Annotated in this window: 52 protein-coding genes (2 of these 52 running past the window's edge); 25 read left to right on the forward strand and 27 right to left on the reverse strand. The window is 61.7% G+C overall.

Annotation, left to right across the window (positions count from 1 at the left end):
- Together ACODTY_RS10305 and rph are read right to left on the reverse strand one after the other, a co-directional pair.
- A protein-coding gene (locus tag ACODTY_RS10305) for a VOC family protein (protein ID WP_488994178.1) crosses the window boundary here: on the reverse strand, positions 1-147 show its start. Its footprint begins 264 nt before the window's first position; 147 of the gene's 411 nt are visible here — the first part of the coding sequence; its start codon is at positions 145-147; its stop codon lies beyond the left edge, outside the window.
- A gap of 10 nt (positions 148-157) precedes the next feature.
- Positions 158-874, reverse strand: a complete 717-nt coding sequence (gene rph / locus ACODTY_RS10310) for a ribonuclease PH (RefSeq protein WP_488994179.1) — start codon at positions 872-874, stop codon at positions 158-160.
- A 145-nt stretch (positions 875-1,019) separates the two neighbouring features.
- Between rph and hrcA the strand changes: the two genes are divergently transcribed.
- From hrcA to ACODTY_RS10325, 3 genes are all read left to right on the forward strand, one after another.
- Positions 1,020-2,105 carry a heat-inducible transcriptional repressor HrcA gene (gene hrcA / locus ACODTY_RS10315; RefSeq protein WP_488994180.1) on the forward strand — a complete coding sequence of 362 codons (1,086 nt, stop codon included), beginning with the start codon at positions 1,020-1,022 and terminating at the stop codon, positions 2,103-2,105.
- A 32-nt stretch (positions 2,106-2,137) separates the two neighbouring features.
- Positions 2,138-2,335, forward strand: a complete 198-nt coding sequence (locus ACODTY_RS10320; RefSeq protein ID WP_488994181.1) for a hypothetical protein — start codon at positions 2,138-2,140, stop codon at positions 2,333-2,335.
- A 90-nt stretch (positions 2,336-2,425) separates the two neighbouring features.
- A complete protein-coding gene (locus tag ACODTY_RS10325) occupies positions 2,426-3,766 on the forward strand; it encodes a PQQ-dependent sugar dehydrogenase (RefSeq protein ID WP_488994182.1) in 1,341 nt (446 codons plus the stop codon).
- A 9-nt stretch (positions 3,767-3,775) separates the two neighbouring features.
- On the opposite strand, the gene ACODTY_RS10330 is transcribed toward ACODTY_RS10325, so the two are convergent.
- Positions 3,776-4,489, reverse strand: a complete 714-nt coding sequence (locus ACODTY_RS10330; protein ID WP_488994255.1) for an N-acyl amino acid synthase FeeM domain-containing protein — start codon at positions 4,487-4,489, stop codon at positions 3,776-3,778.
- Between ACODTY_RS10330 and ACODTY_RS10335 the strand changes: the two genes are divergently transcribed.
- Positions 4,467-4,844 (forward strand): hypothetical protein, encoded by a 378-nt coding sequence (locus tag ACODTY_RS10335; RefSeq protein ID WP_488994262.1) that lies wholly within the window; start codon positions 4,467-4,469, stop codon positions 4,842-4,844. The two genes, ACODTY_RS10330 and ACODTY_RS10335, sit on opposite strands and share 23 nt — an antisense overlap.
- Here the strand turns inward: ACODTY_RS10335 and ACODTY_RS10340 are convergent.
- The 4 genes from ACODTY_RS10340 to ACODTY_RS10355 all read right to left on the reverse strand — a co-directional run bounded on the left by ACODTY_RS10340 (position 4,837) and on the right by ACODTY_RS10355 (position 12,048).
- Positions 4,837-7,146, reverse strand: coding sequence for a putative bifunctional diguanylate cyclase/phosphodiesterase (locus tag ACODTY_RS10340; protein WP_488994256.1), 2,310 nt, complete (start codon positions 7,144-7,146; stop codon positions 4,837-4,839). The two genes, ACODTY_RS10335 and ACODTY_RS10340, sit on opposite strands and share 8 nt — an antisense overlap.
- Positions 7,147-7,288: 142 nt before the next feature.
- On the reverse strand, positions 7,289-10,768 hold the full coding sequence (locus ACODTY_RS10345; RefSeq protein WP_488994183.1) for an indolepyruvate ferredoxin oxidoreductase family protein: 3,480 nt from the start codon (positions 10,766-10,768) through the stop codon (positions 7,289-7,291).
- A 130-nt stretch (positions 10,769-10,898) separates the two neighbouring features.
- Positions 10,899-11,429, reverse strand: coding sequence for a hypothetical protein (locus ACODTY_RS10350; RefSeq protein ID WP_488994184.1), 531 nt, complete (start codon positions 11,427-11,429; stop codon positions 10,899-10,901).
- A complete protein-coding gene (locus ACODTY_RS10355; RefSeq protein WP_488994185.1) occupies positions 11,422-12,048 on the reverse strand; it encodes a CGNR zinc finger domain-containing protein in 627 nt (208 codons plus the stop codon). The genes ACODTY_RS10350 and ACODTY_RS10355 overlap by 8 nt, the downstream gene beginning before the upstream one ends.
- A gap of 90 nt (positions 12,049-12,138) precedes the next feature.
- Between ACODTY_RS10355 and ACODTY_RS10360 the strand changes: the two genes are divergently transcribed.
- From ACODTY_RS10360 to ACODTY_RS10370, 3 genes are all read left to right on the forward strand, one after another.
- Entirely contained in the window at positions 12,139-13,044 is a 906-nt protein-coding gene (locus ACODTY_RS10360; RefSeq protein ID WP_488994186.1) for a branched-chain amino acid ABC transporter permease, read from the forward strand.
- A gap of 296 nt (positions 13,045-13,340) precedes the next feature.
- The gene (locus ACODTY_RS10365) at positions 13,341-13,925 is read left to right on the forward strand and encodes a TRAP transporter small permease subunit (protein ID WP_488994257.1); all 585 of its coding nucleotides are present in this window, start codon (positions 13,341-13,343) and stop codon (positions 13,923-13,925) included.
- Entirely contained in the window at positions 13,922-15,637 is a 1,716-nt protein-coding gene (locus ACODTY_RS10370) for a TRAP transporter large permease (protein WP_488994187.1), read from the forward strand. The genes ACODTY_RS10365 and ACODTY_RS10370 overlap by 4 nt, the downstream gene beginning before the upstream one ends.
- 100 nt (positions 15,638-15,737) lie before the next feature.
- Here ACODTY_RS10370 and ACODTY_RS10375 read toward each other — a convergent pair whose 3' ends face one another.
- On the reverse strand, positions 15,738-16,847 hold the full coding sequence (locus tag ACODTY_RS10375) for a TRAP transporter substrate-binding protein (RefSeq protein ID WP_488994188.1): 1,110 nt from the start codon (positions 16,845-16,847) through the stop codon (positions 15,738-15,740).
- Between the two features lie 306 nt (positions 16,848-17,153).
- Here ACODTY_RS10375 and ACODTY_RS10380 point away from each other — a divergent pair, with 306 nt between their 5' ends.
- Positions 17,154-17,927, forward strand: a complete 774-nt coding sequence (locus ACODTY_RS10380; protein WP_488994189.1) for a gamma-glutamyl-gamma-aminobutyrate hydrolase family protein — start codon at positions 17,154-17,156, stop codon at positions 17,925-17,927.
- A gap of 24 nt (positions 17,928-17,951) precedes the next feature.
- Here ACODTY_RS10380 and ACODTY_RS10385 read toward each other — a convergent pair whose 3' ends face one another.
- The 6 genes from ACODTY_RS10385 to ACODTY_RS10410 all read right to left on the reverse strand — a co-directional run bounded on the left by ACODTY_RS10385 (position 17,952) and on the right by ACODTY_RS10410 (position 23,597).
- Positions 17,952-18,494 carry a DUF2726 domain-containing protein gene (locus tag ACODTY_RS10385; protein ID WP_488994190.1) on the reverse strand — a complete coding sequence of 181 codons (543 nt, stop codon included), beginning with the start codon at positions 18,492-18,494 and terminating at the stop codon, positions 17,952-17,954.
- Between the two features lie 71 nt (positions 18,495-18,565).
- Positions 18,566-19,576 carry a 2-hydroxyacid dehydrogenase gene (locus tag ACODTY_RS10390; protein ID WP_488994191.1) on the reverse strand — a complete coding sequence of 337 codons (1,011 nt, stop codon included), beginning with the start codon at positions 19,574-19,576 and terminating at the stop codon, positions 18,566-18,568.
- Positions 19,573-20,595, reverse strand: a complete 1,023-nt coding sequence (locus tag ACODTY_RS10395) for a LacI family DNA-binding transcriptional regulator (protein ID WP_488994258.1) — start codon at positions 20,593-20,595, stop codon at positions 19,573-19,575. Before ACODTY_RS10395 ends, ACODTY_RS10390 begins: the two co-directional genes overlap by 4 nt.
- Before the next feature lie 109 nt (positions 20,596-20,704).
- Positions 20,705-21,589, reverse strand: a complete 885-nt coding sequence (locus ACODTY_RS10400) for a DMT family transporter (RefSeq protein WP_488994259.1) — start codon at positions 21,587-21,589, stop codon at positions 20,705-20,707.
- 171 nt (positions 21,590-21,760) lie between these two features.
- Entirely contained in the window at positions 21,761-22,228 is a 468-nt protein-coding gene (locus ACODTY_RS10405) for a MarR family winged helix-turn-helix transcriptional regulator (RefSeq protein WP_488994192.1), read from the reverse strand.
- A gap of 190 nt (positions 22,229-22,418) precedes the next feature.
- Positions 22,419-23,597, reverse strand: a complete 1,179-nt coding sequence (locus tag ACODTY_RS10410) for a BaiN/RdsA family NAD(P)/FAD-dependent oxidoreductase (protein WP_488994193.1) — start codon at positions 23,595-23,597, stop codon at positions 22,419-22,421.
- 168 nt (positions 23,598-23,765) lie between these two features.
- On the opposite strand from ACODTY_RS10410, the gene ACODTY_RS10415 reads away from it, so the two are divergent.
- From ACODTY_RS10415 to ACODTY_RS10440, 6 genes are all read left to right on the forward strand, one after another.
- Complete coding sequence (locus tag ACODTY_RS10415; RefSeq protein ID WP_488994194.1) at positions 23,766-24,857, forward strand: CobW family GTP-binding protein; 1,092 nt, start codon at positions 23,766-23,768, stop codon at positions 24,855-24,857.
- Between the two features lie 3 nt (positions 24,858-24,860).
- Positions 24,861-25,835 (forward strand): WD40 repeat domain-containing protein, encoded by a 975-nt coding sequence (locus tag ACODTY_RS10420; protein ID WP_488994195.1) that lies wholly within the window; start codon positions 24,861-24,863, stop codon positions 25,833-25,835.
- 83 nt (positions 25,836-25,918) lie between these two features.
- Positions 25,919-27,295 (forward strand): aspartate aminotransferase family protein, encoded by a 1,377-nt coding sequence (locus ACODTY_RS10425; protein ID WP_488994196.1) that lies wholly within the window; start codon positions 25,919-25,921, stop codon positions 27,293-27,295.
- A 33-nt stretch (positions 27,296-27,328) separates the two neighbouring features.
- Positions 27,329-28,717, forward strand: a complete 1,389-nt coding sequence (locus ACODTY_RS10430; RefSeq protein WP_488994197.1) for a glutamine synthetase family protein — start codon at positions 27,329-27,331, stop codon at positions 28,715-28,717.
- 75 nt (positions 28,718-28,792) lie between these two features.
- Positions 28,793-30,028, forward strand: a complete 1,236-nt coding sequence (locus ACODTY_RS10435) for a putative DNA modification/repair radical SAM protein (RefSeq protein ID WP_488994198.1) — start codon at positions 28,793-28,795, stop codon at positions 30,026-30,028.
- 2 nt (positions 30,029-30,030) lie between these two features.
- Positions 30,031-31,497, forward strand: coding sequence for a UdgX family uracil-DNA binding protein (locus ACODTY_RS10440; protein WP_488994199.1), 1,467 nt, complete (start codon positions 30,031-30,033; stop codon positions 31,495-31,497).
- A gap of 14 nt (positions 31,498-31,511) precedes the next feature.
- Here the strand turns inward: ACODTY_RS10440 and ACODTY_RS10445 are convergent, their stop codons facing one another.
- The 5 genes from ACODTY_RS10445 to ACODTY_RS10465 all read right to left on the reverse strand — a co-directional run bounded on the left by ACODTY_RS10445 (position 31,512) and on the right by ACODTY_RS10465 (position 36,511).
- Positions 31,512-32,033 (reverse strand): hypothetical protein, encoded by a 522-nt coding sequence (locus tag ACODTY_RS10445; protein ID WP_488994200.1) that lies wholly within the window; start codon positions 32,031-32,033, stop codon positions 31,512-31,514.
- Positions 32,034-32,099: 66 nt separating this feature from the next.
- Positions 32,100-33,356: a glycerate kinase type-2 family protein gene (locus ACODTY_RS10450; protein WP_488994201.1), complete on the reverse strand. Its 1,257-nt coding sequence runs from the start codon at positions 33,354-33,356 to the stop codon at positions 32,100-32,102.
- Between the two features lie 15 nt (positions 33,357-33,371).
- A complete protein-coding gene (locus ACODTY_RS10455) occupies positions 33,372-33,878 on the reverse strand; it encodes a heme-degrading domain-containing protein (RefSeq protein WP_488994202.1) in 507 nt (168 codons plus the stop codon).
- A gap of 87 nt (positions 33,879-33,965) precedes the next feature.
- Positions 33,966-35,279 (reverse strand): guanine deaminase, encoded by a 1,314-nt coding sequence (gene guaD / locus ACODTY_RS10460; RefSeq protein ID WP_488994203.1) that lies wholly within the window; start codon positions 35,277-35,279, stop codon positions 33,966-33,968.
- Between the two features lie 14 nt (positions 35,280-35,293).
- A complete protein-coding gene (locus tag ACODTY_RS10465) occupies positions 35,294-36,511 on the reverse strand; it encodes a urate hydroxylase PuuD (RefSeq protein ID WP_488994204.1) in 1,218 nt (405 codons plus the stop codon).
- A gap of 144 nt (positions 36,512-36,655) precedes the next feature.
- Between ACODTY_RS10465 and ACODTY_RS10470 the strand changes: the two genes are divergently transcribed.
- Positions 36,656-37,576: a LysR family transcriptional regulator gene (locus ACODTY_RS10470; RefSeq protein WP_488994205.1), complete on the forward strand. Its 921-nt coding sequence runs from the start codon at positions 36,656-36,658 to the stop codon at positions 37,574-37,576.
- A 122-nt stretch (positions 37,577-37,698) separates the two neighbouring features.
- The gene (dps, locus tag ACODTY_RS10475; RefSeq protein WP_488994206.1) at positions 37,699-38,187 is read left to right on the forward strand and encodes a DNA starvation/stationary phase protection protein Dps; all 489 of its coding nucleotides are present in this window, start codon (positions 37,699-37,701) and stop codon (positions 38,185-38,187) included.
- Between the two features lies 1 nt (position 38,188).
- Here dps and xdhC read toward each other — a convergent pair whose 3' ends face one another.
- The 4 genes from xdhC to uraH are packed head-to-tail and all read right to left on the reverse strand — an operon-like array spanning position 38,189 to position 43,357.
- Entirely contained in the window at positions 38,189-39,073 is an 885-nt protein-coding gene (gene xdhC / locus ACODTY_RS10480; RefSeq protein ID WP_488994207.1) for a xanthine dehydrogenase accessory protein XdhC, read from the reverse strand.
- A 57-nt stretch (positions 39,074-39,130) separates the two neighbouring features.
- Entirely contained in the window at positions 39,131-41,491 is a 2,361-nt protein-coding gene (gene xdhB, locus ACODTY_RS10485; protein WP_488994208.1) for a xanthine dehydrogenase molybdopterin binding subunit, read from the reverse strand.
- A gap of 11 nt (positions 41,492-41,502) precedes the next feature.
- Positions 41,503-42,984 (reverse strand): xanthine dehydrogenase small subunit, encoded by a 1,482-nt coding sequence (gene xdhA, locus ACODTY_RS10490; RefSeq protein ID WP_488994209.1) that lies wholly within the window; start codon positions 42,982-42,984, stop codon positions 41,503-41,505.
- A 1-nt stretch (position 42,985) separates the two neighbouring features.
- Positions 42,986-43,357 carry a hydroxyisourate hydrolase gene (uraH, locus tag ACODTY_RS10495; protein ID WP_488994210.1) on the reverse strand — a complete coding sequence of 124 codons (372 nt, stop codon included), beginning with the start codon at positions 43,355-43,357 and terminating at the stop codon, positions 42,986-42,988.
- A 183-nt stretch (positions 43,358-43,540) separates the two neighbouring features.
- Here uraH and puuE point away from each other — a divergent pair, with 183 nt between their 5' ends.
- The 9 genes from puuE to ACODTY_RS10540 all read left to right on the forward strand — a co-directional run bounded on the left by puuE (position 43,541) and on the right by ACODTY_RS10540 (position 53,158).
- Positions 43,541-44,974, forward strand: a complete 1,434-nt coding sequence (gene puuE, locus ACODTY_RS10500) for an allantoinase PuuE (RefSeq protein WP_488994211.1) — start codon at positions 43,541-43,543, stop codon at positions 44,972-44,974.
- A gap of 25 nt (positions 44,975-44,999) precedes the next feature.
- On the forward strand, positions 45,000-45,848 hold the full coding sequence (locus tag ACODTY_RS10505) for a bifunctional allantoicase/(S)-ureidoglycine aminohydrolase (protein WP_488994260.1): 849 nt from the start codon (positions 45,000-45,002) through the stop codon (positions 45,846-45,848).
- Positions 45,845-46,351 (forward strand): ureidoglycolate lyase, encoded by a 507-nt coding sequence (locus ACODTY_RS10510; RefSeq protein ID WP_488994212.1) that lies wholly within the window; start codon positions 45,845-45,847, stop codon positions 46,349-46,351. Before ACODTY_RS10505 ends, ACODTY_RS10510 begins: the two co-directional genes overlap by 4 nt.
- On the forward strand, positions 46,348-46,941 hold the full coding sequence (locus ACODTY_RS10515; RefSeq protein ID WP_488994213.1) for a nucleoside deaminase: 594 nt from the start codon (positions 46,348-46,350) through the stop codon (positions 46,939-46,941). Before ACODTY_RS10510 ends, ACODTY_RS10515 begins: the two co-directional genes overlap by 4 nt.
- A gap of 317 nt (positions 46,942-47,258) precedes the next feature.
- Positions 47,259-48,848 (forward strand): ABC transporter substrate-binding protein, encoded by a 1,590-nt coding sequence (locus ACODTY_RS10520; RefSeq protein ID WP_488994214.1) that lies wholly within the window; start codon positions 47,259-47,261, stop codon positions 48,846-48,848.
- A 15-nt stretch (positions 48,849-48,863) separates the two neighbouring features.
- Entirely contained in the window at positions 48,864-49,823 is a 960-nt protein-coding gene (locus ACODTY_RS10525; protein WP_488994215.1) for an ABC transporter permease, read from the forward strand.
- 9 nt (positions 49,824-49,832) lie between these two features.
- Positions 49,833-50,657 (forward strand): ABC transporter permease, encoded by an 825-nt coding sequence (locus tag ACODTY_RS10530; RefSeq protein ID WP_488994216.1) that lies wholly within the window; start codon positions 49,833-49,835, stop codon positions 50,655-50,657.
- On the forward strand, positions 50,657-52,324 hold the full coding sequence (locus ACODTY_RS10535; RefSeq protein ID WP_488994217.1) for an ABC transporter ATP-binding protein: 1,668 nt from the start codon (positions 50,657-50,659) through the stop codon (positions 52,322-52,324). Before ACODTY_RS10530 ends, ACODTY_RS10535 begins: the two co-directional genes overlap by 1 nt.
- Positions 52,325-52,327: 3 nt before the next feature.
- Positions 52,328-53,158 (forward strand): alkaline phosphatase family protein, encoded by an 831-nt coding sequence (locus tag ACODTY_RS10540; protein ID WP_488994218.1) that lies wholly within the window; start codon positions 52,328-52,330, stop codon positions 53,156-53,158.
- A gap of 6 nt (positions 53,159-53,164) precedes the next feature.
- On the opposite strand, the gene ACODTY_RS10545 is transcribed toward ACODTY_RS10540, so the two are convergent.
- From ACODTY_RS10545 to ACODTY_RS10560, 4 genes are all read right to left on the reverse strand, one after another.
- Entirely contained in the window at positions 53,165-54,103 is a 939-nt protein-coding gene (locus ACODTY_RS10545; protein ID WP_488994219.1) for an alpha/beta hydrolase, read from the reverse strand.
- A gap of 33 nt (positions 54,104-54,136) precedes the next feature.
- Positions 54,137-54,919, reverse strand: a complete 783-nt coding sequence (locus ACODTY_RS10550; protein ID WP_488994220.1) for a carnitinyl-CoA dehydratase — start codon at positions 54,917-54,919, stop codon at positions 54,137-54,139.
- A complete protein-coding gene (locus tag ACODTY_RS10555) occupies positions 54,916-56,988 on the reverse strand; it encodes an acetate--CoA ligase family protein (RefSeq protein ID WP_488994221.1) in 2,073 nt (690 codons plus the stop codon). The genes ACODTY_RS10550 and ACODTY_RS10555 overlap by 4 nt, the downstream gene beginning before the upstream one ends.
- A 151-nt stretch (positions 56,989-57,139) precedes the next feature.
- Positions 57,140-57,671: the end of an acyl-CoA dehydrogenase family protein gene (locus ACODTY_RS10560; RefSeq protein WP_488994222.1), read on the reverse strand. It continues 632 nt past the right edge of the window; the window shows 532 of its 1,164 coding nt (coding positions 633-1,164); its start codon lies off the right edge, out of view; its stop codon occupies positions 57,140-57,142.

The raw sequence follows: 57,671 nt of genomic DNA on the forward strand, positions 1-57,671 counted from the left end.
AATCACACCCGAGCCGCAGCGAAAGAAGACGTGCCTGCCCCCGACCTTGGCAATGCGTTCCAGACCAAGGATACCGCCATAAAAGCTTTCCGCCGCGTCGAGATCGGTGACGTAGAGTGCGGATTCGAGGATGGCGGATGGGGTCATCGCAAGCCGCCTAGGCCACCGCCATCTGCTGCAGGCTGACGAGACGCGCAATGCCCTTCTTGGCAAGCACCATAAGCTCGGTGAACTGCGCTTCCGAGAACGGCTCGCCTTCCGCCGTGCCCTGTATCTCGACGATGCCGCCCTTGCCGGTCATAACGAAATTGGCGTCGGTGCCGGCCGAGGAATCTTCCAGATAATCCAGGTCGATGACCGGCTGGCCGTCATGGATGCCGCAGGAGATGGCGGCGACATGGTCCTTCAGCACCCGCTGCACACTTGCCATCTGGCGCGCTTCCATCCAGCGCAGGCAATCATAGAGAGCCACCCAGCCGCCAGTGATCGAGGCGGTGCGGGTGCCGCCATCGGCCTGCAGCACGTCGCAATCGACGGTGATCTGTTGTTCGCCGAGCGCCTGCATGTCGACGACGGCGCGCAGCGAACGGCCGATGAGGCGCTGGATTTCAAGCGTGCGGCCACCCTGCTTGCCGGCAGAGGCTTCGCGGCGCATGCGGTCGCCGGTCGAACGCGGCAGCATGCCGTATTCAGCCGTCACCCAGCCCTTGCCGGTGTTGCGCATCCAGCCGGGCACCCTCTCTTCAAGGCTTGCGGTGCAAAGCACGTGCGTGTCGCCGAACTTGACCAGGCAAGAGCCCTCGGCGTGCTTGGAGACGCCCCGTTCGAAGGAGATGGCCCGCATTTCGTCGGGCTGGCGTTTGGAGGGGCGCATTCGGGCCTCTTTCTGGCAATTGTCCGGATTCCTGGCGGGCTTGTAGCCGTATGCAAAGCGGGGCGCAAAGGAAAACGCCCCGGCTTGCGCTTGGCCGACCCAAGTCTATATCCTTGACTTGGAAGCCACGGCCAGAAAACCGCAGATGACGAAACCGATTGCCGATCCGACCCTGCATTCGCCCGCAGTCCAATCGCTGGACATGCGCTCGCGCGACATATTCCGGCGCATCGTCGAATCCTATCTGAGGGACGGCGAACCGGTTGGTTCGCGCAGCCTGTCGCGCATCCTGCCGTCGTCACTGTCGCCGGCGACGATCCGCAACGTGATGAGCGACCTCGAGCATCTCGGCCTTGTCTACGCGCCGCATATCTCGGCCGGCCGCCTGCCGACGCAGGCTGGCCTGCGCTTCTTCGTCGATGCCTTCATGGAACTTGGCGACCTTTCCGACGACGAGCGCCGCAGCATCGAGGCGCAGATCAAGGCTTCCGGCACCGAATCCTCGCTGGAACACATGCTGACGGAAGCAAGCCAGATGCTGTCCGGGGTTTCGCGCGGCGCGGGGCTGGTGCTGGCAGCCAAGAACGAAGCCGCGCTGAAACATATCGAATTCATCCAGCTTGAGCCGACCAAGGCGCTGACCGTCCTTGTCTCGCAAAACGGCGATGTCGAAAACCGCGTCATCGACCTGCCTGCCGGCGTCACCGTCTCGCAATTGCATGAGGCCTCCAACTTCCTCAACGCCCATATCCGCGGCCGAACCCTGGCCGAGGTGCGCACCGAGATCGCGCGGATCAAGGAGGAAACGCGGGCGGCGCTCGACACGCTGTCGCAGGATCTTGTTGAAAAGGGTCTTGCGCTCTGGGCTGGTTCCGAAACCGGGCTGCCGGCGCGTCTGATCGTGCGCGGCAGGGCCAACCTTCTGGAGAACGTGACGGCGCAAGCCGATCTCGACCTGCTTCGGCACCTGTTCGACGATCTGGAAACCCAGGACGGGCTGATCCAGTTGCTCGACATGGCCGAGCAGGGACCGGGCGTGCGCATCTTCATCGGCTCGGAAAACAAGCTGTTTTCGCTGTCGGGATCGTCGCTGGTGGTGGCGCCCTATCGCGACAAGGATGCGCGCGTGGTGGGCGCACTGGGCGTGATCGGTCCAACGCGCCTCAACTATGCCCGCATCGTGCCGATGGTTGACTATACAGCCCAGCTTATCACGCGCTTGCTGCGCTGAGTGCAGTCCTGCGGGCCACCAAGGAGGCATCAATGGCACTGGAAGAAATCAAGGCCAGGATCAGCCTGCTGCTCGAGCAAATGGTCAACCAGCCCGAGGATAATTACGAGACGCAGGAGCAGTTGCACGAAAAACTGAGGGAACTGCGCGCCATGGGCCTGCCCTTGCCCGACGATCTCGTTGAACTGGAAAAGCGTCTCGATGAGGAATTCAGCGGCGACGACGCATAGCCACGTTCAACTCCGTTCACATCGACGTGTGATGCGGAACGACCGTCCTCCTCCTACGTTGCGCCCTTGGTCAACCCACGGAGCAACGGATTGAAGCAGATTGCGCTACTGACCCTTCCCCTCTTGCTGGCAGCGACAACCGCTTTTGCGCAGAACACAACCCTATTGAAGGGCGAAGCCGCATTCGGCGACTGGCGGGGCGACAAGCCCGGCGTGCGGCGGCTCATCGTTCCCGACGACCTGCAAGCTCCATACGCCACTGACTCGGCATCCAACGGCGCGGACCGGGCAGCGATGCCGCCCGAAGCCGGCCCGCAATTGCCTGCGGGTTTTTCCGCTGAAATGATTGCCTCGGGCATCCGCAATCCCCGCACCGTGCGGATCGCGCCGAACGGAGACATTTTCGTCGCCGATTCACGCGCCAACCAGATCAGGGTCTATCGCCTCGGCGAAGGCAGCGCCAAACCCCTAGAGCAAGCGGTCTTCGCAAGTGGACTGCGACAACCCTACGGCATCGCATTCTATCCTGCCGACAAGCCGGAATGGGTCTACGTCGCCAATTCGAACAATGTGGTGCGCTTTGCCTACAAGGCCGGCGATCTCGAAGCTTCCGGCGACGCGGAGGTGATGGTCAAGCGGCTGCCGGGCGGCGGGCACTGGACCCGCGACCTTGCCTTCTCTCCTGACGGCCAGACGCTCTATGTGTCGGTCGGCTCGGCGTCCAATGTCGCTGAAGGCATCGGCCAACAACCTGCTGGCGGCATCGAGGCCTGGGCCGAACAGCAACCGCTTGGGGCGCTTTGGGGCAATGAGGAAAAGCGTGCCGCCGTGCTCGCCTTCGATCCGGACGGCGACAATGAACGCATCGCCGCGACAGGCTTGCGCAACTGTTCCGGGATGACCGTGCAGCCCGAGACCGGTGCGCTCTGGTGTGCGGTCAACGAGCGCGACGGCCTTGGCGACAACGTCCCGTTCGACTATGCGACGAGCGTCAAGGAAGGCGCTTTCTATGGCTGGCCCTGGTACTACATCGGCGGTCATGAAGACCCGCGCCATGCCAATGCCCGCCCCGACCTCGCCAGCCATGTGACGGTTCCGGACGTGCTGTTCCAGGCGCACTCGGCGCCGCTCGGCATTTCCTTCTACGAAGGCAGCCAGTTTCCGGCTGACTTCAGGGGCGACGCGTTCGTGACCCTGCACGGTTCGTGGAACCGCGGCGTCCGCACCGGCTACAAAGTGGTGCGGCTGATGTTCGAAAACGGAAAGCCGACCGGTGAATACGAGGATTTCATGACCGGCTTTGTCGTGTCGGACGAAGAGGTGTGGGGCCGGCCTGTTGGGGTGGCTGCGGCCCGGGACGGTTCCCTGATCGTCAGCGAGGACGGCAGCGGCACGCTTTGGCGCGTCACCTACAAGGGCAACGCGCCGTAAGACTTGCGCTCAGGCCGCGTCGTAGAAATATTTCGCGGTCGGCAGGATCGTCAAAGGTGCGAGTTCGCCCTTGCGCGGCTTCGCAAACAGCATGCGCCGCTCGGCTGCCGTTGAATGGAAGAACGGAAAGCGGCGCAGGATCCAGTTGCGATTTGCCGCGACATTGGCGTCATAAAGCATGACCGGCACCGTAAAGGGCGGATAGGGGCGAGGTTCACCCACCTGCACCGCTCCGAAAATCCGGCGATAGAAGGCCGTATGTTCCTCGCGGATCACGCCGATGCATGCTGTGGCGTCAAAATGCACGCTCGCCAGCAAGCCAAGCCGCAGCGTGACATAAGGCAAGGCCTTGTACGAGGCGACAAGTTCCGGGTCCGCCGCAAGAAGCGTGGGATTGATGAAGCTCTCGCCGCGATCCAGACGAGGCTGGAGCACGTCGCCAAAAGTCGTCATGGCCGGCCCGTAAGGCTCTTGCGGGCTCAGATGATGGATGCGAACCGTGCAAACCAGATTGTCGTCGATGAAAACGCCGAACTTGTAACTGTTCGAGGTGTCGTCGAAGTCATCCGACATCTTCTGTTCGCGGCTCTCGGGAAGAAAGCCGTTGAGATGATAGGCCTTGTAGCGAAGGCGGTAGATCGCTTCGAGATCTTCTCCGGATTCACACCTTCTGTATTCAATATGCTCGAGCAGATCGGATATGTTTCTGGAAAAAGAAGATATTCTTTTGGGATCCGGATACGCGTCACCAACGCGCACTAGTCCCTCGGTCGCCGCAACCGACATGTCATTCCCTCTCTATCCGCCGCACTTTTCAAGCTATCCGATCGCGGGGTCTGGTAAAAAGGAAAAATTAGCGCCAAGTCATTTACATTATATTAAGGTTAATAATCCGCCGCGATCCGTAGACAACGACGAGATCAAAATGAAGTCTGCGCAATGGTGGATGACAGGCCGCAGATTCTTGGCTGGACCTTTGATCGCCGGCGCGATTGCTATGATTATCAGGCGCAAACCAGGAGATTGCCGCCAGACGGGTCACACGCCCGGCATCACGCTCCGGGAACGGGTCAGTTGATTGCGCGCTGGCTTCCGGAACGCAGTTCGCGGGCGAAGGGCCACACGGTCGTCGACATGGTCTCGATACCAGCCGCCGTCAGTGCGGAGCCGAACAGGAACCCTTGCACGAGATCCGGGCGGATGGACTGCATCAGGACCTTCAACTGTTCGAAGTTCTCGACCCCTTCGATGGTGATGGTCAGGCCAAGCGTGCGGGTCAGGTCAACGATACCCTTCAGCAGAACCAGCGAGTTCGACTGGGAGGTCAGGTCGACGAGGAACGAGCGGTCGATCTTGACCTTGTCGAGCGGCAGCTTGTGCAGGTAGCTCAGGCTGGAATAGCCGGTGCCGAAATCGTCCAGCGCAATGCGCACGCCAAGGCCCTTCAACTCCTGGATGAGTTCGCGCGTGGCGGACTTGTCGTCAAGCAGCGCGGTTTCGGTGACTTCCACCTCCAGCCGCTCGGGAGCGAGACCGGTACTGGCAAGCGCGTCGCGCACCTTCTGGATGACGTTGCGGTTGCGGAAGTCGCGTGCCGACAGGTTGACCGAGACGTTGGTGTTTTCCGGCCACTTTGCGCATTCGGCGCAAGCCGCGTTGAGAACGAAGGTGCTGATGTCGGAAATGATGCCCATTTCCTCGGCCAGCGGAATGAACACGCTGGGTGAAATCGGCCCGAGTTCGGGATGGTCCCAGCGGCAGAGCGCTTCGCACCCGGCGATGCGCATGGTCGTCATGGAGACGATCGGCTGGTAAACGACGCGCAGGCTGTTGGCTTCGACGGCGCTGCGCAGGTCGGCCTTCATCATCTGGCGGTTGCGGAAGGCCGCGTCCATCGAAGACTCGAACATGCGCCAGCCGTTCTTGCCAAGTTCCTTGGCCTTGTAGAGCGCAAGGTCGGCCTTGACGATCATCTCGTCCACGTCGCTGTGCTCCACGCGCGCCATGACAGCACCGGCGCTGGCCTGAATGCGCAAGACATGGCCGGCGACATCCACCTCGCCCTGCAGGCCGGCGAAGATGTCGTCCAGAATGCGGCCGAGATCGCCTTCGCTTTCGACGCGATCAAAGAAGATCATGAATTCATCGCCGCCAAAGCGGCTGACCTTGACGCCCGGCGCCGAGAAGGATGTCAGCCGTTCGGCAACGGCATAGATCAATCCGTCGCCGACAGGGTGGCCGAGTGTATCGTTGACGCTCTTGAAATCGTCGAGGTCGATCGCGGCAAGCGCGCAGAAGCGGTCGCGGTTGCCCGACGACATGCACTCTTCGACCAATTCGTGGAAATAAGCCCGGTTGATCAGCCCGGTGAGGCTGTCATAGCGCGCCATGAAGCGGATGCGCTCTTCAGCTTCCACACGCGCGGTGACGTCTTCAAAGGTGATGACGCCGAGTTCCTGGCTGCCTTCGCGGGCGGAAAACTCGTAGTGCTGTCCGTTGGAAAAGCCGACAAGGACCTTGCGGTCCCGGCCTTCGCGCAAAGCCCTCGTCAGTTGCGCTTCGACATACTGGCAGTCCTTTGCCGTCAGCATACCGCCCGCTACGCCGCGCATGAGCAGCGAGTGGACCGAACGGCCCAGCAACTGGTCCTGGGATTTCAACGACATCAGGTGCGCGGCTTCGGCATTGGCAACCACAACGCGTCCATCTGGAGCCAGCATGATGAGGCCATGCGACATGGTGTTGAGCGCGCGATTGAAGCGCTGGGCCAGTCGCGTCGCCTTCTTCTCTTCGCTGATCGCGGTGAAAAGCACCGTGCGCACGATGCGCGCCATGGTGTTGATGGTGAAAATAAAGGGGACGATGAACAGGCCGAGGATGAAATTGTAGAAGTCGCCTTTCAGCATCAGGCCAAGCGCAATCGGCGCGATGACCGAGACGGTCAGGATGACGACCATCTTGCGCGAGCCGAAGTTTCGGCCGGCGATCGTGATGGCGCTCGCCAGGACCATGGAGATCGCGGCAACTTCGCCGAAAAGATCAGGCGCGATGTAAAGGCACGTAAACGCGAAGAACCCGACCACCGATCCGTGAATGGTGCCCGCGATGAGATAATATCTCTCCCATTCCAGCGCCGATTGGTAGGTGACGATGGTTTCGCGCTTCACCCGCTGGATGGCGTAATATCTGCCAAGCGTCACCACCACCATCAGGATGGTGAGAACGATGTAGATGGGAGCGGACGACTTCCAGTAGACCAGGGTGCCGATAACAGCCTGAGAAAACGCGGCAACGAAAAGCAGGCTCGCGTTTTCAAACAGCGAGCGCACGAAGCCTACGTATACGTCCTCAGTTATGTCGTCAGGTTTATCTACGTTCATGGCCTGCGCCGTCGCACGAAACGCAGACATGCCATGTTTCGCCTTAAAAAACCTTTAGAGACACGACCTTTACGGGTAGCTGAAACGCATGAAACACAGGAAAATTCGACATTCTTCGCTTCAGGTAAACAAGAGGTATCGATCATTCAGCAGCCTGTAGTTGCGGCTCTGCAACCTTCCCTTCGAGCCTTTCCAGAAGCCTGGAGCGTTCGCCTTCGGCCCTTTTAATCGACGCGTGTTTGACGTGGCCATAGCCGCGGATGAGAACCGGGACCGATGCAAGTGCGGCAGCAGCCTCAAGGCGATCCGGGGCGAGACGGCCTGCGATAAGGTCGATGTCCCGCTCGTAATCCGCCAGCAACCGCCGCTCCAGCCGCCGCTCGGCCGTGTAGCCGAACAGGTCGAATGCCGTGCCGCGCAGACCCTTCAGTGTCGCCAAAATTCGGAACCCGGTCATCATCCAGGGACCGAAACTGGATTTTCGCGGACGTCCATTCGCGTCGCGCCTGCCGAGGATCGGCGGGCCAAGATGGAACTCCAACCTGTCGTAGCTGCCGAATTGGCGAGAAAGTTCGCGGGTGAACGAACCATCGGTGTAAAGGCGCGCGACCTCATACTCATCCTTGACGGCCATCAGCTTGAACAGGTTGCGGGCGACCGCTTCCGTTACCACAGTTGAACCGGGCGCAGCCTTCGCCTCGGCGGCACGAACGGAGGCGATCCTGTCCGTGTAACGCTTGGCGTAGGCGGCGTTCTGGTAAGCGGCAAGGAACTCCGCGCGACGCGCGATCACTTCATCCAGCGTCTGGGCGAGCGGCTTTTGCGACCGTGCTTCGCTCTTGCCTTCCACAAGTTCGCGCACGAATGCCGGCTGGTGAGCTGCCCTGCGCGCCCAGCGGAATGCGGCGATGTTCATCGCGACAGCCTCACCGTTCAACTCGATCGCCTTTTCGACCGCTTCCGCAGATAGCGGCAAGCCGCCAAGCTGCAGGGCAAAGCCGAGCATGAACATGTTGGCCCCAAGAGAATTGCCGAACAGCACCGTCGCGGTATGTGTCGCGTCAACGAAATGCGCCATGTCGTCGCCGGCTGCCGACCGGATGGCCTTCTTGATACGCTCGACCGGCAACGAAAAATCCGCCGATCGCGTAAAGTCGCCTGGCATGATCTCGGCAGTGTTGGCGAGAAAAAGCGTATGCCCCTCGCGAACCGAGGCCAGCACTTTCTTGGCACCCGATACAACGAGATCACAGCCAAGCACGAGGTCTGCCTTGCCGGCAGAAACGCGGATGGCATGGATATCTTCCGGCCGGGACGCGATGCGGACATGGGTGAAAACCGCGCCGCCCTTCTGGGCAAGTCCGGCCATGTCGATCATGCCGCATCCCTTGCCCTCCAGATGCGCAGCCATGCCCAAAATCGCGCCGATGGTGACGACGCCCGTGCCGCCGACGCCGTCGATGACCGCCGCCCAACCGTCGCGGTCCAGACTGTAGGGCGCAGGTTCAGGCACGCCGGCCAGCGGATCTGCAGACCCGGCGAGACCCGCAGCTTTCCTGATCTTGGCACCGTGAACGGTGACGAAGGACGGGCAAAACCCGTCAACGCAGGAGAAATCCTTGTTGCAGGACGATTGGTCGATGCGGCGCTTGCGTCCGAACTCGGTCTCGACCGGCTGCACGGACACACAGTTCGACGCGACACCGCAATCGCCGCAGCCTTCGCAGACCAGTTCGTTGATGAAGATGCGCTTGTCTGGATCGGGAAACGCACCGCGCTTGCGGCGGCGACGCTTTTCCGCCGCGCAGGTCTGGTCGTAGAGCAGGACGGAAACGCCCTTCACCTCGCGCAGATCGCGCTGGACCCGGTCCAGTTCCTCGCGAGGATAGATGGTTACGCCTGAAGGAAATTCGGCGCGGCCGGCATATTTGTCCGGCTCGTCAGTGACCACGGCGATGCGGTCCACCCCTTCGGCCCGCACCTGACGGGCTATGGCATCGACCGTCAGGCCACCGTCATGCGGCTGGCCGCCGGTCATCGCCACGGCGTCGTTGTAAAGGATCTTGTAGGTGATGTTGACGCCGCTCGAGCGGGCAAAGCGGATCGCCAGCGCACCGGAATGGTTGTAGGTGCCGTCGCCGAGGTTCTGGAAGATGTGGTCTCGCGTCGAGAACGGTGCCTGCCCTACCCATTGAGCGCCCTCGCCGCCCATCTGCGTGAAGCCGACCGTCGAGCGGTCCATCCACAGCGCCATGAAATGACAGCCGATGCCGGCGGCGGCAAGCGAGCCTTCCGGAACCTTGGTCGAGGAATTGTGCGGGCAGCCGGAGCAGAAGTAAGGCGTGCGCGAGCCGACATCCTTGGTGTCCGCCAGCATGGCCTGGAACTGGCGCAAATTGGCGACGCGCGCGGCAATCTCGTCCGAGTGGCCGACGGTCTTCAGAATGCGCTCGCCAAGCGCAATGGCGATGTCGTTGGGGTCGAGCGCGCCCTTGGCCGGAAACAGCCAGTCGCCGCGCTCGTCCTTCTTGCCGACGATTTTCGGCTGGATGGCGCTGCCATAGAGGTTTTCGCGTAGTTGCACCTCGATCAGCGAGCGCTTCTCCTCGACGACGATGATCGTATCGAGGCCGCGCGCAAATTCCGCGACATGCTCGAAATCGAGCGGCCACGGGCAGCCGACCTTGAACAGGCGTATGCCGATGCGATTGGCGGCGGCCTCATCAATGCCGATGTCTTCCAGCGCCTGGCGCACATCGAGATAGCTCTTGCCAACGGTGACGATGCCGAGCTTCGGCTTGCGCCCACCGGAATAGACGATGCGGTTCAGCCTGTTGGCACGGATGAAGGCAGCAGCAGCCGCGCGCTTGTGTTCGAACAGGCGCTCTTCCTGCCCGAGCATGTTGATCTCGTGGCGGATGCCGAGGCCGCCGGGCGGCATGTCGAATTCCGGAATGACGATATCGAGATGCCCAAGCGAAGCATCGACCGATGCGGTCGATTCGATGTTGTCCTTGACGCATTTGATGGCGGCCCATGTGCCGGCAAAGCGCGACAGGGCAAAACCGTAGAGACCGTAGTCGATCAATTCCTGCACGCCGGCCGGGTTGAATACCGGGATCATCGCATCGACAAAGGCGAATTCGGTGGCGTGCGCGTTGGTGGACGATTCCGCCATGTGGTCGTCGCCCATCAGGGCAAGCACGCCGCCATTCTTCGAGGTGCCTGCAAGGTTGGCGTGGCGGAACACGTCGCCTGTGCGGTCGACGCCCGGCCCCTTGCCGTACCAGACGGAAAAGACGCCGTCGAAGCGGCCTTCGCCCAACAGTTCCGCCTGCTGAGTGCCCCAGCAGGCGGTCGCGGCCAGTTCCTCGTTAAGGCCCGGCTGGAAAACGATATCCGAGCCGGCAAGCTGGCTTTTCGCCTTCCACAATTGCTGGTCGAGGCCACCAAGGGGCGAGCCGCGATAACCCGAAATGAAGCCCGCCGTGTTGAGGCCGGCCAACCGGTCGCGCTCGCGCTGCATGAGCAGCATGCGCACCACGGCCTGCGCGCCTGAGAGAAAGACGCGCTCCTTGGACAGGTCGAATTTGTCGTCGAGCGCGACGGCATGCAACGTCATCAGGTTTCACCTCTGCGGAGGCCACGATAAGCTGGCCAACGTCGAGAACAGATGAACCAGTCTTTCTGTCCAAACCCAAGAGGTCAAACGAAATCAATACACATGCCAGTGACCGCAGCCGCACGTGCCATCAACTTGCGGCCGGACAGGTAACGCCGCGCCCGCCCGGAAGTTTGCCGTCGGGGTGGCCGGCAAGCTCCGGATTTGGCTCGTATCCCGGACCGACGACCAGCTTGCGGTCGGGCAACATGTCCTGATCCTGCGCCGAAACCATGGTGGTGTCGATCTGTTGCAGAAGGCTGCCATCAGCATCTTCGATGCGGATGGCTACCTTGTAAGCCTTGTCCTTGACGACGCACTCGAGCGGCGGGCTTTCAACTGTCACCTTGGCCTGGCTCGGGAAAAGCTTCTGGCTGAACACCAGCGGCACGCCGCCGGCCGGATTGTCCATCGTCGTCACCGCCACCTGCCCCTCGCCGATCGGCCGAAGCGGCTTCAGCGTCACAAGATACCTCAGTGTCGCTTCCCGGTAGTTGAACACGACGAGCCTTCCCGAAATCTCGAACAGCGCATCCTTGGCGGTATCTCGGCAGGCACTAAGACTGACAGCAGCGGTGAGGGCTGCCGCAATGAGCGTGACGCGTATGATCCGGCTAGGCATTGCCTGCCTCCTTCTTGTCTCCGGCATCCTTTGCCGCAGCCCTGCGATGATAATGGCGGCTCGCCTTGCGGCGGTTACCGCAGACGGCCATGTCGCACCACAGCCGGCTGGAATTGCGGCTCTTGTCGAGAAAGAGCCAGTTGCAGTTCGGACAAATCCGCATCCTTGCAAGGCTGTCGCCGCCCAGCAACGAGAGCGCGGAAACGGCCAGCGCCGCCTCGAAGGCAATCGGGGTCGATGGGTCGCCAAATGGCCTCCCCGGCTGACCGACCTGCTCCCGCTTGCCGTGCAGTCCAGCCGCGCAGGCAGTCAGAAGCGCCGAGATAATGTCCGCCGCCATGCCACCGGTCGATACCGCGCTCCGGAACAGCCCGTCGGTCGCCTCGCGGATTGCCAGAACTTGCGAGGCGATCTGGCGGGGATTGGGAGCCTCCAACTTCCTGTCGCCGAGTTCCACCGCCCTGAAGATGCTGGCGGCATCCGCAAAGCGCGCGATCTCGTCGGCATCGTCAAAGCGGTCGAATGTCTTGCCGGCATGACCGCGCAACACCACCGTGTTGGCGGTATCGAGCGCGAGGACGCCGCCGGCAAAACGATGTTTGATCCACGAAACCGTCATGCAAGCTAAACTAACCAGTAAAACGTATTTGACAAGTTATATTCCGAACGCAAGAATGCGCCCCAGGATGCCCGGCGCGGACGCATTTCCATGATCTATCTGTTCCAGCAGGCGTTGAACGGGCTGCATTCCGGTGCGCTCTACGCCTTGCTGGCCTTCGGCTACGCGCTGACCAACGGCACCTTGAAGCGGACCAACCTCGCCTATGGCGGGTTGTTTGCCTTCGGCGGCCAGACGATGATCCTGGTTGCGGTGTTCGGCTGGAACGTCTTGTGGCTGACACTGCCGGCAACAGTTGCGCTCGGCATCGTCGTGGCGCTTGCCTACACGGCGCTGATCAGTGCCATATTGGCTGGCCGTGTCTTGCGCCCACTGGCCGCCGCCTCGCCCAACGCCATCGTTACGGCCACGCTCGGCGTGCTGATCGCATTGACCGAATTCAGCCGGATCGCGGCCGATACGCATGACTTCTGGCTGCCGCCCATGTTGGCGATACCGGTCGTGTTTGCCCGCACAGCCGGCTTTGAAGCGACGATGACCCTGATCCAATTGATCAATTGCGCCGTTGGATGTGCGGTGCTCGCCCTCGGCGGCATCGCACTTGCCCGCTCGAACTTCGGCAGGGCTTGGCGGGCGGTTTGCGATGATCCCAAAGCTGCCTCGCTTTGTGGCATCGACACCGGCAAAATCAACCGCACTGCGATAGTTGCGGGCGGACTTTGCGCAGGCGTAGCCGGCATCATGGCAGGCCTGTTCTACGGCAACATCGGTTTTGGCGCGGGGCTCATCTACGGCCTCAAGATCCTGTTCGTGACCGCCGTCGGGGGCTACCTTTCGCCGTCGAGGGCAGCGCTTGGCGCAGCCGCTTACGGGCTGGCCGAGTCGCTGTGGGCAGGCTACTTCCCGGTCGAATGGCGCGACGCCTGGATGCTGGCCATGCTTGCCGCCATGCTGGTGCTGATAGGGGCCGGACGCGACGGCGTCAAAGCAGCCTGATCTGTCAGACTTTCGTTGAATTCAAACACAAAAGCCGGGTTTTCCCGGCTTTTCCGGTTTTCCCGCCCGTTCAAAAAGCAACACTGCCGAGTTGACGGGTCAATCCAGCATCCTGCATACCGTTGGTCCAACAAGAAGCGCAATGCGCCGGAACGGAATACGGGAAGCTGCCCAAGGGAGGAATTCCGATGAACCTGCTCGACGCCGTTTGGCGTTCGCCGACCGGGCAAGTCATGCTCGGCATCTTGCTGCTCGTGCTCATAGCCGCGATCTGGACACGGACGCGCGACCGCGACATGACAGTTCTGCTTGCGATTTCAAGCCTTATCGACCGCATCAACGAGTTCATCGGCAAATGGATATCGTGGGCGATCCTGATCTCGATCCTGGTCAGCGCCGGCAATGCGATTATCCGCAAAACCTTCAACACATCCTCCAACGCCTGGCTTGAACTGCAATGGTACCTGTTCGGTGCAGCCTTCCTGCTCGCCGCCGCCTACACGCTGAAGCAGAACGAGCACATTCGCATCGATATCATCTACGGCATGTTCTCGCGGCGCGTGCAGCACTGGATCGACCTGTTCGGCCATGTATTTTTCCTGATGCCGTTCGTGCTTTTGATGATCTTCTATTTCATTCCCTATGTGAGCCTGTCCTTTAACAGTGGAGAGATGTCGACCAATTCAGGCGGCCTGATCATCTGGCCTGCCAAGGCGCTGTTGCTGATCGGCTTCCTGCAACTCGGCTTCCAGGGCGTTTCCGAAATCATCAAGAAAATCGCGGTGATGTCCGGCAAGATGGACGATCCGACACCGTTCATATCGAGCCACGAACAGGCGAAGCTCGAAGCGGATGCCCTGGTTGAAGAGGCCCGCTCATGATCGAGTTCATCGCCCAGAACATGGCGCCGATCATGTTCTTCTCGCTCATCATCTTCATGCTGCTGGGTTACCCGGTGGCGTTTTCGCTCGCCGCCAACGGCCTTCTGTTCTTCCTCATCGGCGTCGAGCTTGCCCCCTTTTCAGGCGGCAGCATCAACCTGTCATGGCCGCTTCTCTACGCGTTGCCCGAACGGTTCTGGGGCGTCATGTCGAACGACACGCTGCTCGCCATCCCGTTCTTCACCTTCATGGGCATCGTGCTCGAACGATCGGGCATGGCCGAAGACCTGCTTGACACCATCGGCCAGTTGTTCGGACCAATCCGTGGCGGCCTTGCCTATGCGGTGATCTTCGTGGGCGCGCTGCTTGCGGCCACCACAGGCGTCGTTGCCGCCTCGGTCATCGCCATGGGGCTGATTTCGCTGCCGATCATGCTGCGCTACGGCTACGACAGGCGCATGGCCAGCGGCGTCATCGCTGCCTCCGGCACGCTGGCGCAGATCATTCCGCCTTCGCTGGTGCTGATCGTTCTGGCTGACCAGCTCGGCCGCTCCGTCGGCGACATGTATGCGGGCGCCATCATTCCAGGCCTCGTCCTGACCAGCCTCTACATGGGCTACGTCCTGCTGATGTCGATCATCCGGCCGAATTCGATGCCGGCACTGCCGATGGAAGCGCGGACGCTTGGACATGGCGTCATTTCGCTGGCGGTGGCTCTCGCGGTTGCGGCAGCCGTCGCCTATGGCGCGCACGTCTACCTCTCGCCTACCCACGGCTCCAACGCCGACATCCTCGGCGCGACGGTGGGCATTATCTTCATCTATGTCGTGGCGATTGCAGACCGGGCGATGAACATCAACATGATGTCGAGGCTCGCCCAGCAGGTCATCATCGTGCTGATCCCGCCATTGGCGCTGATTTTCCTCGTGCTCGGCACCATATTCCTCGGCATTGCCACGCCGACGGAAGGCGGCGCCATGGGCGCGGTCGGCGCACTGATCATGGCCGCAGCCAAGAAGCGGCTTACGCTCGAGGTCATCAAGCAAGCGCTGGCGTCAACCACCCGACTTTCCTCGTTCGTCTTGTTCATCCTCATCGGCGCTCGCGTGTTTTCGCTCACCTTCTATGGCGTCAACGGCCATCTGTGGGTCGAACACCTTCTGGTCTCGATGCCGGGCGGCGAAGTCGGCTTCCTGATCGTGGTGAACGTCCTGGTTTTCTTCCTGGCGTTCTTCCTCGACTTCTTCGAGCTGGCCTTCATCGTGGTGCCGCTGCTGGCCCCGGCAGCCGACAAGCTCGGCATCGACCTGATCTGGTTCGGCGTGCTGCTCGGCATCAACATGCAGACGAGCTTCATGCATCCGCCGTTCGGCTTCGCGCTGTTCTACCTGCGTTCGGTGGCGGCGCGCGTGCCCTATCTCGACCGCATCACCGGCAAGCAGATCGCGCCGGTGACGACCGGGCAGATTTATTGGGGCGCTGTGCCGTTCGTGGTCATCCAGGTCATCATGATCGGGCTTACGATCCTGTTCCCGCAGATGGTCATGCACTACAAGGGCAAGGTGGTCGATCCATCAACCATCGAGATCAAGGTGCCCGAACTGCCCGGCCTTGGCCTGCCGCCACTCGGCAGCCCGCCCGCAGACGGCAGCGCCCCGGCAAATCCCGCTCCGGCGATGCCAAATCTCAGCCAGCCACCGAGTTTCAACTGACGGCCGGCAAAAAGCCAAAGAAAAACCCCGGAGCCTAAACTCCGGGGTTTTTTATTAAAGGCATCCCACGCGCCCGAAGGCGCGCGGTCCGATGGCCAGCTTACAGCTTGTTTGCGCGCTGCTGGATCATCATGAAGGTGTCGAAGTTGTATTCTGCGATCTGCGCCCACAGATAGTGCTCCTTGCGGAACGCCGTGATCGAATCCCAGATCTTCTTGAAGCCCTCGTTCGAGGCCATCATCTCGGCATACACTTCGTTTGCCTTGTCGAAACAGGCCGACAGGATTTCCTGGCTGAACGGACGGAGCTGGGCGCCGTTGGCAACGAGCGACTTCACCGCGGTCGGGTTCAGGTAGTCGTACTTCTGCAGCATGTTCGCGTCGGCGGCCTGCGCAGCCGTGCGGACCAGAGACTTGTAAGCCGGCGACAGCTCCTCGTACTTGGCCTTGTTGAACATGAGATGGACGGTCGGGCCACCTTCCCACCAGCCCGGATAGTAGTAGTAAGGCGCGACCTTCTGGAAGCCGAGCTTTTCATCATCATAGGGACCGACCCATTCGGCCGCGTCGATCGTGCCCTTTTCCAGCGCCGGATAGATGTCGCCGCCGGCGAGCTGCTGCGGCACCACGCCGAGCTTCTCCACCACCTTGCCGGCGAAGCCGCCGATGCGCATCTTGAGGCCGGAAAGATCGGCCAGCGTGTTGATTTCCTTGCGGAACCAGCCGCCCATCTGGGTGCCGGTGTTGCCGCCGGGGAACCCGACCAGCCCCTGCTTGCCAAGGAATTCGTTGTAAAGGTCGATGCCGCCGCCGTGGTAGTGCCAAGCGTTCATGCCGCGTGCGTTAAGCGCGAACGGCACGGCAGAGCCGAGCGCCCATGCGGGGTCCTTGCCCCAGTAATAGTAGCCAACCGTGTGGCAGGCTTCGACCGTACCGGCGGTCGTGGCATCGGCAGCCTGAAGACCGGGCACGATTTCGCCGGCCGCAAACACCTGAACGGTAAAATTGCCGTCGGTCGCTTCCGAAAGCATCTTCGAGAAGACTTCGGCGCCACCGTAGATCGTGTCGAGCGACTTCGGGAAGGATGACGTCAACCGCCATGTAATCTTGGGATTGGACTGGGCGATTGCCGGCGTGGCAAGCGTTGCGGCAGCGGCCGCAGCCCCTGCGCCGGCCGTACCGGCCTTCCGAATGAATGAACGACGATCCATCAACTTCCTCCCTTTCCGCAATAGGAACTTATGGTCCGATCACCGTGAATTCGTTTCGCTATCGGCAACCGGTGCAATGAGACAATACACGCGGGACCTCTCTAGTCCAGCGGCCGGACGATAGCACAGCCAATATGGTTGCAGCTTCTCTTAAGGCATCAAAAAGCTTGCAACTATAGTCGAACGATCTTTGGCTGGCGCAATGGCCAAGGCGAACTTGTCGTGGCAAAACGCCTTCATATTGCCTATCTTGAATGCAGCTAGGGTCAGGACCCAGATCGCAGGTCGCCAACGGATCACCGAAAAATGCTTCAGCCGCTCGTCGCCGTCTCCACTGACGTCAAGCAGTTCGAGAACTACACCTGGCATGCCGCGCCGCAGCAATATCTCGAGGCGGCGATCACCGGCGCCGGCGTTTTACCGGTGCTGGTGCCGTCCTTCGGCGACCGGCTCGATCTCGATGAACTTCTCTCATCGGTCGATGGGGTGATGCTGACCGGCTCGAAGTCGAACGTGCATCCATCGCTCTACGGTGGCGATGCAAGCGAAGCCAACGGCCCTTACGATCAGGCGCGAGACTCGACCACACTGCCCCTGATTCGCAAGGCAATAGAGCGCGGCGTGCCGTTGCTTGCGATCTGCCGTGGCATCCAGGAGATGAACGTTGCGCTTGGCGGGTCGCTGGCGACCGAAATCCAGGAACGGGACGGTGCGCTCGACCACCGCGCTCCGGTCAGCGACAACCAGGACGAACGCTTTGCCATCCGCCAGAAAGTGTCGATCAAGCCGGGAAGCTGCCTTGCCGGCGTGTTCGGCGCAGGCGAGATCGCCGTGAACTCCGTGCATCGGCAGGCCGTGGACCGGCTTGGACCGAAGCTGCAGATCGAGGCGGTTGCCGAAGACGGCACCGTCGAGGCGGTCTCGGTCAAGGATTCACGCGCCTTCGCCGTCGGTGTTCAGTGGCACCCGGAATATTGGGTGAAGTCCGACAGCGTGTCGCAACAGGTGTTCAAGGCGTTCGGCGATGCAGCACGTCTTCACGCAGCAGCCCGAGCAGGCACCCGCGCCGCAGCGGAGTAAGAAATCTAGCGTCTCGGGATAACGTTAAAGTACCCGCCTAACGAGTTGGGTAACTTCATCGTCAGAATGGTCATGCAGGATTTCGACGTAGTGAATGCCAGCGCGGCGCAACGCCTCTCGCTTTATTGCATCGCGCGCAGCAGAAGTACCTTGGTGGTGCCCCTGACCTTGATATTCAATGGCCGCGAGAGGATCGCCATAAGGTCCGATCACCAGAACATCCACGCGCTTGCTGTTGACTGAGTAAAAGGCCTTCTTGTCCTCAGAACCAATTATTTCGCCCAGACTGGTTTGCGATAGGACACGATAGCCTTTCTTGGCGGCTGCAATCTCCGTCTCAACTATCTTGAAGATGCGATATTCGGCCTTGCTCATGACCTTCTTCTTGTAAAAGGTCGCTGCCATGACGTGGCGCAATTGGCTAGCGGAGTCGCCAAGTCCGTAGTTGCGGACAACGGTCAAGGCTGGCTTCCCGTACAGCCGACTAGCCATGAGGGGCCGACCCAGAACCCAGAAAATTGAAATAGACGCGACGGCAATTAAGCCGATCAGAATAAATATTTCCAATTCTTTAGCCTGCTACTTTGCCCGGTCTTCGGCAAAAGATACAGTCTGCAAATTATATTTGGATTGTAGACTTACATAGAATTTGAAGCGCTTCCGATGTGTCTCTTTGGAGTGACCGTTGCTGTCTCCGGCACCGGCGTCAGCGGCTTGCCGGTCGAAAACCACGCTACCAGATTGTCCACGCACAAATCGGCCATGGCCTGGCGGGTGTGGGCCGACCCCGACGCCACATGCGGCAACAGCATTGTGTTGGGCGCGTCGAGCAAAGCCTGCGGCACATTTGGCTCATTGGCGAAGACATCGATGCCGGCGGCAGCGATGGTGCCATCGGCCAATGCCTTTGCCAGCGCATCCTCGTCAACCGTGCTGCCGCGCCCGGTGTTGACGAAAACGCCGTTCGGTCCAAGTGCAGCGAAGATTTCGGCGTTTACCGCCTTTTCCGTCGAGGGGCCGCCCGGCGCGATGCAGATCAGCGTGTCCACCGCCTCGGCAAGCGCCTTCAGCGAAGGATAATATTCATAGGCAACGCCCTCGACCGGGCGACGATTGTGGTAGGCGATCGGCAGGCCGAACCCTTCCAGCCGTTTTGCAATTGCCAGCCCGATCCGACCCATGCCGAAAATGCCGATGCTGCGCTGGCGCAGCGTCAGCGGGCTGACCGGGATCGGACCCTGCGACGCCCATTTTCCGGCCCGCAGCCAAGCTTCGGCCTTCGGCAATTCGCGCACCACGGAAATGAGGATGCCGACGGTCGAGTCCGCGACTTCCTCGGTCAGCACATCCGGCGTGTTGGTGACCATCACGCCGCGCTTGGCAGCATGGCCGAAATCGACCGAGTCGTAGCCGACGCCGATCTTGGCGATGATCTCCAGTTTCGGAAACGCGTCGATGAAGGCCGCGTCGATCTCGCCGAAAGTGGCGATGCCACGCACCGCCGCGATGTCAGCCCGATCGACAAGCGAGACATCGGGCGTCTCGATTTCAAGCAGCCTGAAGCCCTCAGCAATGCGGCTTATGGCACGGTCGTGCAGGGTTCCCGGCACCAGTATGGTGACGGGCGCAGGCGATGCGGCACCGGTCATGAACGTTCCACAGGCCGTCCGGTTGACTGGCGCACATGCAATTCCGGCTTGATGAGGTCTTGCGACAGATGCACCGGCTGGCCGTTCAGCTTGTCTAGAAGCGCGCTTGCGGCACGGCGACCGACCTCGCGCTGGCCGTTCCACACCGTGGTCAAGGCTGGCGTTGCAATAGCCGCCTCTTCCAGATCATCGTAGCCGGTGACGGAAATGTCGTGACCCGGCAATAAACCGGCGCGCGCGATGCCGTTCATCAGGCCGATGGCGACGAGGTCGTTCCAGCAGCAGGCAGCCGTGGGCTTGTCCTTCAGCGCCAACAGCTGATTTGCCGCCTCGAATCCACCCTGCTTGGTGCGTGGACCGGCGATGCGCCAGGAAGGCTTCACCTCGAGGCCGGCTTCCTCCATCGCATGGACGTAGCCCTGATAGCGGTCGCGACCGGTCGAGGTCTGGTCGGTGCCGCCGACCATGGCAATGCGCTTGTGGCCGAGGGAGATGAGGTGGTTGGTGGCAAGTGCCGTGCCATAGGCATCGTCGCCGCGGAACACCGGCACGTGGGCGCCCTCGACATCGCGGGCGATCAGCACCGCAGGCAAGCCGTTTTCCTCGGCCATCAGTATGTCGGAAGCCGGCGTATCGATGGCCGGCGACATGATCACGCCATCGGCGCCAAGCTGCAAAAGCGTGTCGATAAAGGTGCGCTGCTTGTCCAGTTGGTCGTAATGGTTCGACAGGATGAAGGTCTGGCGCGAGCGGTCCAGCTCATGCTCGATGGAACGCAGGATCTCGGCGTAGAACGGGTTCATGATGTCGTGGACGACGACGCCGACAATGCCCGAACGCGACGTGCGCAGGCTGGCTGCCCGGCGATTGTAGATATAGCCGATCTCGCGCGCATGTTCCTTGATGCGGTCGCGCGTCGATCCGGCCACCAGCGGACTGTCACGCAACGCCAGCGAGACGGTTGCGGTCGAGACGCCCAACGCGTCCGCGATCGTCGAAAGCTTGATTTTCTGTGCCAGCGCCCCGGGTCCCCACCGCCTTCAATCGGGATGAACCTGGATCTGACCATCCAAGTCATCCGGCATTTAAACTGTTTAAATGCGGCTTATGCCATCCTTCGGCGGCGAATCAAAGCTTTTTTGCCACAACCTCGGTTTCCGCGCCCGGCCCGGCCTGATTGCGAACACGCAGCCGGTGCTCGCGGTGGATGATGTAGAGCCCGCTGGCGACGATAATGCCAGCGCCCGCAAGCGTCCAGTTGTCCGGAAACTGGTCGAAAATGAACCAGCCGAACGCGATCATCCAGATCATTTGCAGATAGGGATAAGGCGCAAGCGAGGTCGCGGTTGCCTGCCTGTAGGCCTGGATCAGGCACCAGTGGCTGACGCCGCCAAAAAAGCCCAGCATCAACAGGATGAACCAATGCCAGGCGTCCGTTGGCAGGGTCACCGAAAACGGCAGCGTCGGCAAAAGCAGCGCCGCCGGCGCCAGCGCGGCGAAAAGCACGAGGCTTTCCGGCGTTTCGGTAGCCGACAGGCGTCGGGTCATGATGACGTAGAAGCAATTGGACAGCATCGAGCACAGGGCGAAGACGTGGCCGATGCCGAAGACGCCGACACCCGGCCGCGTGGTGACCAGAACGCCGATGAAGCCGGCAAAGATGGCCGACCAGCGCCGCCAGCCGGCCCATTCGCCGAGCATTGGGCCGGCGAGCGCGGTTATGACCATCGGTCCGAAGAAATAGATCGACGTCGTTTCGGCAAGTTGCAGGTAGCGCAGGGCAAGAATGTTGAAGACCGTCGAGCCGGCCAGGAAAAGGCCGCGCAGGATGTGAGCCGGCAGGCTGGCGGGGCGAAAACGGCCGAGATTTTGCCAGCCGCGAAACAATGCCAGCACCAGAACGACATGACCGGCAAAACGTACCCAGGCAATGAACAGCGGCGCGATACCGGCAAGCACCAGATACTTGCTGGACGAATCCAGGAATGTGAACAGTATGTAGGTCACGACCATATAGAGGATGGCCGCGACGGGCGTCGCGCTGTCTTCCAGTCGGGAGGGAGTGCTCACAGCAAAGCCTGAATCAACGCGCTTTCTCGTTGTGCCAGCTTTGTGCCAGCCCGCCACGCGCTGCAAGCGCTAATGCGCCTGGCCTATCCGAAAAGGTCCGCCGGTATGACGAGCCTATTCCTCGGCTTCGGGCTCTTCTTCGACGATCACTTCCGCTCCGGAAAGATTTGCCTCGACGCGCGCCAAGAGCTTGTAGAGCGCCTTCTGGTCCTTCTTGTCGAGGCCCTTCAGCGCCTGCTTTTCCGTCTTCTTCACCGACTTCTCGATGGCCACGATCATTTCGCGGCCCGTGTCGGTGAGGAAGATATGCGCCTGCCGGGCATCGGAATTCGAGGCCCGTTTGTCCAAGAAGCCCTGTGCCTGAAGCCGGTTGATGGTCTTGGTGATGGTCGGCGGGCGAACGCCCAGCCGGTCGGCGAGCGTACCCGGCGTCTGCCCATCCTCACGATCCAGCGCGAGCATGATCTGGTCCTGTCCGGCATAGAAGCCGTGCGTGAGCAGCCGTGCCGCAAGGGCGGTGCGCGCCAGCCTTGCAGCCGAATGCAGCCGGCTCATCGTCGCTGTTCTGTCAGCCTTGGCCATAATTTCCCCTCGATCCGGACGGGCGGCACGATAGCATATGCCGCTATTTGTACTGGCCTTCTTTTTGGTCGCGGCAAAGCCTTTTGCCGGCAATCAAAACCAAGGTGGCTAGCTTATGGCAGAGCCGCATTGCAGTTTCATGACACTGCTTATCCGGCTGACTTGTTTTTCAAATGCACCTCGAATTGCCTTAAGCCGACTGTCCGGCACACCAGCCAGACGACCATGCCCATTGGAAATTATAGCCACCGAGCCAACCGGTAACATCGACGACCTCGCCAATGAAATAAAGGTCCGGCATGGCCTTCACCGCCATCGTCTTTGAATCGAGATCGCGCGTATCGACACCGCCCAACGTCACTTCCGCCGTCCTATAGCCCTCCGAACCGGCAGGCTTGACGCGCCAGTCGTTGACGGCGGCTTCGACGCGACGAAGCTCGCGGTCCGGCAGGTCGGCCATGTTTCCCGATATGCCCAACTGCTCCGCAATCATCTGGGCAAGCTTCTTCGGCAGCAAGGCAGCCAGCACGGTCTGCAGCGCCTGCTTGCCATTGTCGACCCGTGCCGAACGCAGCGCCGTAAACAGATCGACGCCCGGCAACATGGCTATGCCGATCTCGTCGCCTTCGCGCCAGTAAGACGATATCTGCAGGATGGACGGGCCGCTGATGCCGCGATGGGTAAACAGCATGGCTTCCTCGAACTGCGTCTTGCGGCAGGAGACGACGGCATCGACAGCGATACCGCTGAGCGGTTTCAGGCGTTCCAGCGTGTTCGGATCGAAGGTCAGCGGCACCAGCGCAGGCCTGGTTTCAACCAGCCGCACGCCGAACTGCGCGGCAATGTCGTAACCTAGGCCCGTTGCGCCCATCTTGGGGATCGATTTGCCGCCGCATGCCACCACCAGCGAAGCACAGCGCACCGAACCCGTTTCCAGCGCGACGTCGAAGCCGTCCGAAGTCTTGTCGATCCTTTCCACCCGCGTGTTCAGCCGAAGCGCAGCGCCATGGCGCTGCATTTCATCCAGCAGGAGTTGGATGATCTGCGTGGCCGAGCCATCGCAAAACAGTTGCCCGAGCGTCTTTTCGTGAAAAGCGATGCCGTGGCATTTTACCAGTGCAATGAAATCGTGCTGCGAATAACGCTTCAACGCAGAAATGCAGAAATGGGGGTTCTGCGACAGGAAGTTTTTCGGAGCGGCGTGGATGTTGGTGAAGTTGCAGCGTCCGCCGCCGGAGATGCGGATCTTCTCGCCGGCGCTGCGCGCATGGTCGATGACGAGCACGCGGCGACCGCGCCGTGCCGCCTCGATAGCGCACATCATTCCGGCAGCGCCAGCCCCAATGATCAATACATCGACCGAATCCACGCGGCGCCCCTAACACAACAAATCTCCTATAGCGCCTGTTTGCTACCTTGCATCAGATTTTCATCGCGCCGACCCGCATTCTGGCCCAACGCGAAACGGTTTGGATTCGTCGTGCAAAACGCCACCAACCATCCTATATGGAGCCCACATCCCCTTTCGAGGCCCGACATGAGCGACACCCAGACGCAAATTCCCGTAACCGTTTTGACCGGCTATCTTGGCTCCGGCAAAACCACCTTGCTCAACCGGATTCTCTCCGAAAATCATGGCAAGCGCTACGCCGTCATCGTCAACGAGTTCGGCGAGATCGGCATCGACAACGACCTGATCGTGGAATCCGACGAGGAAATCTACGAGATGAACAATGGCTGCGTGTGCTGCACGGTGCGCGGCGACCTGATCCGCGTGGTGGAAGGCCTGATGCGGCGTCCGGGGCGCTTCGACGCCATCGTGGTGGAAACCACCGGGCTCGCCGATCCGGTTCCGGTGGCGCAGACCTTTTTCATGGACGACGACGTGCGTTCCAAGACCAAGCTCGACGCCGTTGTGGCGCTGGTCGACGCCAAGCACCTGCCGCTGCGCCTCAAGGATTCCAAGGAAGCCGAGGACCAGATCGCGTTTGCCGATGTCGTCGTCCTCAACAAGACCGATCTCGTGACGGACGAAGAATTGCGCGATGTGGAAGCCACCGTGCGCGCCATCAACCCGGCAGCGAAGATCCATCGCACCCAGCGCTCGGGCGTCGATCTCAAGGAAGTGCTCGACCGCGGCGCGTTCGACCTTACCCGCGCGCTGGAAAACGATCCGCATTTCCTCGACGCGCATGACGATCACGACCATGACCACGAATGCGGCCCGGATTGCGATCACGATCACCACCACCATCATCACCACGATCATGACCACCACGGTCATGACCATCATGACCACGCTCACCCGTCGGCCATCCATGACGTGACGGTGCAGTCGGTGTCGCTGCGCGGCGGCGAGATGGATTCGAAGAAGTTCTTCCCGTGGATCGAGAAGATCACCCAGATGGAAGGTCCGAACATATTGCGCCTGAAAGGCATCATCGCCTTCAGGGACGATCCCGACCGCTATGTCGTGCAAGGCGTACACATGATCCTCGAAGGCGACCACCAGCGCGCGTGGAAGGACGACGAGAAGCGCGAGAGCCGGCTGGTGTTCATCGGCCGCGAGCTCGATGCGGAACGGCTGAAGAAAAGTTTTGATGCCTGCCAGGCCGTGACTGCCAACTGACCCATGCCGACAGTCGCTCCGCTTGACCTCGACGGCCACTGCCTTGCCGCCGTCTTCCTGAACAATGTTCCGCATTTCGCGCTGGCAGACGGTGCGGTGCATCGGTTGGACAATGGCCACAAGACCGCGCAGGCCAATGATGGTCTGTTGTGCACCTTCCACGATGTGGCGAACGACCGCCTGCTGACCGGTGGCGAGGATGGCAAGGTCTTTGCAGTCAAGGCTGACGGGACTGCCGAGCAACTGGCTGAAGCAGGTCGAAAATGGATCACCAGCGTCGCCGCCGGACCGCAGGGCGCAATCGCCTATGCATCCGGCAAGATCGCCTATGTGCGGTTCGCTGACGGCAAGGTGAAGGAATTTGCCCATCCGCGCTCGGTCGAGGGCATCGCCTTCGCACCAAAGGGCATGCGCATTGGCGTTGCCCGCTACAATGGCGCAACGCTGCATTTCCCGGCAGCTGATGGCAAACCGACCGAACTTGAATGGGCTGGCGCCCACACCGGCATCGCCTTTTCGCCCGATGGAAATTTCCTCGTCACCACCATGCAGGAAAACGCGCTGCACGGCTGGAAACTTGCCGACGGCAAGCACATGCGCATGAGCGGCTATCCGGCCAAGGTCAAAAGCCTGTCGTGGTCGGTGAAAGGCAAGTGGCTGGCAAGCTCCGGCGCGCCTGCCGCAATCGTATGGCCGTTCCAGGCGAAGGATGGCCCGATGGGCAAGCCGCCGCTGGAACTGGGTACGCGCGGCAACACCATGGTGACATGCGTTGCCTGCCATCCCAGCCAGGACGTCGTGGCCATCGGCTACGAGGACGGCATGGTCATCGCGGCCCGCTTCACCGACGCCAAGGAAGTGTTGCTGCGCCGGCCCGGCAAGGGCGCCATCACCGCGATGATGTGGGACAGGGAAGAACGCCGCATCGCGTTCGGTTCCGCTGCCGGCGACTGCGGCGTCATCGACATCACCGCCTGACCAACACCCGGCGGCTGCCCAGCGCAAAGACCCTTGCTGGCCGGATTGCCGTCCTCATGCCTCATTGGCTATGAGTGGCGGCCATGACCAGACACGACGACACGACATTGGGCGGCATCGCCCGCAGCCGGATCGAGCAAATCCGCGACCGGGAATCCGAAACCTTCCGCAAAGCACGCCCGAAAAGCGAGGCGAAGGTCGGCAACGGCATTGCCGGCTTCCTCGGCGGCGTACCGATGCACTGGATGAAGGATTGGCCGACGCCCTTCCCGATCCTCGTCGATCAGGCCAAGGGCGCGACCATCACCGACATCGACGGCAACCGGCTTGACGACTTCTGCCTTGGCGATACCGGCTCGATGTTCGGTCACTCGCCGCCGCCCGTCGCGCGCGCCATCCGCCGGCAGGCGGGGCGCGGCCTGACCTACATGCTGCCTTCGGAAGATGCGCTGGCCATCGGGCCGCTATTGCAAGAAAAGTTCGGCCTGCCGTTCTGGCAGATCGCGACGACCGCCACCGACGCCAACCGCTTTGCACTGCGCGTTGCCCGCGCGGTGACCGGGCGCGAAACCATCCTCGTCTTCAACGGCTGCTACCACGGCTCGGTGGACGAGACGATGGTTCGGCTAAAGGACGGACGCGCCATCAACCGGCCCGGTCTTGCCGGCGAATTCCGCGATCTCACCCGCGGAACCAAAGTGGTCGAGTTTAACGATCTCCCTGCCCTCGAAGCTGCACTGGCCGACAAATCCGTCGCCTGCGTCATCACCGAACCGGTGCTGACCAATTCGTGCATGGTGCTGCCCGAACCCGGCTTCCATGTCGCGCTGCGCAAGCTCACGCGCGCAGCCGGCACGCTTCTTCTGATCGACGAGACGCACACCATCTCGACCGGCCTTGGCGGCTACATCAAGGTTCATGGGCTTGAGCCTGATCTGTTCGTGCTCGGCAAGCCCGTCGCCGGCGGTGTTCCTGCCAGCATCTGGGGCATGAGCGACGAACTTGCCTCGCGCTTTGCCGCCTATGAACGCACCAAGGAGCCCGGCTACTCCGGCATGGGCACCACGCTCTCGGCCAATCCGCTGCAGTTCGCGGCAATGCGGGCGACGCTGGAAGAGGTGATGACGGCGGAAAACTACGCCCATATGGAACATCTGGCCCGGCGGCTGGACGCTGGGCTAACGGCGGCAATCGACCGTTATCGCCTGCCCTGGCATGTGGCACGTGTCGGCGCGCGCGTCGAGTTCATCTGTGCGCCCGGCCCGCTCAGGAATGGCGGCGAGGCCGAAGGCGCGCATGTGCCTGAACTGGAAGCGGCAATCCATGTCGCGCTGGTCAACCGCGGCGTCTTGATCGCGCCCTTCCACAACATGATGCTGATCTCGCCCGCCACGCGCGTCGCCCAGGTCAACCGGCTGATCGCAGCATTTGCCGATGTTGCCGCGAAACTTGCGGCATGAGACAAGCACGATAGCGTCCACCAGAGTTTCATCATGACATCACCCTCGGGCTCGAAGCCCAGCGAAGCGCAGGCCTTTCTCGACCGGCATCCGGAGATCGAGGCCTTCGATATCGTCTTGATCGATGCCAACGGCGTCGGACGCGGCAAGATCGTGCGCCGGCACGAGCTGATGAGCATCTACGAAGATGGGCGGCATATGCCGATCTCGATCCTCGGCCTCGACATCACCGGCGAGGATGTCCACGAAACCGGACTGATCTGGGATTCAGGCGACGGCGACCTGCGCGCATGGCCACTTCCCGGCACGTTGGTGCCGCTCTACGGCACCAGCCCCGCGCGCGGGCAGGTTCTGATGGCGATGTATCACCTCGACGGTGCGCCGATGACCTCGGACCCGCGCCATGCATTGGCGCGGCAGGTCGAACTGCTCGCAAAGAAAGGGCTGCATCCGGCGGGCGCGTTCGAATTGGAGTTCTTCCTGCTCGCCAATGAGCGCGACGCAGACGGCAAGGTGCAGCCCGCCCGCGCCGTTCTGGACGGGCGCAAGAGCGGCAAGACCGAAGTCTATTCCGTCGATCATCTACACGGCATGGAGCCGCTCTTCTCCGACATCTATGCGGCCGCCAAGGAACAGGGCGTTCCGACCGAAACCGTGATCTCGGAATATGCGCCCGGCCAGTACGAACTGACCCTGCATTACCGCAAGGACGTGATGCGCGCCGCCGACGATCTCATCCTGCTCAAGCGCATTGTGCGCGCGCAGGCGCGCCGTCATGGCGTCACCGCCTGCTTCATGGCCAAGCCGATCGAGTCCTATGCCGGCTCGGGCATGCATTTCCACGTCTCGCTGCTCGACCGGGAAGACCGCAACGTGTTCACGGAAAAGGCCGGCGAAAGCTGGTCACCGCTTTTGCTCAACGCGCTTGGCGGGCTTGCCGCGACAATGGCGGAATCGATGCTGGTGTTCGCGCCACATGCCAATTCCTGGCGTCGCTTCGTCGCGCAATCCTATGCGCCGGTCGCGCCCACATGGGGCGTCAACAACCGCTCGGTGGCGCTGCGCGTGCCGGCGGGCGAAGCGAAGAACCGGCGCATCGAACACCGGCCTTCCGGCGTCGATGCCAACCCCTATCTGGTCGCGGCCACTGTTCTCGCCGGCATTTTGAAGGGGCTGGATGAAAAGCTCGATCCCGGTCCGGAAACCACGGGCAATGGCTACGAAGCCGCCGAGGAGGCGCGCAGCGCCATGCCGGCAGACTGGCGCGAGGCGATCAAGGCAGCGCAAGCCTCGCAATTCCTGAGGACGGCGCTCGGCGACGACCTGCACCGGACCTTCACCTCGATCAAATACGCCGAGTATCTGCGCGTGGCCCGCACGATCAGCGAGCTCGACTACCACCTCTATCTGCACGAAGTCTAAGACCGGACGGCGCCCCGTTTGCCAACTATGTCAAATTTAATAGCGCGGTAACCGAAAAGAACATATCATGAACAAATGGCTATGCTCACGCTTCGCGAAAAACTCGCCATCCTGTCGGATGCCGCCAAATACGACGCGTCCTGCGCTTCGTCCGGCTCGGCCAAGCGCGACTCGCTGAAGAGCGGCGGCATCGGCTCGACCGAAGGCATGGGCATCTGCCATTCCTACGCACCTGATGGCCGCTGCATCTCGCTTCTGAAAATCCTGCTGACCAATTTCTGCATCTATGATTGCAGCTATTGCATCAACCGGTCGTCCTCCAATGTGCGGCGCGCGCGGTTCTCCGTCGATGACGTGGTGCGGCTCACCATGGACTTCTATCGCCGCAACTACATTGAAGGCCTGTTCCTCTCATCCGGCGTCATCCGCTCGCCAGACGAGACGATGGGCGAAATGGTCGAGGTGGCGCGGCGGCTCAGGCTTGAGGAAAAATTCGGCGGCTACATTCATCTGAAAACTATTCCGGAATGCTCCGCCGAATTGATCGAGCGGGCCGGCCTCTATGCCGACAGGCTGTCCATCAACATCGAGCTTCCGACCGACGAAGGCGTGAAGAAGCTGGCGCCGGAAAAGAAGCCGGAAACCATCCGCCTTTCGATGGCCAAGCTGCGTGCGAAGATCGAGGAAAAGGCCGAGCCGACGCTGCGGACGAAGACGCGCGAACGCTTCGCACCCGGTGGCCAGTCAACGCAGATGATCGTCGGTGCTGACAAGACCAGCGACGATGGCATCCTGAAAACCAGCGCTCGGCTCTACAGCAGCTACCAGCTACGCCGCGTCTATTATTCCGCTTTCAGCCCGATCCCGGATTCGTCATCGGCGCTGCCTTCGCAAAAGCCGCCGCTGATGCGCGAACACCGGCTTTACCAAGCCGATTGGCTGATGCGGTTCTACGGCTTCGGGCAAGGCGAAATCCTGCAGGGCACGACCGACGGCATGCTGGACCTTGCCATCGACCCAAAGCTTGCCTGGGCGCTGCGCAATCGCGGGCAGTTTCCGGTGGACGTCAACCGCGCATCGCGGGAGATGCTGCTACGCGTGCCGGGGCTTGGCACAAAGGTGGTGGACCGCATTTTGCAGACACGCCGGCATCGCCGCCTGCGGCTGGAAGACGTGGGCCGTGTGGCGAATTCGATTGCCAAGCTCAGGCCGTTCATCATCGCCGAAGGGTGGTCGCCCGGAGCGATGACGGACAAGGCGGCGCTGCGCCAGACAATCGTGCGGTCTTGCGAGCAACTGGCGTTGTTTTGACCATGCAGACGATGCAACTCGCCTTCACCCCGTTCAGCGTCGCGCTTGCCAGCGAAACCGATTTCGCCGGCTGGCGAAATGCGGCGCGGAAACTCGCTTTGAACGATATCAATCCGCAAGCCGTAACCTGGGCCGTCGATGCAAGCGCCGCCAGGGAGGAGGAAACGCTTCCTGAAGCGCCGGAAAGGGCGCATCTCGACGTGCCGCGCAGCTTCGTCTCCCGAGCCGAGGCCGTCATCTGCCACAGCGATCCGGAACGTTTCGCGCTGCTCTACCGCATGCTTTGGCGCTTGCGACGAGAGCCCAAACTCCTGGACATCGCTTCCGACCCCGATGTTCGCCGCTTCGAGGCGATGGAGAAGGCGGTCGGGCGCGACATACATAAGATGCGCGCCTTTGTACGCTTTCGCCGTTTCGAAACCAGCAATGGCGAGCATTTCGTGGCCTGGTTCGAACCATCGCATTTCATCGTCGAGCGCAACGCCAGCTTTTTCGTGCGCCGCTTCACCGGCATGTGCTGGACCATTTTGACGCCTTACGCCTCGGCAAGCTGGAACGGCGAAACCCTTTCCATCGGACCCGGCGCAGCGAAAGCGGATGCCCCAGCCGAGGATGCCGCAGAAGAGCTGTGGCAAACCTATTTCCAGAACATCTTCAACCCGGCGCGGCTGAAGGTGCAGGCGATGCAAAAGGAGATGCCCAAGAAATACTGGCGGAACCTGCCCGAGGCCGCGCTCATTCCTGACCTGATCGCAGGCGCGGATGAGGCCGCCAAAGAGATGATTGCCCGCATGCCGACACAACCCGCATCACACCACGCCAAGGTGCAGGCTTTGCACTGGCCGGTCCCGGATACTCATGCCGAGAACGACGATGGAAACTATGCCTCGCTTGATGCCATGCGTGAAGCCGCCAAGGGCTGCCGGCGCTGCCCTCTCTGGCGCGATGCCACTCAAACTGTGTTTGGAGACGGCCCGCCAGATGCCGAAGTGATGTTTGTCGGCGAACAGCCGGGCGACCAGGAAGACATCGCCGGCAAAGCTTTTGTCGGACCGGCTGGCAAGGTGTTCGACGGGATTCTCGATGATGCAGGCATCGACCGGCAAAAAACCTACGTCACCAACGCGGTCAAGCATTTCAAGTTCGAACCGCGCGGCAAGCGTCGCATCCATTCCAAGCCGAACGCAGGCGAAGTCCAGGCTTGCCGATGGTGGCTCGACAAGGAACTGGCGCTTGTAAAGCCCCGTCTGGTCGTGGCGCTTGGCGCCACCGCTGCACTCTCCCTGCTCGGCAGGAGCATTGCAGTGACGAAAATGCGCGGCGAAGTGGTCGAACGCGAAGACGGTTTGCGCGTTTTCATCACCATCCACCCCTCGTTCATCCTGCGCATTCCCGACGAAGCAGAAAAGCAAGCGGAACGCGGACGCTTCCTCAACGACATGCGGGCCGTGAAACGGCTGATGGGCTAAACCCGCGGCAGCGGTCAACCTGCCTGATTTCCATCCAGGCGGGATGCGGATCGCCTGCCGATTGCCTCGGTCAACGTCTTGCACACCGCACGGACTTTTTCCTCATCGTTGCTCTCGCTGACGATGATCGAGCGGCCTGCCGGAGTGATCACGCGGCAGCGGAAATACGGATCGCCTTCGGAATCCTTGTCACGAATAACAACCGGCTCGGCCATCACCCTGAGCGAGAAGGTTTCCGTGCTTCGGCGCAACAGCCATCTCTCGTTCACGGTCACCTGACCGTTGACGATGGTCATGCGGAATCTCGGCATTCCAAAAAAGGAACTGCAGCCACCCAAGCCAAATAGCCAAAACAGGGCGAGAATTGCCCATTCAACCGCCGGATCATATTGGCGAAAGCCGCCGTCGCGCATGAAGATGTAGGTGAACAGGCAAAGGATGCCGGTCCAGATGGCCATGAAGACCCATCCGGCAATCGCCATATTGTTGCGAAATTCCAGCCGCTCGTCGCGCAGTTGCCGTGCCCTCACACGCAATGACAGCCACTGTCTACATGAGGATCGTTAAGCTTGCGCGCGACTACTCGCGAAAGTTTTCAGCAATTACCGGATCAGAATCGCCCGCAGATCATTGACGTTGGTGCCGGTCGGGCCGGGCACGAACAGGTCGCCAACGGAATTGAACGCGGTCCAGGCATTGTTGCCGGCCAGCATCGCCTTGGCGTCGACACCGGCCGCCCGCATGCGCGCCACTGTGGAACCATTGGCGAAAGCGCCGGCGTTGTCTTCCGAGCCGTCGATGCCGTCAGTGTCGGCTGCAAGCGCCTCGATGCCGTCATGACCATCGATGCCGATGGCGAAGGCCAGCAGGAACTCGCTGTTGCGGCCGCCCTTGCCTTTCGCGCGCAGCGTCACCGTCGTCTCGCCGCCGGAAAGCAGCAACACAGGCTTCTTGAAAGGCCGGTTGCGGGTCGCGATCTCGCGGGCGATTGCCGCATGTACCGAGCCAACTTCGCGTGCCTCGCCTTCAAGCGAATCCGACAGGATCATCGCCTCGATGCCCTGCCGCTTGGCCTCGGCCGCAGCGGCTTCAAGCGAAACAGAGGCGGACGCAATGACCTGCACTTCGTTGCGGGCGAAACGCTTGTCCTTCGGGTCCGGTGCGTCCGCCGCCGGCGAATTGATGTGCGCCATGACGGCGGCCGGAAGCTTCATGCCGTAGGTTTCGATTGCCTTCAGCGCATCGGCGCGGCTTCCGGTGCTGGGCACCGTCGGACCGGACGCCACAAGTGCCGGGTCATCGCCCGGAATGTCCGACACAACCAGCGACACCACCTTGGCCGGGTAGGCTGCCGCTGCCAGCCTGCCGCCCTTGACCGTCGAGATGTGCTTGCGAATGGTGTTCATGGCGGAAATCGGCGCGCCGGAGGCGAGCAGCGCCTGATTGACGGCGATTTCGTCGTCAAGCGTCAGGCCCTCGGCCGGAGCGGCCAAAAGCGCCGAGCCGCCGCCGCATACCAGCGCGATGACCAGATCGTCTTCGGTCAGGCCAGATACTTTTTCCATCACGCGCTTTGCGGCTTCCAGGCCCGCCACGTCCGGAACCGGATGCGAGGCCTCGACAACTTCCAGATGCTTCGTCGGCGCGCTGTAGCCGTAGCGCGTGACGATCAGGCCATCGACAGGTCCATCCCAGACATTCTCGAAGGCGGCAGCCATCTGCGCCGCGCCCTTGCCGGCGCCGATGACGATCGTCCTGCCTTTCGGCTTGGCCGGCAGATGGTCGCGAATGGTCTTTTCCGGATCGGCGGCTGCCACGGCGGCGTCGAAGATGGATGTCAGGAAGCGCTTGGAATCCATGCAGGGGTCGCTCTTCTAGTTGGATTTCTGGGCAGGCAAAGACAGTTTGTCACGATCATGGCCGAGATGATCGCACAAGGCATCGACGACGACGCCATGATCGTCCCGCTCCGGCAAGCCGGACACGGCGATGACGCCGATCACGCCAGCGCCCTTCACAGTGATGGGAAAGCCGCCGCCGGCGAGCACATAGTCGGCGACGTCCAGCCCCTCGCCCACCTTGAAGGTGCGATCCGGGCGATCCTGTTCAAGCACCATGCGATAGGTGCTTTTCAGGAAGCGCTTGACGACATTGTACTTGCGCCGCGCCCATTCGGGGTTCGCACCAGTTGAACCGGGCATCGCGGCATAAAAAAGCGGCCGGTCGAAAGTGCGGATATCGACGATGACGGGCAGGTTTTCCTTGAGCGCGCGGGCGCGGATGGCGGAGCCAATAGCGAAAGCCGCCTGCTCGTCGAAGGCATCGAAGACAAGCGTCGCCTCCTGGCGCTTGATGGTCTCGATGTCGTCGGCGACGGCCATCGGCACTCCTCCCGGAAAGTCGCCAGACGCTTTGGCCGATCAGTGTCGCTGGGTCAAGCGGGAGTTGGGCCAGGCGGGCGATTCGCCTCAGGAGGCGAGTTCGCTCTTGGCCGGGTTTCCGGCGATGTAGACCTCGCGTATGGCGCGGTCGTCACCAACCGTCTGCAACAGGAAAAGCTCTTCTGCCAGCGTCCTGACAGTTTCCATTCTAAGCCGCGTAACCGGCGTCGCGCCCGCATCGAGAACGATGATGTCGGCATCCGTGCCGACGTCCAGCGTGCCCACCTTGTCGGCAATCGAAAGCGCCTCGGCATTGCCGCGCGTGATCTGCCAGAACGACTGGAACGGGTTCAGCTTTTCGCCCTGCAAGGCGATGATCTTGTAGCCCTCATCCATGGTGCGCAGCATGGAATAGTTAGTGCCGCCACCAACATCCGTCGCCGTTGCGATACGGACCGGATTGTGGCGCGAGCGCATGCGCTGATAGGGGAACAGGCCGGAACCGAGGAAAAGGTTCGAGGTCGGGCAGAATACGGCAATCGAGCCCGCAGCCGAAAGCGCGTCCGCCTCGCGCTCCGAGAGATGGATGCAATGGCCGAGCAGGGTCTTCGATCCCATCAGCCCGTAGTGCTCGTAGACGTCGGTGTAGTCCTTCGACCACGGATAAAGTTCCTGGGTAAAGGCGATCTCGGCATGATTTTCCGACAGATGCGTCTGGACATGCAGGTCCGGAAATTCGCGCGCAAGCGCGCCGGCCATTTCCATCTGCTCGGGCGTGGAGGTAATGGCGAAGCGCGGCGTGATCGCATAGTGCTGCCGGCCCTTGCCGTGCCATTCGCCGATCAGCGCCTTGGTGTCGTCATAGCCGGATTGCGGCGTGTCGGTTAGCCCGTCCGGCGCATTGCGATCCATCATCACCTTGCCGGCGATGTTCAGCATATTGCGCCCATGCGACTCGGCAAAGAAGGCGTCTGCCGACGATTTGTGTACAGAGCAGTAGGCCGCAACCGTCGTGGTGCCGTGGCGGATCACTTCATCGAGGAACAGGCGGGCGATGCGGCGGCCATGCTGCGCGTTCTCGAACTTGGTTTCCTCGGGAAACGTGTAGGTGTTCAGCCACTCCAGCAGCTCGGCGCCATAGCTGGCGAGGATCTGCATCTGCGGGAAATGCATGTGCGCGTCGATGAAGCCGGGCAGCAAAAGATGCGGACGATGGTCGATGACCTTGACGCCCTCGCCCGCCTGCTTGGCAACTTCGGCATAGGCGCCGGCGGCAACGATCTTGCCGTCACGCAGCAAAAGCCCGCCGTCCTCCTCGTAGCGATAGGCGGCGTGGTCGTCGATTGTTTCGGGCCATCGCAGGAAGGAAAGCGTGCGGCCGCGCAGGAGGGTGGTGGTCATCTGGCTAACCGCCATCACTTCTTCGCTTCTTCGAACCATGCAACCAGCATGGCGCGTTCCTTGTCGGTCATCTGGGTGACGTTGGCTGGCGGCATGGCATGGCTGCGCCCGGCCTGCAGGTAGATTTCCTTGGCATGCGCGGCAATGCCGGCATCGGTATCCAGCACAACACCCTTGGGCGCATGATAGATGCCTTCATAGGACGGCTCGGTGGCATGGCACATGGCGCAACGGCCGAGCACGGTATCGCGCACGACCGGGAAATGCGCTGAAGCGACGAATTGCTCGCCCGCCGCGCTCACCTTGGTTTCGCCGGTCAGAACCTTCGGTACGGTCGAGAGCCAGATGATGATGACGAACAGGATGGCGGCAGCGAGCCACGTCCAGGTCGGGTTGCCCTTGCGCGCATGCTGGCTGTTGAAGAAGTGCCGGATCAACACGCCGATGATGAACACCAGCGAGGCGATGACCCAGTTGAACTGGGTGCCGAACGCCAGCGGATAATGGTTCGACAGCATCAGGAACAGCACGGGCAGCGTCAGGTAGTTGTTGTGGACCGAGCGCTGCTTGGCGATCTTGCCGTATTTCGGATCAGGCTTGCGGCCGGCGATGAGGTCGGCGACGACGATCTTCTGGTTCGGAATGATGACCATGAAGACGTTGGCCGACATGATCGTGGCGGTGATGGCGCCAAGATGCAGGAAGGCGGCTCGGCCGGTGAACAGATGCGTCAGGCCCCAGGCGATCACCACCAGAACGCCGTAGAGAAGCAACATCAGGCCGGTATCGCTCTTGCCGAGGAAAAGCCTGCACAAGAGATCGTAGAACAGCCAGCCGACGCCGATGGTGGCTAGCGAAATGCCAATGCCGACCGGCACGGAAACGTCAAGCACGTTGGGATCGATCAGGAACAGGTCCGCCCCCGCATAGTAGACCACGCACAGAAGCGCGAAGCCCGACAGCCAGGTGGCGTAGGATTCCCATTTGAACCAGGTCAAATGTTCCGGCATCTCCGCCGGAGCTACGAGGTATTTCTGGATGTGGTAGAAGCCGCCGCCGTGAACCTGCCATTCCTCACCATACGCGCCCGCCGGCAGGCCAGGCCGCTGGCGCAAGCCCAAATCCAGAGCCACGAAATAAAAGGACGAGCCGATCCAGGCGATGGCGGTGATGACATGCAGCCAGCGCACGCCGAATGCCAACCAATCCCAGAATATCGCGAAGTCCAGCATGGTCCATCCCTTCCTGCCTAGCATCGGACATTACCGGCAGCCCACGCTAAACGAAAAGAGGCGGGAAATACGATGACTTTCAAAAAAAATTGGAAAATACTATGGTCATTCTACGCAGCCCGATGAGAGCCACGAAACCAGCGCATGGCCTATCTCGACAATATCTCCGTCTTCGTCCGCGTCGTGGAACTTGGCAACCTTTCGGCAGCGGGGCGCGACATGCGCATTTCGCCGGCGGTGGCATCCAACCGCATCAAGGAACTTGAAAAGCACCTCGGTGTCAGGTTGTTCAACCGCACAACGCGCCAGCTTATGCCGACCGAGCACGGCACCGTGTTCTACAACGGGGCAAAGCAGGTGCTCGACGCGATCATTGAGGCGGAAGCCGCGGTTTCCGCGCTTTCCGGCCAGCCGCGGGGCACCATTCGCGTAACTGCTCCGCTCGGCCTCGGGCGTCGCCTGATCGCTTCGGGCATTCCCGACTTCCACGACAAATACCCCGATATCGAAGTCCGGCTGCGCCTGTCCGACCACAATGTCGATATCCTGAAGGAAGGCATCGACGTTGCGTTCCGGCTGGGCGTCATTGAGGACTCATCGCTGCGCCTTCGCGGCATCTTGGACTGCGAACGCGTCCTGGTCGCATCGCCTCAATATCTCGAAGCGCGCGGAGAGCCGCAGGACATTCAGGAACTCATCGGCAAGAAACATGATTGCCTGATGCTGCGCTATCCGGGTTCACGCGAATTCTACTGGATGCTGCAGACGGAAAACGGCGCGCAGAAATTCGAATTCCGCGGCCCCTTCGACAGCGACGACGGCGATGTCCTCACCGGCTGGGCCGTGGCCGGGCGCGGCATCGTCAACAAGCCGCGTTTCGAAGTGGCTCCCTATCTGCGCGATGGACGGTTGCGCGTCATCCTGCCGAAGACGCCGCCGACCCCCGTCCAGCTTGCCGCGGTCTATCCGCACAAGAAACTGCAAGATCCCAAGGTGCGCCTGCTGCTCGATTTCATGGCAGAGCGCTGCCAGAAACTGATCCGCGACATTCTGGCCGACGGCTGAGCGTTCAGGGAACAAATTTCCTTCCTATATGTTGTTTGGAACGTGCCATTTCGCGCGCATTCCAAACCTTTTGCGCCCACCGCACAGGCTTTTATGACCAATCCATCAGGCAGGAGAATACGATGGCCACCATCGCCACGAGAAACGACCTGAAATCAAACACCCGCAATACCTCGATAGACATCCTCAACGCACGGCTTGTTGAGGCCATTGATCTGGCGTTGATCACCAAGCAGGCCCACTGGAACGTCAAAGGTCCGCAGTTCATCGCCATTCATGAAATGCTGGACACTTTCCGCACGGAACTCGACGGTCATGTCGACACCATCGCCGAGCGCGCTGTCCAGCTTGGCGGAACCGCGATCGGCACATCGCAGGAAGTGGCTAAAAAGACGTCACTGAAGCCCTACCCGACCGACATCCACAAAACCAAGGATCATCTGGCGGCGCTCATCGACCGCTATGCCGACGCCGGCAAGTCGGCCCGCAAGGCGATAGACGAGACCGACGAAGCGGGCGATGCCGACAGCGCCGACATCTTCACCGCCTATTCGCGCTCGCTCGACAAATTGCTTTGGTTCCTGGAAGCCCATACCCAGGAAAAAGAATAAATCAGCCTATTCTTTCCTTCGCCGCACCGGCGCGCGCCATGTCGAGGGCGAAGGCCGTCATGATCTCGGCTGCCGCAAGTGCCGCGATCACCGATGGCCGCTTGTCCTTCACGGCCTCGCCCCCGATCGGTGACACGAGGCGGGCAAATTCCGCCTCGGTTCCGCCTGCGGTTTTCAGGAACCAGCTCTTGAACGTCGCCTTCTTGGTCTTGGATCCGATCATGCCGACATAAGCCGTATCCGGCCGTTGCAGCGCCTCGGCTGCGATCAGGAAATCGAGCGCATGGTCGTGCGTCAGGATGGCGAAAGCCGAACCCGCTGGCGCTTCCCTCACCACCTCTTCCGGCACTGGCGTCAACCTCGCTTCGACGCCTTGCGCCAATCCGTCGAATGCTTCGGGACGTGTATCGACGATTGTCGTCTGCACCGGCATCAAGGCGCATGCCGCCGCCATCGCATGGCCGACATGACCGCCGCCGAAAATATAGAGGTGCGGCAAGCGTTCCTCCTCGCCCAGTTCGCGCTCTACGAGGCTATCCGCGATCTCGGGATCGCCAAGGCGGATCGACACTGCCACGCGACCGCCGCAGCACTGTCCGATTTCCGGACCGAGCGGGATATCCAGCATTGTTCCGAAGCTGTCGGGATGCAACGAGGCCGGCTTGCCGTTCTTGCCGCGCCGCGGGCGCAACAACTGCCTCGCCTTGTCGATGGCCATATATTCAAGTTGGCCGCCGCCAATCGTGCCGTGGGTTCGGGTCGGCGAAACCAGCATTGCAGCGCCCGTCTCGCGTGGCGTGGACCCCTTGGTGCCGGCCACTTCAACCAGGGCAAAGCGTTTCGCGTCAGTCAAAAAAGCCTTCAGGCTTTGCAGATTCGAGGACATGACCTTCATTCCCTCATGGGAATATAGCATCTTTCATAGATAATTTCTTCAAGCCCATCACGCAGCACCGCGAACCATAGCTTTCAGCCGCTCCACGGCCATCAACACACGTTCGGGCGTCGCCGGGGCGTCGAGCTTCGGACAGATCTTGTGATCGGCTACGCTCGCAACCGCATCAGCCAGCGCGTGAAGCACGGCAAGGCCAAGCGGCAACGGCGGCTCGCCGACGGCCTTCGAGCGATGCACCGTCGGCTCATAGGCTTCCGACCAGTTCGTCAGCGCGACATTGAAAATCTTCGGCCGGTCCGATGCGAGCGGGATCTTGTAGGTCGAAGGCGCGTGCGTGCGCAGGCGGCCCTTGTCGTCCCAGACAAGCTCTTCCGTCGTCAGCCAACCCATGCCTTGCACGAAACCGCCCTCGATCTGGCCGATGTCGATAGCAGGATTGAGCGAGCGGCCAGTGTCGTGAAGGATATCGGTGCGCTCCACCACATATTCGCCGGTCAGCGTATCGACCGAGACTTCGGAGCAGGCCGCGCCATAGGCGTAGTAATAGAAGGCATGGCCTTTGCCCCGGCTGCGATCCCAGTGAATCTTCGGCGTCTTGTAGAAGCCGGCCGCCGACAGATGAACGCGCGCGATATAGGCCTGCTTCACAAGCTCGGCAAAGCTGATCTCCTCGTTGCCGACGCGGATCCGATTGGGCAGGAATACAACCTGTTCCTTCGGGATCTGGTGCGTTTCGGCGGCAAAATCGATCAACCGGTTCTTGATCTGGCGAGCCGCATCCTGCGCCGCCATGCCGTTGAGATCGGCGCCCGACGATGCGGCCGTCGGCGAGGTATTCGGCACCTTGGCGGTCGTCGTCGCCGTGATCTTCACCTGATCGATGTCGATCTGGAATTCCTCGGCCACCACCTGCGCCACCTTGAGATGCAGGCCCTGCCCCATCTCGGTGCCGCCGTGGTTCATGTGCACCGAACCGTCGGTGTAGACATGCACCAGTGCGCCAGCCTGGTTGGACTCGGTCTTGGTGAAGGAAATGCCGAACTTGACCGGCGTCAGCGCCAGGCCGCGCTTGATGTAGCGGCTGTTGGCATTGAAAGCCGCAATCTCGCGGCGGCGGCCGGCATAGTCGGCGCTTTCCTCGAGTTCGGCCACGATGCGCTGGATGATGCAATCCTCGACCTTCTGGTGATAGGGCGTCACGTTGCGGTGGCCCTTGGTTCCCATCGGGTCATAGAAATTGAGCTTGCGGATCTCGAGCGGGTCCTTGCCCACCGCGAAGGCCACTTCATCGATGACGCGCTCGGCCCCGACCATGCCTTGCGGGCCGCCGAAACCGCGAAAGGCGGTGTTCGACACCGTGTTGGTATAGAGCGGCGCCGAACGCGCATGCACATGCGGATAGAAATAGGCGTTGTCGCAGTGAAACAGCGCGCGGTCGCCGACCGGGCCAGACAAGTCGGCGGAGAAGCCGCTGCGCAAGGCATACATGTAGTCGATGGCGAGGATGTTGCCCTCGTCATCGAAGCCGACATCGTAGTCGATGACGAAATCGTGCCGCTTTCCCGTCGCGGTCATGTCCTCGTCGCGGTCCATACGCACCTTGACGGCACGCTTAAGCTTCTTGGCCGCAATGGCGGCTAGGGCCGCGCACTGGTTGGCCTGGGTTTCCTTGCCACCGAAACCGCCGCCCATGCGGCGCACCTCAACGGTCACGGCATGGCTCGGCACGCCGAGCGCATGGGCAACGAGGTGCTGGGTTTCGCTCGGGCCTTGCGTCGAGCAATAGACCAAGACCTCGTCATCCTCGCCGGGAACGGCCAGCGACACTTGCCCTTCGAGATAGAAATGATCCTGTCCGCCGAGGCGCATGCGTCCCTTGATGCGGCGCGGCGAGGCTTCAAGCGCAATTTCCGGCTCGCCGCGTTTCAGGATAAGCGGCGTGGTCACCAGCTTGTCGTTCAACGGATCTAGGTTGCCGATGTCGATGATGGTCGGCAGTTCTTCATATTCAATCTTGGCAAGGCGCGCGGCATGGCGGGCCTGCTCGCGGGTTTCGGCTATCACGCAGAAAATCGGTTGGCCGTGGAACTGGACCTTGTCTTCGGCAAGCACCGGATCGTCATGCATGCCGCTCGGCGAAATATCGTTTTCGCCCGGAACATCGGCATAGGTCAGAACATCGACCACGCCCGGAGCCGAGCGCACCGCCGAAAGGTCGACCGACTTCAGCAGCGCATGGGTAACGGAAGAAAGCCCAAAGCCGGCATGCAGCGTTCCGCTCGGCTCGACGATATCATCGATATAGATGGCCGTGCCGGTGACGTGCTTGTGTGCTGAATCGTGGCGCTGGTTGGAATGAACGCCACCTGCGATCTTTTCTGCCTTGAGGTTGGGTGTGTGCTTGGTCATGGCCATCTGCCTCACGCGGCCCGGTGCCGCGAAACCTGTAATGGTGCGCCGCTATCCTGTGTTTCGGCAAAGAAACGCCGCAAAAGGTTTTTCGATGCAAGCATGCGATAGTCTGCGGTCGCGCGCATGTCGCTCAGCGGCGCGTAATCCTGCGGATAGGCTTCGATCGCGGCATCCACGGTCGCATCCGTCCACGGCTTGCCGAGAAGTGCCGCTTCCACCGTCTTGGCCCGCTTCGGCGTCGCCGCCATGCCGCCATAGGTTATGCGAACGGTCTCGACCGTGCCATCCTTGGCAAGCGTCAGGTAGAACGCGCCCAGCGCTGCGGTGATGTCTTCGTCACGCCGCTTTGAAATCTTGTAGACGGCAAAGCGGTCGCCCTTTGCGGGTATGGGAACATGCACGGCCTCCACGAATTCGCCGGGCTGGCGATCCTGCTTTCCATAGGCGATGAAGAACTCCTCGAGCGGGATCGTGCGGCTTTGCTTGCCCTTGCGCAGCGTCAGCCGCGAACCGAGCGAAATCAGCGGCGGAGGGCTGTCGCCGATCGGCGAGCCGTTGGCGATGTTGCCGCCGATGGTGCCCATATTGCGCACCTGCTGGCCGCCAATGCGGTTGATGAGCGCGCCGAGCGCCGGGATGCGGGCAGCCAGAAGGTCGAACGCTTCGGTATAGGTAACGCCCGCGCCGATGGTGATGACACCGTCGCGCTCGCTGATCGAGCGCAGCCCTTCGATCTTGCCGATGAACACGACCGGAGAAATGTCGCGCATCATCTTGGTCACCCAAAGCCCGACATCGGTCGAGCCGGCAACCACCGTCGCCTTGGGCTCGGCTTCAAGAACGTCGGCGAGATCGTCGACGCTGGCCGGCACGATCAGGCGGTGCTTGCCTTCGCCGATCTCGACACGCGCGCCATCGTCCATGGCGGAAAGCTTGGCGTGGATCGCCGCCCGCTCCTTCGCCAGCGGATCATTGGCAACCTTGCCATAGGTCGATATGGCGCGTCCCGCGCGCAGGATCGCCTCATAGCCGGTGCAGCGGCACAGATTGCCCTGCAACGCCTTTTCGATGTCGAGATCGTTCGGCTTGGGCGTCTTCATCCAGAGGCCATAGAGCGACATGACGAAGCCCGGCGTGCAGAAGCCGCATTGCGAACCGTGGAAATCGATCATGGCCTGCTGGACCGGATGCAGATGGCCGGCATCGGCACTGACATGCTCGACCGTCACGACATGGCAGGCGTCGAGCGAGCCTACGAAACGGATGCAGGCATTGACGCTTTCATAGACGAGTTCCTTGCCGACACGCTTGCCGACCAGAACGGTACAAGCGCCGCAGTCGCCCTCGGCGCAACCTTCCTTGCTGCCCTTGAGGTTCTTCGACAGGCGCAGCCAATCGAGCAGCGTCTGGTCCGGCGCGACATTCTTCAACGACACATCGCGGTCGTTGAGGATGAAGCGGATTTCGTTGCGAACCTTCACGTCAGCCATGTCAGCTCCCCCTGTAGGTCGAATATCCGTAGGGCGAGATCAGAAGCGGCACGTGATAATGCTTTTGCTCCGCCATGCCGAAGCGGATCGGCACACGGTCGAGGAAGGCGGGCTCGGGCAGCTTCGTGCCCTGCCGCCGCAGATAATCACCAGCCGCGAAGACCAGTTCGTATTCACCGGTGCGGAAATCAGCGCCCGCAAGCAGCGGCGCGTCGCAACGGCCATCGGCATTGGTGACGACCGTCTTCAAATGGGTGCGCGTTTCGCCATTCACCTTGAAGAACTCGATCGAAAGGCCTTCTGCGGGCTTGCCGCTGGCCGTATCGAGGACATGCGTCGTCAAACGCCCGCCGTCTTGCGCGGTTCCTCCCAATTCATCGCCTCCCATTCCGGTACATCAAAACACGAGAGATTGGATTGTGCGCCATTTAACTGCGTAGCATAAGAGCCGGTCGAGCGGAGCAGCCCAAAAACACTTTCAAAATTTTTGGGGGGAATATGAGCCTCTCCCTTTGATACTCTGGCATGGAAACTATGAAGTCGGGAGCAGTCCAACATGCGTTACCAGCGTGACATGCGTGGCTATGGCGCCAATCCGCCGGACGCCAAATGGCCAGGCGGGGCGCATGTCGCGGTACAGTTCGTCCTCAACTACGAAGAGGGTGGCGAAAACTGCGTCCTGCATGGCGACAAGGCATCCGAAGCCTTCCTGTCCGAGATCACCGGTGCGGCACCCTGGGTCGGCCAGCGCCACTGGAATATGGAATCGATCTACGAATACGGCTCGCGCGCCGGCTTCTGGCGGCTGCACCGCCTGTTCACCAGCGCGGCGATCCCCGTCACCATCTATGGCGTCGCGGCGGCGCTTGCCCGTTCCCCCGACCAGGTCACAGCCATGCAGGAAGCCGGCTGGGAGATCGCCACGCACGGGCTGAAATGGATCGACTATCGCGACCACTCGCCCGAGGCCGAGCTCAAGGATATCGACGAAGCAATCCGCCTGCACACGGAAGTCACCGGCGAGCGCCCCACCGGCTGGTACACCGGCCGCACCTCCGAAAACACCGTCCCGCTCGTCGCCAAGCTTGGTGGCTTCGACTATATCTCGGATACCTATGACGACGACCTGCCCTACTGGCTCGACCATGACGGCCACGGCAACGCCATCGCGCCCCAGCTCATCATTCCCTACACGCTGGACGCCAACGACATGCGCTTCGGCATCCAGGCCGGCTTCTCCAATGGCGAGCAATTCTACAGCTACCTGAAGGACGCCTTCGATTCCCTCTATGCCGAGGGCAAGGCGGGCCGCCCCAAGATGATGACCATCGGCCTGCATTGCCGCCTGATCGGTCGGCCGGGCCGCGTCGCGGCGCTGCAGCGCTTCGTCGACTATGTGAAAAGCCATGACAAGGTCTGGCTGCCGCGCCGCATCGACATCGCGCGCCACTGGCAGCAACACCATCCTTACGAGGCCGCGGCACTTCGCCCGTCGCGCATGAGCAAGGCGGATTTCGTGAAAAGCTTCGGCGGCGTGTTCGAACATTCGCCGTGGATCGCGGAACGCGCCTACGAACTGGAACTCGGACCCGCGCATGACAGCGCCGGCGGCCTGCACAACGCGCTCTGCCGTGTTTTCCGTTCGGCCAGCGATACCGAACGGCTCGGCGTCCTGAAGGCGCATCCCGATCTCGCCGGCAAGCTGGCCGCCGCCAGACAACTGACGCCGGAATCGACCAGGGAACAGGCGTCCGCCGGCCTCGACGCCCTTACGACCAAGGAGCGCGAGCTGTTTTCCAAGCTCAATGCCGCCTACGTCACCAATTTCGGCTTCCCCTTCATCATCGCCGCCAAGGGCCGGACCAAGGACGAAATCCTGGCCGAGTTCGAGGCCCGCATCGGCAATGACCGCGACACCGAACTGAAGACCGCCTGCAAACAGGTCGAGCGTATCGCCCTTTTGCGCCTGAAAGACATGCTGCCCCTCTAGGATTCGATCTATGGATATGAAGACCATGGCTGACCGCACCTATCATGTGCCCCGAGGCGGCCTGCCGCCACAGAGCGATCTCATCACCGACCGCGCCGTCTTCACCGAGGCGTACGCCGTCATTCCGAAGCGCGAATTCAGCGACATCGTCACCAGCTTCCTGCCGTTCTGGGATAAGACGCGGCTTTGGGTGATCGCGCGCCCGCTCTCCGGTTTTGCCGAGACCTTCTCGCAGTATATCGTGGAGGTTCAGCCCGGTGGCGGCAGCGACCGCCCCGAACAGGACAGCGCCGCCGAGGGCGTGCTGTTCGTGGTGGAAGGCGAAATCACGGTCACCGTCGCCGGCAAGGCGCACCGGCTGACGTCCGGCGGTTATGCGTTCCTGCCGCCCGGCAGCGGCTGGACGCTGCGCAACAATGGCAGCCACACCGCTTCCTTCCACTGGATACGCAAGGCTTACGAATTCGTGGACGGCCTCGATGTGCCGGATCCCGTCTTTGCCAATGAGAACGAGATCGCGCCCGCGGCAATGCCGGACACCAACGGCGCCTGGGCAACGACCCGTTTCATCGACCCGTCCGACCTGCGCCACGACATGCACGTCACCATCGTCACGCTCAAGCCCGGCGCCGTCATCCCGTTTCCCGAAACTCATGTCATGGAGCACGGGCTCTACGTGCTCGAAGGCAAGGCCGTCTACCGGCTGAACCAGGACTGGGTTGAAGTACAGGCCGGCGACTTCATGTGGTTGCGCGCCTTCTGCCCGCAGGCCTGTTATGCCGGAGGCCCCGGAGATTTCCGCTACCTGCTGTACAAGGACGTCAACCGTCACGCCAAGCTTGGCGGCACTTTCGCACCGAGGCGCGCGCCATGAGCGCCATCGTCGCCCAACCGTTGACGCGCGAAAGCTTCGCGCCTTTCGGCGACGTCATCGACGTGGAAACCAGCAACCATTACCCGATCAACAACGGCAAGTGCGAACGCTACCACGACCTCGCACGGCCGGAGGTGACCGGCCCGAATGCGCGCGTACTGATCTCGATCGCGCGCGGCACGCCTTATGAGTTTCCGTTGAAGCTCACCATGGTCGAGCGTCACCCGCTGGGCAGCCAAGCCTTTATTCCAATGTCGCCCAAGCCGTTCGTCGTCGTCGTATGCCCGGACGGACCGGATGGACCGGGCACCCCGCTAGCCTTTTTGACCTCGCCCGGCCAAGGCGTGAACTATCGCCGCAACGCATGGCATGGCGTTCTGACGCCGGTTGGCGAAACCCAGGATTTCGTCCTTGTCGATAGGGGCGGCGACGGCTCGAACCTCGAAGAATTCCATTTCTCGCATCCCTATGAAATCCGCCTCCCTGACGGGTTCACGCCGTGAGCGACGTCTCCCTGATCGACCGCCTGCTCGACGTCATCGAGCATGACATCGTGCCGAAAACGGCAGAGGGCGTCAAAGAAGGCAACAAGCTTTTCGGCGCGGCGATCCTCAGGAAAAGCGATCGTTCGGTGGTCATTGCAGAGACCAACAACGAGATCGAAAATCCGCTCTGGCACGGCGAGGTCCATTGCCTGAAGCGGTTTTACGAAATGCCGAAAGCCGAGCGCGTGGATACCAAGGACGCCATCTTCGTCGCCACGCACGAACCTTGTTCGCTGTGCCTGTCGGCGATCACGTGGGCCGGCTTCGACAATTTCTACTACCTGTTCAGTCACGAGGATTCACGCGACAGCTTTGCCATCCCGCATGATCTGAAAATCCTCAAGGAAGTCTTCCGGCTCGACCCCGGCGGCTACAACGCCGAGAACGCCTACTGGAAGAGCTATTCGATCCGTAAGCTTGCACGCACCATGCCGCAGGCGGATCGCACCCGGCTCGAGGCTCGCATGGACGCCATCTCGAAGCGCTATGACGAGCTTTCCGGCACCTATCAGGCCAGCAAGGGCGGCAACGACATCCCGCTCAACTGAGCAGATTTCCGCCGGCGGCATGGAGCTGCCTGCAACGCCACGCACGTCGCAATCCGACATGCGACATTGCCCGAATTTGGCCGCGAGCTGCGGCGCGCGGGCGAACATCTTTGATGTTCCGGCCTAATCCACCCGCATTGGCACTTCAGTCACATCCTGTGATTGAAAAGCCGTTGGTCCAAACACGACATGCGATTTACGCCACGTGATGTCGCATTCGGTCTTGCGTCGAACTTCGCCTTGCCCCCATTATTCACGACAAATGAATAACTAAAAAACAGACCGGAAGGTCAAACACAGAGTGAGGAGCCTAGACCATGTCCAATGAACTTGAATTCCTCAGCCGCCGCGTCGCAACCGGCAAGCTTAGCCGGCGCGACTTTCTCGGCCGTGCTGCGGCACTGGGTGTAAGCGCTGCTTTTGCCAACACGCTGCTTTCCGATGCAGCCCGCGCCGAAGGCCCGGTCAAGGGCGGCATGCTCAAGGCCGGCCTGCAGGGCGGCGAGTCCTCCAACGTGCTTGATCCCGCTTTGAACCTCAGCCAGGTGAACTTCTCGTTCGGCAAGGCATGGGGTGAAATGCTGGTCGAACTCAACCCCGACGGCAGCCTCGAAAACCGCATCGCCGAGGAGATAGGCTCGTCGCCGGACGCCAAGACCTGGACGATGAAAATCCGCAAGGGCATCGAGTTCCACGACGGCAAGACCGTAACGGCGGAAGACGTGGCAGCCACCCTCGAGCGCCACAGCGATGAAAAATCGAAATCTGCCGCGCTCGGCATCCTCCAGGGCATCGAGTCGATGAAGGCCAGCGGCGACGAGGTCGTCATCACGCTCAAGGACCCGAATGCCGACTTCCCCTACCTGATGGCCGACTACCATCTGGTCATCCAGCCGAACGGCGGCAAGGACAACCCGAATGCCGGCATCAGCGCCGGCCCCTACAAGGTCACCGTCAACGAGCCGGGCGTGCGCTACGGCGGCGAAAAGTTCGCGAACTACTGGCAGGGCGACAAGATGGGCCACGCCGCCCAGATCGAAATCGTCGTCATCAACGACGCGACGGCGCGCACCGCCGCCCTCCAGGGCGGCCAGGTCAACATGATCAACCGCGTCGAGCCCAAGGTCGTCGATCTGGTCAAGCGCGTTCCGGGCGTGACCATCCAGAACGTTTCCGGACGCGGCTTCTATCCGTTCAACATGTTCTGCGACACAGCCCCCTTCGACAACAACGACCTGCGCATGGCACTCAAGCTCGCCATGGACCGCGAGGAGCTGCTCGACAAGATCCTGCGCGGCTATGGTTCGGTCGGCAACGACATCCCGGTCAACGAAGCCTATCCGCTGTTCTCGACCGACATCGAGCAGCGCAAGTTCGACCCGGACAAGGCGGCCGAGTTCTACAAGAAGTCAGGCCATAGCGGCTCGATCCTGCTCAGAACCTCGGATGTCGCGTTCCCAGGGGCAGTGGACGCCGCACAGCTCTACCAGCAGAGCTGCGCCAAGGCAGGCATCACCATCGAAATCAAGCGCGAACCCGGCGACGGCTATTGGTCGGAAGTCTGGAACAAGCAGCCCTTTTCGCTTTCCTACTGGGGCGGCCGCGCGACGCAGGACCAGATGTACTCCACGGCCTATGTTTCGAGCGCCGACTGGAACGACACGCGCTGGAAGCGTCCGGAGTTCGACAAGATGGTTGTCGCCGCACGCGGCGAACTCGACCAGGACAAGCGCAAGGCCATGTATCGCGACATGGCGATGGTCATGCGCGACGAGGGCGGACTGATCGTGCCCTTCTTCAACCAGTACATCGATGCCTCCGGCAAGGGTGTACAGGGCTGGGTAAGCAATCCCGCCCAGGAAATGTGCGGAGGCTACGCTCTGTCGATCTGCTGGCTCGAAGCCTAAGACGGCCTTGAGCGCATGTCTTCACCCATCCTGAAACTCGTGGCCCAGCGCGTTGCGCTGGGCATCCTCCTGTTGCTGGCCGTTTCGGTCCTGATTTTCGCCGGCACGCAAGTGCTGCCCGGCGACGTCGCGCAATCCATTCTCGGCCAAGCGGCAACGCCTGAATCGCTTGCCAACCTGCGGGCGGAACTGGGACTGAACGATCCGGCCTACATCCGCTACTTCAGGTGGCTTGGCGGGGTCTTGACCGGCGATCTCGGCACCGCGCTTTCGAGTGGGCAGGATATCGCCACCTCGATCGGCGGGCGGCTCTGGAACACGCTGTTTCTTGCCTTTTGCGCAGCACTCATATCGGTGCCGCTTGCGATCGTCCTCGGCCTGCTCGCCGTACGCTATCGCGACGGTTGGGTGGACAAGCTGATTTCGGGTCTGGCACTCGCCTCCACCTCGTTTCCCGAATTCTTCATCGGCTACCTGCTCGTCTATTTCTTCGCCGTGCAGTGGCAGATATTCCCGGGCATCTCCACCGTCTATGACGGCATGCCGTTCCTTGAACGAATGCAGGCAATCGCCTTGCCGGCAGCGGCACTAACACTTGTCGTGCTGGCGCAGATGATGCGAATGACGCGCGCCGCCATCCTCAACGTCATGCAGTCGGCTTACGTCGAGACGGCGGAACTCAAGGGTCTGTCGGCGTTTTCCATCATACGCAAGCACGCTTTGCCCAACGCGGTCGCCCCAATCATCAACGTCGTGATGCTCAACCTTGCCTACCTGATCGTCGGCGTCGTCGTGGTCGAAGTCATCTTCGTCTATCCGGGCATGGGACAATATCTGGTCGATCACGTCACCAAGCGCGACGTGCCGGTCGTCCAGGCTGTCGGCCTCATCTTCGCCGCCGTCTACATCACGCTCAACATCGTTGCGGATATCGCGTCCATCGTCGCCAATCCGCGCCTCAGACATCCGAAGTAGGGCGTAGCCATGCTGGATATCAAACGCATCCCAATTCCAGCGCTGATCGGGATCGTCCTGACGGCCCTGTTCGTTATCGCGGCTGTCTTTGCGCCATGGATAGCGCCTTATGGCAACGCGCAGATCGTCGGCGACGTCTGGCAGCCGATGTCCTCGCAGTTCTGGCTCGGAACCGACAATCTCGGCCGGGACCTGCTGTCGCGCATGATCTACGGCGCACGCACGACGATCTTCATCGCGGTCCTCGCCACGGCGCTGTCGTTTACGCTGGGGTCTACGCTTGGCTTTTGCGCGGCCGTCCTCGGCGGCTGGTTCGACACGCTGATGTCGCGCTTCGTCGATCTCCTGATGGCCATCCCGACGCTGATCTTCGCCCTCGTCGTGCTGTCGGTTCTGCCTTCGACACTGGTGACGCTGATCCTGGTCATGGGCATTCTCGACTCCACCCGCGTCTATCGTCTGTCGCGTGCCATCGCCGTTGACATCGAGGTCATGGATTATGTCGAGGCAGCCAAGCTGCGCGGCGAAGGCATGAGGTGGATCATATTCCGCGAAATCCTGCCCAACGCGCTCTCGCCGCTGATCTCGGAACTCGGGTTGCGCTTCATCTACGCCATCCTGTTTTTGTCTGCGCTTTCCTTCCTGGGGCTCGGCGTACAACCGCCGGACGCGGACTGGGGCGGCATGGTCAAGGAAAACAAGGACGGCATCGTGTTCGGCATCGGGGCGGCACTCATCCCCGCCGCCGCGATCGCAGCACTTGCCATTTCGGTCAACCTCGTTGCCGACTGGGTTCTCAACCGCACGACCAGCCTGAAGGGAGGGCGCGGATGATGGCTGACAAACAAGCAGCGACCGACAAGAAGTCCAACCTCCTGCTCGACATCCGCAACCTGCGCATCGAAGGCACGGTCTACCCACCCGGAGAGCCGCCGAAAAACATCGTCATCGTTCATGACGTTTCACTCACCCTTGAAAGGGGCAAGGTGCTTGGCCTGATCGGTGAGTCCGGGGCCGGAAAATCGACCATTGGCCTGTCTTCGATGGGCTATGGACGCGGCGGCGTGCGCATCACCGGCGGCGAGGTCATACTGAACGGCCGCGACATTCTGAAAGGCGGCAAGCAGGGCCTGCGCAAATTGCGCGGGCACGAAGTCTGTTATGTCGCGCAGTCCGCGGCCGCTGCCTTCAACCCTGCCCATCGCCTGATGGACCAGGTCGTGGAGGCAACCCTGCTGCATGGCCGGGCGACGCGCGCCGAAGCCGAAAAGCGCGCCGTCAAGCTGTTCAAGGCGCTCAGCCTGCCGGACCCTGAACACATCGGGGAGCGCTTTCCGCACCAGGTTTCGGGCGGCCAGTTGCAGCGCGTGATGACGGCGATGGCGCTCTGCTCGCAGCCGGACCTGATCGTCTTCGACGAACCCACCACCGCGCTCGACGTGACGACGCAGATCGACGTGCTGGCGGCGATCAAGAACGCCATCCGCGAGACAGGCGTTGCAGCGCTCTACATCACCCACGACCTTGCCGTGGTCGCCCAGGTGTCGGACGAAATCATGGTGCTTCGCCACGGCCGGCTGGTCGAATGGGGCGGCACGCGGCAGATCATCAAGGAACCTCGCCAGGAATACACCAACGCGCTGGTTTCCGTGCACGAGATCGACCATCAGGAAAAGAAGCCCGGCGCGACCCCCTTCCTGTCGGTCAAGAACGTCACCGCCGCCTATGGCGGCGGCAAGGTCAAGGTGCTGAAAAACGTCTCCGTCGATATCTTCCCCGGCCAGACCTTGGCCGTGGTCGGCGAATCCGGTTCGGGCAAGTCCACGCTGGCGCGCGCCGTCACCGGCCTCTTGCCGCCCGAGCAGGGCTCGATCACCTTTGACGGGCGACCATTGGCCAACAAGCTTGCCGACCGGCCCAAGGAAGACCTGCGGCAATTGCAGATGATCTACCAGATGGCCGACGTGGCGATGAACCCACGCCAGACCGTGGCCACCATCATCGGGCGGCCGCTGGAGTTCTATTTCGGCATGCGCGGGCGCGAACGCGATGCCCGCGTGGCCGAACTCCTCGACAAGATCGAGATGGGCAAGGGTTTCGGCGACCGCTATCCGGCGGAGCTGTCCGGCGGACAAAAGCAGCGCGTGTGCATTGCGCGGTCGCTTGCCGCCAAGCCCAAGCTCATCATCTGCGACGAGGTGACGTCCGCTCTCGACCCGTTGGTGGCAAACGGCATCCTGAAGCTCCTGCTTGAGCTGCAGGCGGAAGAAAACGTCGCCTATCTGTTCATCACCCACGATCTCGCCACGGTGAAATCGATCGCCGATTCCATCGCGGTGATGTATCGCGGCGAGGTGGTGCGCTACGGGCCGAAATCAGAGGTGCTGAAGCCTCCCTTCGATGCCTATACCGACCTTCTCCTGTCTTCCGTTCCGGAGATGGAAATGGGCTGGCTGGAAAAGGCGATCAAGAACCGGCGCATGGAAAGCGCAGGGAACTAGGCCTTGAAAGCAAAGCTACTGTTGATCGTGTTGGACGGCCTGCCGTGGCGCAACTGGCGCTACATGGGCAATCTCGAAGGTTGGGTGCAGTCCGGCGCGGCGCAGGTGTGGCGCATGCGCTCGGTGCTGCCTTCCACCTCGGCCTCGTGCTACGCCTCGATCCACACGGGCGTCGCACCACAGGCGCATGGCATCCTGTCGAACGATGTGCTGTTCAAGGTCGAGAAGCCTGACATCTTCTCCGAAGTCAGCAAGGCGGGCGGCAAGACCGGCGCTGTCACGCATTCGTTCTGGTCGATCTTCTTCAACCGAGCGCCGTTCGATTTCATTCGCGACATCGAATATGACGAGCCCAACGGTCCCATCCATCATGGCCGTTTTCACACCATGACCGGCTACAACGACATCAACCAGATGACGCCGAGCGATGCCGACCTGTTCGCGACGCTCACCATGCTTACCGAGCGTTTCGGTATCGACTACGGGATCCTGCACACTTGCACGCTGGATTCGATGGGCCATCGCTTCGGCCACGAATGCACCGAGATGGACAAGGCGCTGTTCACCATAGACGCGCAGCTCGCCGCCTTCCTGCCGCGCTGGCTCGCGAACGGCTACGAAGTCATCGTCACCGCCGACCACGGCCAGACGGACCGCGGCCACCACGGCGGCCACGATGATGTGCAGCAGGATTTCGCGCTCTATTATTTCGGTCCGGCCAAGGGGCCGAAGCCAGATGTGCTGCTCGACCAGTTGCAGCTTGCGCCAACCGTGCTGAAGCGGCTCGGCGTCAAGACACCCGCCACCATGAAGGCGAAGCCCTTTCTGGCGTAACCTGCGTCACCAGATCCAGGCGCCGTGCCCAAGCACCTGTAGCGCATCGACGATGCGGGTGAAGCTGGAGCGGGCGCGGCCAACCGTGTGCCGCCCCCTCAGATAGCCATGAACGAGTCCGTCTTCTTCCAGCCAGAACGCCCTGCCGCCAGCCGCCACGAGGCGGTCGCGGTAAGCCTCGCCATCCGATGACAGCGGGTCGCATTCGGCGGTGAAGACAACCGTCGGCGGAAGGTAGGCAAAGTCCGCGTCCGCCAGCGGAGCCATGGTGATGTCGCCGGTGCGGTCCACGCCGCCGGTGCGGACCTGCTCGTAAAAATGAAGGTCGCTGGTCGTCAGCATCGGTGCTTGCGCATGCGTGACATAGGAGCCGCGCGACGTGTCGCCACCCAAGGCCGGGTAGATCAGCACCTGACCGGCCGGCTTTGTCTTGTGGCCGCGCGTGGCATGGCTGACCGCTGCCGCGAGATTGCCGCCGGCGCTGTCGCCGCACAAAAGGATAGGACAGGCATAGGTGGCTGCCGCCCACTCGAAGGCGCTCATCGCATCGTCGAAATGGGCTGGGTGGACATGCTCGGGCGCGAGGCGATAGTCGACCGAGACCACCTCAAAGCCGGTTCGTGCGCACAATTCCGCGCAAACATCGTCATGGCTTTCCAGCCCGCCCAGGATGAAGCCGCCGCCATGGAAATAGATCACCACCGCCGCACCGGGCTCTCCCGCACGGTAGATGCGTATCGGAATGTCGTGCGTCGGTGTCGGGATCGATGAAGTTTGTGCCACCACACCATCCGGGTACCCGGCATGGAACTCCCGGCACATGCGGTCATAGATGGCGCGCTGCTCGGCAACGGTCCGCTCGCCCGTATCTTCCGGATAAAACGCGTTGGTCCGCTCGATGAATGCCCAAGTCTCGGCATCGATCAGCTTTTGATAGTCGGTCATATGTGCCCGCCCTCGCTTAGAGGCAAAGCCGTTCTACCGCCCTTTCCACACCGGGTCGCGCTTCTCGGCAAACGCCTTGAAACCTTCGAGATTGTCCTCGGACCCATAGAGCTTGTCGACCGTCGGCAACTGCCGGCGCGTCACCTTGTTCATCGTGTCCTGAAAGGCCAATCCTTCGGCCACGCGCGCGGTCTCCTTGATGGCGGCAAACACCAGCGGCGGGCCGCCGGCCAGCAGCCGCGCGATTTCCCACACCCGCTCTTCCAGCTTGTCCTTCGGCAGCACTTCGTTGACGAGGCCCCAACGGTGCGCCTCCTGTGCATCCATCCAGCGGCCGGTCAAAAGCAGGTCCATCGCGATATGATAGGGAATGCGCTTCGGCAGCTTGATCGTGGCGGCATCCGCCAGCGTGCCGGCCCTTATTTCCGGCAGCGCAAACGACGAATGGTCGGACGCGTAGATGAGGTCGCAGGACAGCGCGAGTTCGAAGCCGCCGCCCACCGCCATACCGTTGACGCATGCAATCACCGGCTTGTTGAGGTCACGCAGTTCCTGCAGGCCGGCGAAGCCGCCGACGCCGTAGTCGCCATCGACCGCATCGCCCGAAGCAGCACCCTTCAAATCCCAGCCGGCGCAAAAGAACTTGTCGCCGGCCGTCTTGACGATGGCCACCCGAAGCTCTGGGTCGTCGCGAAACGCCTTGAACGTCTGACCCATCAGGCGCGACGTTTCCATGTTGATCGCGTTGGCCTTGGGCCGGTCCAACGTGACTTCGAGGATGGCGCCTTCGCGGCGCGTGGTGATGACGTCAGTCATGAAACCTCTCTTGAAACCAGCAACGCATCAGCAATCCAGGCGCCCTCGCCTTTCCCGCAGACGATCAGCGGATTGATGTCGAGTTCCTCGATGCTGTCGGCGTTGCGCGCCACGAAATCCGCGATTCCGGCCACGGCCTCTATTGCCGCGGCAATGTCGGATTTGGCGCGGCCGCGATAGCCGTCAAGCAAGGGAAACATCTTCAGTCCCCGCAATGCCGCCTCGATCTCGTCGGGCGCAGCGGGCAAAAGCAGCGTCGCGCTATCCTTCAGCAGTTCGACCAGCACACCGCCGCTGCCCAACGTCATCGTCGGGCCGAAAACCGGATCACGCGTGAAACCGACGATCAGTTCCGCCACTCCGCCCGCAACCATGCGTTCGACATACAGACCGGTGCCGAGTGGCAGCAGCGCCGTTGCAGCGGAACGCACGGCCCCTTCGCTATGCAGGTTGAGCTTGACCGCACCGGCTTCCGACTTGTGCGCGACGCCCAGCGCCTTCAGCGCAACCGGAAAGCCAAGCTCGCGCGCCACGGCAACCGCTTCATCCACATTGGCGACGCGCTCGCCCTTGGGCACGGCAAGACCCGCCTCCCGCAACAGCGCCTTGGCTTCGGCTTCATCGAGTGTCTTGACTGAACTCGAGGGCGTAACCGAAGCCGAACTCACACCATCCTTTACCGGCTTCTTCCACGCCTCGCCGATGAACGCCGCCGCCTCGGTTGCATCGAAAGCCTCGACAATGCCGTGGAAGGGCACGATGCCGCGCTTCATCAGGTCGACTGCATGTGCCTCCGACAAATTCTCCAGCATCGAGGCGACGATTGCTCCGCGCGCATCATTTGCCTTCAAGGCAGCTTCGAACGCACTCACCGCAGTCCACCAGTCGGCATCCGAGCAGCGGTCGGTGCGCGGAAAATCCAGCACCAGCATGTTAAGGTCGAAGCCGCCCGAAACGAAAGCGCCGAAGGCCTTCGTCATTGCCGGCTCGTCGTTCCATATGAAGGTGTTGTAGTCGAGCGGATTGGCCACCGCCACCAGCGGGCCGAGCGCTTCCTTGACCCTTAACCTCGTCTCGGCGCTCAACGCCGGGAAGCCGACCCGGCGGCCTTCCGCCGTATCGGCCATCACCGAGGCTTCGCCGCCTGAACAGCTCATCGAGGACAGCCGCCCGCCGCCCAGCGGCCCGACAGTGTGCAGCAGCTTCAGCGTTTCGAGGAAAGACGGGATCGAATCGACACGCGCAATGCCAAGACGCTTGAGGAAGGCTTCAGACCCGGCATCGGACCCGGCCAGCGAAGCGGTATGCGAAATGGTGGCGGCGCGCGCCTGTTCCGAGCGTCCGACCTTCATAGCGACGATCGGCTTTTTCAGTTCGCGCGCACGCGCTGCGAGACGTTCATAGCCGGCGACGGAATCGAAACCTTCGATATGCAGGCCAAGCGCGGTCACGCGCTCATCCTCGATCAGCCCCAGCGCCATCTCGGACAAGCCGGTCTGCGCCTGGTTACCGGCCGTCATCAGGAACGCGACCGGCAGGCCGCGTTGCTGCATGGTCAGATTGCAGGCGATGTTGGACGATTGCGTGATGATGGCGACGCCGCGCTCGCCCGCCTCCAGCCGCTTGCCGCCATGCTGGTCCGGCCACAAAAGCGCGCCATCGGCATAGTTGATCAGGCCGTAGCAGTTCGGGCCGATGATCGGCATCTTGCCTGCTGCCGCGATCAGTTCGCGCTGCAGGCGTTCGCCATCGGCATCGTCGTTTCCGGTTTCGCGAAAGCCGGCGGCAAAGCAGATCGCGCCGCCCGCGCCAAGCGCGGACAACTGGCCGATGATGTCGATGGTGAGGTTGCGGTTGACGGCGACGAAGGCAGCGTCAGGCGCCGCAGGCAGGTCGGCAACCGACTTGAATGCCGCAACGCCGTGGACGTCTGGACGGCTTGGATGCACCGGCCAGATTTCGCCGGCATAGTTCATCTTCAGGCACTGTTCGACGACATTGGTGCCAAAGGCCCCACCGCCGATGATGGCGATGGATTTCGGGCGCAGCAGGCGGTCGAGGCGGGTCATAGGACGCAGCCTCCCCTTCTCCCCTTGTGGGAGAAGGTGTCACCGCAGGTGACGGATGAGGGGTGCCGGACAGGAATACCCCTCATCCGACCTCGCTTCGCTCGGCCACCTTCTCCCACAAGGGGAGAAGGCAAGTTCAGCGTCAAACCAATCATCCGCCCACGGCCCTTAGCAGCGCCCTAGAAATAATGTGCCGCTGGATTTCGCTGGTCCCTTCCCAGATGCGCTCGACGCGTGCGTCGCGCCAGATGCGTTCCAGTGGCAGGTCGTCCATCAGGCCCATGCCGCCGTGGATCTGGATCGCCTCGTCGGCGATGAAGGCCAGAACCTCCGTGGCCTTCAGTTTGGCCATCGCCATGTCCTCGTCGGTGACGGTGCCCTGGTCGTATTTCCAGCCGGCTTCGCGGGTCAGCAATTCGGCCGCCTTCAGTTCCAGCGCCATATCGGCAAGCTTGAACGAAACGCCCTGGAACTTGCCGATCTGCTGGCCGAACTGCTGGCGCTGCGCGGCGTACTCGATCGAGTGCTGCAAGGCGCGCTCGGCCCGGCCAAGGCAGGTCGAGGCGACTTGCAGGCGGGTAGCGCCGAGCCACGAGTTCGCAACCTCGAAACCCTTGTGGACCTCGCCCAGGATTTGCTCCTTCGGCAAACGGCAATCATCGAACTCGAGGATGGCGTTGGTG

The sequence above is a fragment of the Mesorhizobium sp. FG116 genome, assembly GCF_057809835.1.

Bases quoted from the DNA above. Each gene is read 5' to 3' on its own strand.
- ACODTY_RS10345 (WP_488994183.1), bottom strand. From the start codon at position 10,768: ATGACGTTGCATGCCGTCGCGCTCGACGACAAATTCGACCTGTCCAAG.
- ACODTY_RS10355 (WP_488994185.1), bottom strand. From the start codon at position 12,048: ATGACGGTTTCGTGGATCAAACATCGTTTTGCCGGCGGCGTCCTCGCG.
- ACODTY_RS10545 (WP_488994219.1), bottom strand. From the start codon at position 54,103: ATGACCGACTATCAAAAGCTGATCGATGCCGAGACTTGGGCATTCATC.
- dps (WP_488994206.1), top strand. From the start codon at position 37,699: ATGGCCACCATCGCCACGAGAAACGACCTGAAATCAAACACCCGCAAT.
- ACODTY_RS10340 (WP_488994256.1), bottom strand. From the start codon at position 7,146: ATGAACGTAGATAAACCTGACGACATAACTGAGGACGTATACGTAGGC.
- xdhB (WP_488994208.1), bottom strand. From the start codon at position 41,491: ATGACCAAGCACACACCCAACCTCAAGGCAGAAAAGATCGCAGGTGGC.
- ACODTY_RS10505 (WP_488994260.1), top strand. From the start codon at position 45,000: ATGGCTGACCGCACCTATCATGTGCCCCGAGGCGGCCTGCCGCCACAG.
- ACODTY_RS10535 (WP_488994217.1), top strand. From the start codon at position 50,657: ATGGCTGACAAACAAGCAGCGACCGACAAGAAGTCCAACCTCCTGCTC.
- ACODTY_RS10550 (WP_488994220.1), bottom strand. From the start codon at position 54,919: ATGACTGACGTCATCACCACGCGCCGCGAAGGCGCCATCCTCGAAGTC.
- ACODTY_RS10440 (WP_488994199.1), top strand. From the start codon at position 30,031: ATGCAGACGATGCAACTCGCCTTCACCCCGTTCAGCGTCGCGCTTGCC.
- ACODTY_RS10370 (WP_488994187.1), top strand. From the start codon at position 13,922: ATGATCGAGTTCATCGCCCAGAACATGGCGCCGATCATGTTCTTCTCG.
- ACODTY_RS10420 (WP_488994195.1), top strand. From the start codon at position 24,861: ATGCCGACAGTCGCTCCGCTTGACCTCGACGGCCACTGCCTTGCCGCC.
- ACODTY_RS10390 (WP_488994191.1), bottom strand. From the start codon at position 19,576: ATGACCGGTGCCGCATCGCCTGCGCCCGTCACCATACTGGTGCCGGGA.
- ACODTY_RS10430 (WP_488994197.1), top strand. From the start codon at position 27,329: ATGACATCACCCTCGGGCTCGAAGCCCAGCGAAGCGCAGGCCTTTCTC.
- ACODTY_RS10455 (WP_488994202.1), bottom strand. From the start codon at position 33,878: ATGGCCGTCGCCGACGACATCGAGACCATCAAGCGCCAGGAGGCGACG.
- ACODTY_RS10435 (WP_488994198.1), top strand. From the start codon at position 28,793: ATGGCTATGCTCACGCTTCGCGAAAAACTCGCCATCCTGTCGGATGCC.
- puuE (WP_488994211.1), top strand. From the start codon at position 43,541: ATGCGTTACCAGCGTGACATGCGTGGCTATGGCGCCAATCCGCCGGAC.
- ACODTY_RS10360 (WP_488994186.1), top strand. From the start codon at position 12,139: ATGATCTATCTGTTCCAGCAGGCGTTGAACGGGCTGCATTCCGGTGCG.
- ACODTY_RS10520 (WP_488994214.1), top strand. From the start codon at position 47,259: ATGTCCAATGAACTTGAATTCCTCAGCCGCCGCGTCGCAACCGGCAAG.
- ACODTY_RS10510 (WP_488994212.1), top strand. From the start codon at position 45,845: ATGAGCGCCATCGTCGCCCAACCGTTGACGCGCGAAAGCTTCGCGCCT.
- ACODTY_RS10465 (WP_488994204.1), bottom strand. From the start codon at position 36,511: ATGCTGGACTTCGCGATATTCTGGGATTGGTTGGCATTCGGCGTGCGC.
- ACODTY_RS10530 (WP_488994216.1), top strand. From the start codon at position 49,833: ATGCTGGATATCAAACGCATCCCAATTCCAGCGCTGATCGGGATCGTC.
- ACODTY_RS10380 (WP_488994189.1), top strand. From the start codon at position 17,154: ATGCTTCAGCCGCTCGTCGCCGTCTCCACTGACGTCAAGCAGTTCGAG.
- ACODTY_RS10450 (WP_488994201.1), bottom strand. From the start codon at position 33,356: ATGGATTCCAAGCGCTTCCTGACATCCATCTTCGACGCCGCCGTGGCA.
- ACODTY_RS10470 (WP_488994205.1), top strand. From the start codon at position 36,656: ATGGCCTATCTCGACAATATCTCCGTCTTCGTCCGCGTCGTGGAACTT.
- ACODTY_RS10400 (WP_488994259.1), bottom strand. From the start codon at position 21,589: ATGGTCGTGACCTACATACTGTTCACATTCCTGGATTCGTCCAGCAAG.
- ACODTY_RS10525 (WP_488994215.1), top strand. From the start codon at position 48,864: ATGTCTTCACCCATCCTGAAACTCGTGGCCCAGCGCGTTGCGCTGGGC.
- ACODTY_RS10555 (WP_488994221.1), bottom strand. From the start codon at position 56,988: ATGACCCGCCTCGACCGCCTGCTGCGCCCGAAATCCATCGCCATCATC.
- xdhA (WP_488994209.1), bottom strand. From the start codon at position 42,984: ATGGCTGACGTGAAGGTTCGCAACGAAATCCGCTTCATCCTCAACGAC.
- ACODTY_RS10375 (WP_488994188.1), bottom strand. From the start codon at position 16,847: ATGGATCGTCGTTCATTCATTCGGAAGGCCGGTACGGCCGGCGCAGGG.
- ACODTY_RS10320 (WP_488994181.1), top strand. From the start codon at position 2,138: ATGGCACTGGAAGAAATCAAGGCCAGGATCAGCCTGCTGCTCGAGCAA.
- hrcA (WP_488994180.1), top strand. From the start codon at position 1,020: ATGACGAAACCGATTGCCGATCCGACCCTGCATTCGCCCGCAGTCCAA.
- ACODTY_RS10365 (WP_488994257.1), top strand. From the start codon at position 13,341: ATGACAGTTCTGCTTGCGATTTCAAGCCTTATCGACCGCATCAACGAG.
- xdhC (WP_488994207.1), bottom strand. From the start codon at position 39,073: ATGTCCTCGAATCTGCAAAGCCTGAAGGCTTTTTTGACTGACGCGAAA.
- ACODTY_RS10350 (WP_488994184.1), bottom strand. From the start codon at position 11,429: ATGCCTAGCCGGATCATACGCGTCACGCTCATTGCGGCAGCCCTCACC.
- ACODTY_RS10405 (WP_488994192.1), bottom strand. From the start codon at position 22,228: ATGGCCAAGGCTGACAGAACAGCGACGATGAGCCGGCTGCATTCGGCT.
- ACODTY_RS10335 (WP_488994262.1), top strand. From the start codon at position 4,467: ATGTTTCTGGAAAAAGAAGATATTCTTTTGGGATCCGGATACGCGTCA.
- rph (WP_488994179.1), bottom strand. From the start codon at position 874: ATGCGCCCCTCCAAACGCCAGCCCGACGAAATGCGGGCCATCTCCTTC.
- ACODTY_RS10415 (WP_488994194.1), top strand. From the start codon at position 23,766: ATGAGCGACACCCAGACGCAAATTCCCGTAACCGTTTTGACCGGCTAT.
- ACODTY_RS10425 (WP_488994196.1), top strand. From the start codon at position 25,919: ATGACCAGACACGACGACACGACATTGGGCGGCATCGCCCGCAGCCGG.
- guaD (WP_488994203.1), bottom strand. From the start codon at position 35,279: ATGACCACCACCCTCCTGCGCGGCCGCACGCTTTCCTTCCTGCGATGG.